We start from the raw sequence: 56658 nt of genomic DNA, 5'->3' as shown, positions 1-56658 counted from the left end.
ATGGACAACAATCCTCAGAACGACGGCCAAGGCATCGGCGTTCGAGACAGTTCCAATATCCAGATCACCAATTCAGAATTCCAACAGCTTCAGCGCGGCATATCGGTTTCGCGCAGTTCTGATGTGGTGATTACCGGCAACGACCTTCATGATTTGCGGACGACTGGTTTTGTCGCAGCCGAGGTCGTGGGCATCAAGATTGCCGGAAATTCCTTCTCTAACTTCAAGCCGATGGTCAACGACCACCCGGATGCCATTCAGTTTCTGACGTCCGGCACGACGACGATCTCCAAGAACATCGTGATCTCAGACAATGTCATTTCGCGCGGTACGGGCGATGCGACGCAAGGGATCTTCTTGCGCGATCAGGTGGGCAACTTGGCCTACGAGAATGTCACCATCACCAACAACCTCGTGGTTGGGACCGGGTATGGTGGCATCTACGTGATTGGCGCCAAAAACCTCGTGGTTTCCGGCAACGAACTGGTCTCCAACCCAGGAAAGGAAAATGCCACCTGGGTCTTGATCAAGAATGTCGCCGGGGCGGTCGTTGCCGACAACGAGTCGATTTGGATCAATTACGACAACGTCACTAATCTTTCGCAGGCGGGGAACACGCAGAACGTTCCCGTCCTGGACTTCGGCAAGGCGGTGCTGGATGCGTGGCTGTCGTCGAGCGGCGGCGCCGAGGCAAAGCCGCCCGTTGTGGGGCCCGAAGCGCCGTCTGAAGTTCCTTCGATTGAAGTTCCTTCGATTGAACTGCCCCATGGTCCCACAGGCCTGGTGATCACCGGCGACGTCGGGAGCAACTACCTGCTCGGTACCGTAGGAGCCGACACAATTTCGGATGGTGGCGGTTCCGACACAATGATCGGCGGCGCCGGGAACGACGTCTACTATACGAACAACTTCCAGAAAATGGAGCCGGATCTCATAGTGGAGAAGCCAGGTGAGGGCATCGACACTGTCTATTCCACGGCAAGCTACACGCTGACGGCCAACGTGGAGAACCTCACATTTCTTGTGAAGGGGGGCTTCACCGGGACGGGAAATGAGCTCGATAACAAGATCATCGGCAACGTCGGCGACAACATCCTCAACGGAATGGCTGGCAACGATACGATCGACGGCGGGGCGGGCAACGATCAGATCGGCGGCGGTGCTGGGGATGACGTGCTTGCTGGCGGTCTTGGGAATGACAACTTTTTCTTCGAGCGAGGAAGCGGGCGTGACGTCGTGACGGATTTCGGCGCGAACGGCGACCACGATACGATCGACATTTCTTCCTATCTGCGCGCGGGGCTGAAGCCGATCCTCACGGATGCGGGTAGTGACGTTGTCATTAGCTTCAAGACTGGCGAGTCCATCACGCTGGTCGGCGTGGATCTGCACGATCTAACCGCCACATCGAAGGGCTTCATCGCCTAGCGAGAAACGGTGAGCAGGCCTGCTGCGGCCTGGGCGTAACGAAGGGCCGGCGCTTGTGCGCCGGCCCTTTTCATTGCCGATGCCGAGTTGGATGATGTCGGGTGAATTTACCCGCGCGACGCCTTTGGCTGAACCCACCCGGATTCGATGAGGGAATTCAGGTAGTCGATAAGCTCCGCCGGATCACTCGTCGCAATAACTGGCGTCTGTTCGCGAACCGTCTTTAATGCCGCCAATAGTTCCGTGGGTGAGTTGGCCACGGCGATCAGACCTCGATCGGAAAAGGCGCGGGTAATGTCTTCCTGGTGATCATCATAGTGCTCGCCGCGAGAATAGAGTCGCGGCATGGCGATCACCCGACAGCCCGCGCGCAAGGCGGTGATCAGCGAGCCCGTGCCGCCATGGCACACCACGACGTCCGCGTCCTCCAATGAGGCGAGCATCTGTTCAAAGGTCAAGGTCTCTACCGTATCAATTCCTTCCGGCGCCAGGCCGCCGATCCCGACCTGCATCAAAACGTCCTCGGGAATCTCGCCCTGAGCCTTGAGTCCGGCCACCGTGGCGATCATTCGATCGAAGGGGAGGGTGGCACCCACTGTGGCGAACAGCAGCCGACGTTTTTCTGGACGGGGCGTCGATAGGATTTTGAGCGGATCGAAGACCGCGGCGTCTGGCCAAAACGACGACAGAGCCGCTGACTGAACGACCTTCTTGTGGGCGAATGGTGCCGCAAGGCGCGAGAAGGCCGACAAGTGGGTGAAGCGGGCGAATGACTCGACAATGACGATCTTGGCGCGAAGCAAGCGAGCCCATGCGACCGTAAACAGGGCCGAGCCGGCGCCGGTGCTGATGACTAGGTCGGGCCGCTCACGGCGAACGATGCGTCCCGACTCAATGAAGTTAAGCCATCCCGATTTCACCATTTGTAGCGGGGCCCCTAGCTTGGCCTGGCCCAAGGCAAAGTGCGGAACGTAATGGACGGGGTGTTGCTGAGCGAGGCTTCTGGCTAGCGCCGTGTCCTCGGTGACGAAGAAATAGTCGTGCCCCGTCCACGCCGGCGCTAGGTCGAGTAGTTGGCGCAGATGACCGCCGCCTGACCCTGCGAGGCAGATGCGAAGCGGTCGGGCGCTATCGCGGCCGGCTCCCTTGTTTCGCGCGTCTGGAGGGGCGGTCGAAGTCCCAGCTCTCTCTCGTTCCAATTCAGGCTTCGAGGCCTCTGTCATCATCCACCGCTCAGTCAAGGAAACATCGATCTTAGGTCGTGCCGCGTGACGCCGTCAGGGCTCCTGCGTCGAGGGGTGCAACCATCGCAAACGTACTTAACCGGGGCGCGCGTTAAAAAGTTGTCTGGAACCTTCCGAGTAGTTGGGGAATGAGTGGCTCCGCGGTTGGGCGGCGGTGAACGGATTGGAAATGCGCCAGGCAATATAGCAAGCGGAAGCGGTGAAGACCGGGCGGCGAAGTACAAGATTGGCGCATTGACTGTGGATCGAAATAGCAAGAGAAAAATCAAAATCGGGTTGCTTTGGCACTCAGCCAATTCGGGCAATCTAGGCGTCGGGGCGCTAACAATCGCAAACATGGCGATCGTGAGGCAGGTCGCCTTCGATCTTGGGTTTGAACCTGAATTCTGCATAATCGGTATGCGGGATGCTGGACCGCGCTATGTCAGCGAGGATGAGGCCGAGGTCTTCGTCGTCGACGGCAAGGCGCTCCTGAGCCCCAGCGGATGCTGGCGGATCATCGCTCAGCAGGACTGCGTTCTCGACATAGGCGCTGGCGATAGCTTCGCTGAAATCTACGGCTTCAAGCGCTTCTTCTTTTTGTGGTGGACGAAAATGATCGCCCACGTTCGCCGTGTGCCTTTGTTGTTATCGCCGCAGACCATCGGCCCCTTCACCCGCTCGCCCTATACGCAGCTCGCCAGCCTCGCCTTGACCAGGGCGCGGGCTGTTCTCGCGCGTGACCCGCAGTCGTTGGAGGCTTTGGCCCGAATTGCCCCCGGGGCTAAGGGCGAGCTCGCGGTGGATGTCGCGTTTGCTCTTCCCTATGTCGACCGCGGGGGTGAACGCTCAGACGTGCGGGCACGAGTAGGCGTCAACGTTTCAGGGTTGTTGTTCCACGAAGCCGAATCCGGTCGGAACCGCTTTGGGCTCGACGTGGACTACGCGCAGCTTATGCGGCGGTTTATTGCAGACCTCACGGAGCGGCCCGACATAGAAATTCATCTGATCGCCCACGCGATCGATGCGAGCGGCGGCTGCGAACCCGCAGTCGATGACGACGATCGGGTCGCCGATCAATTGGCTCAAGAGTTTCCGACTGCGACCCGGGTCCCTAGTTTCCTGGGACCCTCTGAGGCGAAGTCCTACATTTCGAGCCTCGACTTTCTAGTCGCGGGGCGAATGCATGCGTGCATCGCCGCGTTTTCGGCGGGGGTTCCGGTGGTGCCCGTCGCCTATAGCCGTAAGTTCAGCGGACTGTTTGGGATGCTCGGCTATGACCGCATGGTGCCGGTCAAAGGGCTCGATACGCAGCAGGCGGCAGAGTTCTTGCATGACTGCCTTGATCGCAAGGCGGAGCTGGGGCGCGAGATGAAGCTGGGAATGATGCAAGTGGAGGCGCTATTGGGCGTCTATCGGTCCGAACTCCGCGCCCTGCTCATCTCGCTCAAGGTTGAGAGATGAGTTTCGAGCGATCGACGACAGTTGACCGCGTGCTTGGCGGTCAACTGTGCACCGGGTGTGGACTCTGCGCCTCTGCGTCGGCGGGCGGAATCTCGATGGAGACCGTTGCTCCTGGCTACAGTCGGCCCGCCCAGCACGGACCCGTCTCGCGGTCGGCCGAGCGCGTGATCGCCCAAGCTTGTCCCGGGGCGCGGGTCGCGCCATGGGAAGAGGCGCCAAACAAAAGCCCGATCTGGGGGCCGTGGTTTCGGATCGACACTGGGCATGCCAGTGACCCAACGCTGCGCCATACAGGGTCGTCCGGCGGTGCGCTTTCGGCTCTCGCCGTTCACGCGTTGCGCACGGGGCTCGTCGATCGAGTGATCCATGTAGCGGCCGATCCCGATCGGCCGACGCGAAATGTTGTCAGGGTGTCAACTACCGAAGCCGAGGTCGTGGCCGGGGCAGGTTCAAGATACGCAGCTTCGTCGCCACTGGCTCAGATTGAGAGCGAGTTGGCGCGAGGAGGCGCGATGGCCTTTATCGGCAAGCCTTGCGATGTGTCCGCGCTACGTCAGCTGGCGACACTTGATTCGCGCGTGGATCGGCACATCAAGCTTGTTCTGTCATTTTTTTGCGGGGGCATCCCTAGTCACGACGGGGTTGGGCGGATTCTCGCGGCGATGGGCATCGACAGCGATGATGTCAGCAGCTTCCGTTATCGAGGCAATGGTTGGCCAGGCAAGGCAGTGGCGACCACGCACTCTGGTCAGACGGGCGAGATGAGCTATGCCGAAAGCTGGGGCGACTTCCTTTCCAAGGAGGTTCAGTTTCGCTGCAAGATTTGCCCCGACGCCGTGGGAGGGGTAGCGGACATCGCTTGTGCTGACGCTTGGTATGGAGGCGAGACCGGGTATCCGACCTTCGAAGAGTTGGATGGCCGCAGCCTGATCGTGACGAGATCCGAAATCGGGCAGGAATTTCTTCTCGCTGCCGAAGCGGCCGGGGCGTTGTCTACGACCCCTTTGGAGGTTCGTGAGATCAATCTGATGCAACCATCTCAGGCGAGCCGCAAGCGCTTGGTCCGGGCGCGGTTGGCTGCGCTCACGGCGACGCTCCAGCCGCAGCCGAACGTAGTGGGATTAATGGTTGCCGAGGCCTCTAGGTCCGCGAGTAAGCGAGAGCAACTCAAGAATTTCCTGGGCACTATCCGCCGCATCATAGTGCGCCGACGCTAGGGGTGAGCACCGTGTCCTTTTCTCGTGCGCTGTTTGCGCGACAGAGTTATCTGTCCGTTAGTGCAAGAACGTCATTGTTAAGTTTCGTAGGGGGATTGCCAATGGTCTACGGAAGACTAGCCGCCGGTGTGTTAATCGGTGCGGCGGTGATGTCGTCTCCAGCGGCCGCGCAACAGGCCCGGAAGGTGTCGGTCGGTCTGCATGCAGAGGTCGAGCATGATAGCAACGTTTCCCGTTCGAGTGACCTCCGAGCTTCCACGCTGGGGTTGAAACCTGGCGATACGATCTTCACCCCTTCCGCGAATGTGGATTTGTTCATTCCTGTTGGTCGCCAATCGGTATTCTTGACTGGCTCTGCCGGGTATAGCTTTTACGATCAGAACAAGAAGCTTGATCGCGAGCGATTGGACTTTACCGGGGGCGTGAACGCTGGAATTGGCCCTTGTTCCACTACGCTCAGTAGTTCGTACAATCGTGGCCTTTCACAGATTGACGACCCCACATTGGTCTCGACGGTCGAGAATATCCAGCAGACCACTAGGGTTCAGGCTCAGCTGGGATGCTCGCGACCCACAGGTCTAGGTGTGGTGTTCACTGCGTCCCATGATTGGACCGCCAACAATTTGGATTTCCTAAAGCAGTCGGACTACCAAAATAGCTCGCTCATGGGTGGTTTAACCTATCAGCGCCCGGCGCTCGGTACACTGACCCTCTTTGCGAACTATCAGAAGACTGAATATGCGGATCGCATTGGTTCTGACGGCTACGAGATGACCTCTGTAGGGGCGACCTTCCAGCGTCAGCTGGGCGCCCGCCTCCAGGGCACTGTCACCGTTGCTCTCGCTAACGTCGATCAACTGGGGGGCTTCCCGGGGTTGGCCGACACCTCCTCAGAGACCACTACCTACGATGCGGGCCTTTCATTCCGTGCGAGCGATCGGCTGAATTTCGAAGCGTCGCTTGATCGCGCCGTGACGCCATCAACCGGGTTGGGGCGCACCTTTGACTTAAGCACTGGGTATCGAGTGTCCGGTGAATATAAGCTTGGGTCGCGCATCTCGATTGGCGCTGGCGTCGGGCGGGTGGAGCGAGAGTCTGAAGGCGGCCTCTTACAACCCATTATTGCACTGACGAACTCAAACACCGACACGATTTTCGCATCGGTTCGGTATCGCCAGAGCGAGCGCCTGTCTTTCGCTCTCAACGCGAGGCGTGAGGAGCGCACCGCGAACGCGCCGCAATTTGAGTATACGAGCAATCGGATCGGCATAGCCGCTGATGTGTCGTTCTAGGACTGAAACGGAATCAGGATCATGGCTAGTCGTCCCCTTCGCCTTGTTTTCGCTGGGATTTGCCTCGTCGCAGTAGGCAACCCGGGCTTGGCTTTTGCCCAACCGGCTAGTGGCGTCGCACCGCCTGCCGTGCCGCTTCAGCTGAACCAGGGGGCCGCAGCTCCGCAACATGACGCGGCGACAGCCGAATATGTCCTCGGTCCCGAGGATACTATCGAGGTCGAGGTCGTCGGGCAGCCGGACAAGGCTAGAGCTCGAGTCTATACGGACGGCACGGTCCAGCTAAACTTGATCGGCAAGCTCGTCGCCCAAGGCAAGACGCCTAAGCAGTTGTCCGTCGAGATCGCTGAGGCGTTGCGCAGTGGTGGTTTCTATTCGAACCCGCTGATAAATGTCGAAGTTGTTGGCTACTCCAGTCGATATGTGACTGTCCTGGGGGCGGTCGCATCGCCGAGCTTGGTGCCGATCAATAGGCCGTACCGGCTTTCTGAAATCTTGGCCCGCGTCGGGGGGGTGCTGCCTTCTGGCGCTGACTATCTCATCGTCCGCCCGGAAGCGGGCGCGGAAAGACGGTATCTCATAGATGAGTTGGCGACTGGCGATGCAACGAAAGATCCGTTCGTAACGCCCGGAGACAAAGTCTTCGCCCCAGCAGCTGAGGTTTTCTACATCTCTGGGCAGGTAAACTCCCCTGGCCCGTTCCCGATGAAGACAGACATGACCGTCAGGCAAGCCATCGCACGCGCAGGCGGACTCACAGCGTCAGGTTCGGACAAGAAGGTGGTCGTCAACCGCGGCGAGAAGAAGGTCAAACTGTCTGGCGACGCGAAGGTCGAGCCAGGTGACGTGCTCGTTGTCGGCGAGCGATTGTTCTAGCCGGAGGTAGAGACATGAGCCTCTTCCAGTTCCTACGAATTCTGTGGGCGCATCGTTACGTTACGCTGGCGACCACGATGTTTACGCTTTTCGGAGCGTTCATTGCGATTCTGATCGTGCCGCCAAGATACGAGGCGGTCTCCAGGGTGATGTTGGAGCTCCTAAAGCCGGACCCCGTGACTGGAGAGGTGATTCCCAGCGTCTCATCGCGGACCTATGTGTCCACGCAGACTGAATTGATCAAAGATTACGGCGTGGCTGGTAAGGCCGTGGATCAGCTTAACTGGGCTTCGAGCCCTGATGTGATTACACAATATCAGGCGAGTGGTGCCAATGGACTTGATATTCGTCGTTGGCTTTCTCAGAGGATAATTGCGTCTACAAACGTCAAGGTTGTCCCGGGGACTAATATTCTTGAGATTTCCTACCGCTCGACCACGCCAACTGAAGCTAAGGCCATGGCCGACGCACTCCGCAACGCCTATATAGAATCGACCCTAGATACTCGCCGTCGGGAAGCCACACGGACAGCTGATTGGTATCAAGTTCAATCGCAGAAAGAGTTGGCGCTCCTGAATGCCGCTGATGCAGCGAAGACTGCATATGAGCGCGAGCACGGCATTGTCATGAACTCGGACAACACCGATCTTGATACGGCGCGGTTGAGGGCCCTCGCCACCCAGGCCGCGGCCCCCGCGATGGTGGCTCCGATGATGCCAATGTCGTCGCCGTCCGCTGCCCAACTGACGCAATTGGACGCTGCGATCGCTCAGGCTGCGCGAAACCTCGGCCCTAACCACCCTCAGATGGTGCAATTACGTGCCCAGAGGGCGTCGTTGGCCCAAGTCGTGGCGCAGGAGGCCGCGTCGCAGCGCGCGGCCGCGGGGGCGATGGCCAGTGCGGCCAATGCCAGCGCAGGCGCGATTCAGCGGGAAGTCGCCACTCAGACGTCCAAGGTGATAGAGAAGCGCGACAAGATCGAACGGCTCACCCAGCTACAAGCTGACGTCAATCTTCGCAGGGAGCAGTACAACAAGTCGCTCTCGCGCATTGCTGAGCTTCGTCAGGAAGCTGCGATTGCAGATGCTGGCATCACGACTTTGGGGGAGGCGGTCGCCCCGCAAAGCCCGAGCTTCCCAAACAAGCCTTTGATCCTGGGGGGCTCGCTGGTTCTTGGTTTCGGGACAGGCATCTTGTTGTCGCTTCTGCTTGAGCTCTTCGGGCGGCGGGTCCGCAGTGTCGAGGATCTGCAGTCGGCAATCGACGCGCCGCTCCTGGCGGTCATCGAAGGTCCGTCGTCGGTTAGGAAGCGTGCGAGCTTTGCCTCGGGATTGAAGCGCAAGGCCCTCTTCGGTGGCGGAAAAAAGTTGGCCCAAGCATGAGCCCGGAAGCACAGGTAATGGAGCCAATCACCAAGGACGACGTGGGAACAACTCCGCCCGCCAACGGGCCTGGGGCTCGCGCAGAGGCCTACAGTTTCTCGTCTGAGATCGTGATGCTATCGGACCCAAAGGGCGTACGTGCCGAAGGTATCAGGACACTGCGCACGCACATCATGGCGCAACATGTTGACGACGGTCGCCGCGGGCTCGCCATTTGCTCGCCGAATGGCGGCGTTGGCGCAACCTTCACCGCAGTGAACCTTGCCGTAGCGTTGGCGCAGATCGGTGTGAAGGTGTTGCTCATCGATGGCGATCTGCGGTTGGCTGAGGTCAACGAGTTCATTCGACCGCCGACACCGGTCGCTGGCCTACGTCAAGTGTTGGAGGGCTCGGAAGCAGATTTTTCGCTCAACATCCAAACCGATGTGCTTGAAAATCTCGCGGTTCTTTTCGCGGGCGGCATTTCGGGCGGCGCGCAGGAACTGCTCGCGACGGATCGCTTCGGCAACGTTGCAGAACGTTGTCTGCGGGACTTTGATCTTACGATTATCGATACGCCGCCAGCCAATAGGTGCGCGGACGCCCGGCGGATCAGCACCGTCGCAGGATACAGTCTCATTGTCGCCAAACGGGACCTGACGTTTATCAATGATCTTAAGGCCTTGGCGGGGCAGCTCCGCGAGGATCGCGCGCAGATCGTTGGCACTGTGTTGAACGAGGCATAACGTGGCCACGACAATGGCTTCGGCGACGCACGGTAATCGCCCCGCATTCAAGTCGCCAGTCTCCTGGCCATTGCTTCTAGCGCTCGCGGTTTTGGCCCTGCCGACGGTCATCACGCTTGGCGAGCAGGTGTGGTCCAAGGAATCGGGGGCTCACGGGCCGATCGTGCTCGTGACCGGCCTTTGGCTGCTGTGGCGCAAGTTGCCGGATATGCGTGAGGCGGCCAAGCCGGGGGCTTGGTGGCTTACGACCCTGATGCTGGCGGTCGCCCTCCCTATCTATGTGTTCGGACGCGCGTACGACTTCATCAGCCTGGAGGTTGCGGGGCTCTATGGCGCCGGCGTGGCCATGATGCACGCCCGGTTCGGCGTTCAGGTCCTTCTAAAGAACTGGTTCCCGCTGTTTTATCTGGCATTCCTGATCCCGCCGCCCGGTTGGTTGATGGACGGTATCACCGCGCCGCTGAAGCTCTTCGTGTCCTATGTGACAACCGGCGGGCTCCAATTGGTCGGCATCCCAGTCTTCCGGGAGGGCGTCACCCTGATGATCGGGCCCTACCAGTTGCTGGTCGAGGACGCCTGTTCGGGTATGAATTCGATGACCGGCCTAGTCGCGATAAGCCTGTTCTACATCTACCTGCTGCGGAACGCTTCCTGGCGCTACTCGCTGTTCCTGGTCCTTCTGGTGATCCCGATCGCCGTGATCGCCAACATCATCCGAGTGGCGACGCTGGTCTTGCTGACCCACTTCTTCGGCGATGCAGTAGCTCAGGGCTTCTTGCACATGGCCGCCGGCCTACTGCTCTTTACCTCTGCCCTGCTCCTGGTGTTCCTGGTGGACAATCTGATGTCCTATGCTCTTCGCAAGTGGGGGAAGGCGGCATGATCGCGCGCCGAGATCTGTTGATTGGCGGCGCGTGCGTTGCAGCGGCTGGCGCGGCCTATGCGCTGACGCCCCGCAAGCGGCTAGTTTTGCTCAACGGCGGGAAACTGGCCGACGCCATTCCGCTCACTTTTGGCGACTGGTCGGCTGAGAACTCCGATGGCCTCGTGCAGCCCAAAGCCGAAGGCGACTTGGCCTCAACACTCTATAGCGAAATGGTGGGTCGAATTTATCACCAGGCCTCCACGGGTGCAGCAGTCATGATGCTGATCGCCTATGGCGACACCCAGAGCGATATGCTGCAGCTTCACCGGCCTGAGGCCTGCTATCCGGCCGTTGGCTTCAACCTCATCGCGAGCGTTCCCGCCAAGCTAAAGTTGCATGGCGGCGGCGAGGTGCCAGTGCGACGTGTGGTGGCTAAAGCTCAGGGACGGCAGGAGAACATCGTCTATTGGGCGCGGATGGGGGAATATCTGCCGGCCAGCGGCGGCGAGCAACGCCAGGTCCGGCTGCAGACGGCGATGGCCGGCTATGTGCCTGACGGCGGGTTGATCCGGTTCTCAGTCGTCGGGGATGACACCGAGGCCGCGTTCAAATTACTGGATGATTTCATTCCCGAACTGCTGGCCGCAGTGCCTGCCAATAAACGCCCAGCCCTTGTGGGTACCAAACTCGCCAAGACGGTTGTCGCCTAGAGGCTTAGGCGCGCGCGATGCTGACGCAGTGCGCCTCCGCGCGCTGCCGCGGGCAAGCCGTCGGCGAGCAACCCGGCGGCGGTCGCACCCACTTTCCCCGCCGCGATCGATCAGCTTCCCGACGCAATGGCCTTAGGACTGTTGTGAAGGTTCAGCCATTGAAGATCAAAGGCCGTCTGATCGTGGATTTAAAAACGCCGGGTGGGGCTAGGCTGCGCTCGAAGTCGTTCTCTCTTTGGACGATTTGAAGCGATAAATCCGCGCCGTAGTCGAGCGCGAGGGTGCGGTGACCCCTCGCCGGAGCGAAGAGCCGACCGAAGTGTTGTCAGGCAGGTTTGAAGTCGTTCTGGCGGCGCGATGTCCGGACCATCGAGCCCACCGCGCCGAAGGCGATGATCGCCATCGCCCAGGTGGCTGGTTCCGGAACAGCCGCCATCTGCTCGCGCACCAACCCCGCCAGACCCTGCAAACCTTTACGGAAATCCACCGGCGTGGCGGCCACTAGTACCCGGAGCGCGACGATCGGCTCGATCAACGGGTGGCCCACAACGCCATCAACCCCGCTGTCGACAGCCGGGGGGGCGCACCGGGCGGAATGCGGATGGAGGCAGAGCCCAGCGTCACCTCGATGACAGCAGTTTCGCGCGGTTCCAAGCCCGGCGAGCCGTCATCGACCTCGGCCGTGGCGAAGCCGGAGCCCCGCCGTCGCGCGCGGCGCGTCAACCGCCAGATGAAGAACTGGGTCTTGGGACGCTACAGCGGTCGGCCGCATCACCGACCGACGTCGCATAGCTCTCGGCGATAATCTGAGCCTCGGCGCTCCACCGTCGCCGGCGGCCAGCGCCCGTGAACAACTAAATCCGACGCGATGGAGGCATCATTAGTACATCATCATTCGGCATCATCAGCACACCAAGCCGCTCGACCATCGGCCGAGAAAGTCCGCGATTAGATCAGCCAGGGGAAGGTTGGAGCGGCGCTCCGCTTACCATCAAGGGTGAGTTGCTGCGCGGACCAGTCCTCACGTCATTTCGGGATGTCGGGTCGGCTCTGCTCGTCCGCGTGCGCCGACCTATTGAGCGTAATCTTTCGGCGGTCGAAGAGCCGCCGGATCGCCGCCGCTGACCAACACGCCTCGCTCGGCCAGGGCCGTCTCTGTCTCCGACAGGGTGATGTCCCGCTTGCTCTCAAGTAGGCCCAGGATCAGCTTCGCCTGCTGCTCGGTGTGGCCAGATCGCCGAGCCGCTGACCAACGGGCCTTGCCGCACATCACCCGTGCTCGCACAGGCTTCGCCAGCGGAGTGCGCTAGCGGCGCTCGCCCCAAATCGAACCGCCGCGCTACGGCACGACATGCCCTCGTCAAATCGCGGCGATCACACGCTCGCCAAGATCCACTGACAAGCGGCGTGGCGGCATCCTGGCCTTACCACGACTCGCGCTGCAGGCTCTCAAGGTCACGCTCGGCGATATCCAGCAGGTAGCGGCCGTAGGAGGTCTTTTCGAACAGCTTGCCGCGGGCGACGAGCTGGCCGCGGTCGATGAAGCCGTTGAGATAGGCGATCTCTTCCAGACAGGCGACGTGGACGCCTTGGCGCTTCTGGACCGCGCGGACGAACTCGGAGGCCTCGACCAGACTCTCATGGGTGCCGGTGTCGAGCCAGGCGTAGCCGCGTGAGAGCTGTTCGACGAAGAGGTCGCCAGCTTCCATGTACATGCGGTTGAGGTCAGTGATCTCCAGCTCGCCGCGGGCCGACGGGAGGACCTTCTTGGCCATCTCCACGACGCGGTTGTCATAGAAATAGAGGCCTGTGACCGCCTGACGGGACTTGGGCTCAGCGGGCTTTTCTTCCAGGCTGATGGCGTGACCGGTGTCATCCAGTTCAACGACGCCATAGGCCTGGGGTTGGTCGACTTGATAGGAGAAGATCGTCGCGCCGTGCTCGCGGGCCGCGGCGCGCTTCAGCAGCTGGCTCATGCCGGCGCCGAAGAAGATGTTATCGCCGAGCACGAGAGCGGCGCGGTCGTCGCCGACGAATTCCTCGCCGATCAGGAACGCCTGCGCCAGGCCCTCGGGCTTGGGCTGGATCGCGTATTCAATGTTGATGCCGAAGGCTGAGCCGTCCTCGAACAGCCGGCGGTAGTTGTCGATATATTCCGGCGACGAGATGATCAGGATGTCGCGGATCCCCGCCAGCATCAGCACCGACAGCGGATAGTAGATCATCGGCTTGTCGTAGATCGGCAGCAGTTGCTTGTTCACCGCCAGGGTGGCCGGGTGCAGCCGCGTGCCGGAGCCGCCGGCCAGGATGATGCCCTTCATCAAAGTGTCCCTATTCCTTCTGCGCGGACAGCAGGGTCTCGACGATCTCTTCGACCGCCTCCCGCCATGGCCGCGGCGATATGGCGTAGTCTTGCGCCAGCTTGGCGACGTCCAGGCGCGAATTGGCCGGACGACGCGCCGGCGTCGGATAGTCTGCCGTGGTGATGCCCTCGACCTTGGGCGCGGCGCGCCCATGAGCCTCGGCGATTTCGAAGATCGTGCGGGCAAAGCCGCACCAGGTCGCCTCGCCCGAATTGACGAAGTGATAGGTGCCGGCAGGCGCTTGTGGGTCGGCCGTCAAGCGTTCGGTGATCATCAGCAGGGCCTGGGCGATGTCGGTGGCGCTGGTCGGGCAGCCATGCTGATCATCGACCACCCGCAACTCTGGCCGGGTCTCGGCCAGGCGCAGCATGGTCTTGATGAAGTTCGCCCCGTATGGGCTTACGACCCAGGCGGTGCGCAGGATCACATGCCGGGGATTTCCTGTGCGGACCGCTTGCTCGCCGGCTTCCTTAGACGCGCCATAGACGCTGACCGGGGCGACGGGATCAGTCTCGACGTAGTAGCCGGTCTTCGATCCATCGAACACGTAGTCCGTCGAGACCTGGACCAGCGGTATGCCCGCTTGGGCCGTGGCCTGCGCCAGAGCGGCAGGGGCCAGGGCGTTGATCTTCCAGGCCGACAGGATTTCGCTCTCGGCGCGATCCACGGCGGTGTGGGCTGCGGAGTTGATCACCGCCCCCCAGGGACGCGAGGCGACCATCGCCGCTACGGCCTCCGGGTTGGACAGGTCCAGAACGTCGCGGCCGGGGGCGATGATGTTCACGCCGGCGGGCGCGAGGCGGATCACCTCCGTCCCGACCTGGCCGCTGCCGCCGGTCAGAAGGATGTCGTGGGCGGTTGGGGAGGTCATGCCTTGACGGTCTTCAGGCCCAGGCGTTGACCGGCGTCGCTGCGCGCCAGGATCGGGCCCCACCAGGCTTCATTGTCCAGGTACCAGTTCACGGTCTTGGCGATCCCCGTCTCGAAGCTCTCCTGCGCCGTCCAGTCGAGCTCGCGTGCGAGCTTGGTCGGGTCAATGGCGTAGCGGTGATCGTGACCCGGGCGGTCGGCGACGTGGGCGATCTGGTCGCGATAGGACTTGCCGTCAGCGCGTGGCCGCAAGTGGTCGAGGGTGTCGCAGATCGCGTGCACGACCTGCAGGTTGGTGCGCTCGGCCCGGCCGCCGATAATGTAGCTCTCGCCCGGAGCGCCGGCCTCGAACACCCGCGTCAACGCGCGGGCGTGATCGTCGACATAGAGCCAGTCGCGGACATTGGCGCCAGCGCCGTAGACCGGCAGGGGTTCGCCCGCCAAGCTCTTGACGATGATCAGCGGGATCAGTTTTTCGGGGAAGTGATAGGGGCCGTAGTTGTTCGAGCAGTTGGTGACCAGCACTGGCAGGCCATAGGTGTGGTGCCAGGCGCGGACCAGGTGGTCGGACGAGGCCTTGGACGCCGAATAGGGCGACCGTGGATCATAGGCAGTTTCTTCGGTGAAGAAGCCGTCGTCGCCCAGCGAGCCGAAGACCTCATCGGTGGAGATGTGGTGGAATCGGAAGGCGTCCTTGGCCTTGGCGTCTAGGGCGCGCCAATACTCCAACACCTGCGACAGCATGTTGAAGGTGCCGAGAATATTGGTCTGGATAAATTCTGAGGGTCCATCGATCGAACGATCGACGTGGGACTCGGCGGCCAGGTGCGTGACCACTTCGGGGCGGAAGTCACTGAGGGCCGCGCGGATCGCCGAGGCGTCGCAGATATCGGCTTGGCGGAAGGCGTAGCGGTTGCTGCTGGCCACCCCGTCCAGTGAGCGCAGATCGCCGGCATAGGTGAGCTTGTCGAGGTTCAGGATCTCATGCTCGGTGTTGGCGATCAGATGGCGAACAAGGGCCGAGCCGATGAAGCCGGCGCCGCCGGTGACAAGAATACGCAAAGGTCACTTCCCCCAAATATGTCCAGCGGAGCGCGATCCCTAAGTCGAGACGGGGGTCTCGGCCGGCGCTCCAGGCCGCTTCATAAACTCCCCCACGCAAGGGCGCGAGGACCTGTGTCCGTGGCGCACGATGCGCCCCGGGGCTTTAGGGGCGCCCGGCTGCCCGGCCGGTGGCTACTGTGGGCTGAACTGCGGCCTTTTCCGGTGTCACGATATTGTCCTGCGACTGCGGCTGCGTGGCGGCCTTGTTGCCGGCCTTGGCGGCCTCGACCTGCGCGTCGGCCGCCTTGCGGTTTTCCAGGAAGCGCTTTTGGGCGGCGAGGATCCAGAGGTAGGGCAGCACGGCTTCTTCGGCGAAGTGATAGCCGCGTCCATATTCGTCTTCGTTGGCTTCCAGCAGGATGTGCTTGGAGGCCAACTCGTCGATCGTCGCCTTGAAGGTCGCAGCGTTGGCGGCGCTTGGATAAAGAGCGTCCACGTCGCGAGCATCGAAGCGCCCGCTGTTGAAGAGCGCCGCGCCGGCCATCACGCCGAGCACATGGCGCACACCGCTCTTCGCCGCTTGATCGATCTGGCTTTGCGAATGCTTGGAAATCCGGCCGCGGAATTCGGTCAGAGCCTGATCGACGGCCATGGACACGTCTTCGAGCGTGACGCTGGAACGTCCGTTGTCGATGGCTGCGAGGCCGGCATGATGGCTAAGCAGGCTGGCGAAGTATGGCGAGCCGTTGGCTACGAAGACGATGTAGTCGAGCGCGGCCTTATCGAAAGACATCCCGCTGATCTCCTCGCCATTTTCAACCAGATGGCTGATTTCGGCGGCGCTCATCTTCGGCACCTGAAGGGCGAAGATGTTGCGGCGGATCGAGGGGATATGCTGCACGAGCTCAGTGAGGTCGGCGGCCACGCCTGCAATGACCAGCTGGGTCCGGATCGAGCGGTCCGACAAATTCTTGATCAGCTCGGCGATGTTGCGACGGAAGTCCGGAGACTCGCAGACGTCGAACTCGTCGAGCACCACCAGCAGCCGCGTGCCGGTCAGCTTGGCGAACAGGTCGGCGACCAGACGCGGTGAAAGCGGCCCAGCTGGCAGCAGGTCGGCCAGAGTGCCGCCCTTTTCGGCGGCGTCGGCCGTTGGCGCAAAGCCGCGGTGGAACAGCAGCGGCACGTCAGCCGCCACCGCGCGGAAAATCTCGTCGAAGGTCGAGCCGGCGCCGCACGAGCAATAGACCACGATATAGCGCGCCTCTTCGGCGGCCTGGGTCAGGACGTGAACGAGCGAGGTCTTACCGATCCCGCGCTCGCCATACATGATGACGTGGACGCGCTGGTCCTCGAGCGAGCGGATGAGGGTCGTCAGGACGTCGATCCGACCGGCGAACATCCGCTTGTCGGTGATCGGCTGGGAGGGCGTGAATGCGCTACGCAGCTTGATGCGGGCGGCGGCGAAACGGTCATTGAGCCGTGGGCTCAACTGGTCGCCGGCCGTCGACTGGAACCGCGGAAACGCCGCCGTTGAGGCCGCGGTCTTCTTGTTGACGGGTTCTTCGCGCGCGGCGGGCGCTGGCGAGAAGACGAAACCCGGCTGGGGCGTCTTCTTCGGCTTTCGCCCGAACGAGCGCGCCATCAAGCTATTAATCCAACTCACGGCGCCTCCAAGCACGCATGCTGCGGTGCATCTGAACTATCGTCGGTCTACGCGACTAGCGTTTAACCGCCATCCGTTAACACGTCGATTGTGGCGAAATCCTAAGCGGGCGGAGTTGAGTCAACGTTAATTGACCAGGAATGCCCATGCTGGCGGTAGATTTCATGCGGTTATCCGTTGAGCCGACCTCGTTGCTGTGGTGCTTCCTCAGCAAACTTATATACCGCCAATCCGATCACCACCGACAAGGGCAGCGCCAAGAGAAGCGCGATATTCCGGTCCTCGCAGACCTTAAGCAGAAGGTGAACGGGCACGCCATGTGTCAGGTAAATATAGAAGCTGGCCGCGGCGATCAGGCCAACAACGCCATGCACCAAGTTAGGGATGACCATCCGGGGCGCCCACATGATCAGGACGGCGGAGATTAAGAACCAAGCCGCGTGGGTGACGTTGGACGGATAGCCGAAGCGGCCCCAGATATTCTCCGGCCCAATGAGTTGAAGCGCGAAAATAGCGACAGCGATCAAGGATAGTAAAATCCGGCGCGACGGCGTTGTTGCCTGGTGCAGGCACCACCCGAAAGCCAGCATGTAAAATATTGCGTCCGGCGTTCGCTCGTCCAGGTCGCGATGCTGGAAGACGACATACGCGACAACACGAACTGAGAGCGCGCCCGCCAGCAGCGCGAGCCCGAAGGCCCACGGTGATCTTTCGGCCATTCGTCGAACCGATGGAAGCGCAAACAAGCCGACAAATATGAGCGTGCACTGGAGCAGCGCTTCCAGGAACCAATAGGGTTCCAGGAAGCTGCCGAAACGGCCCTGAAAGTTGCTGACCAGCAGGAGCGAGGGGACGTCTAGCTCGCCCTTCACCGCTAGGTAGAGGGCGAGGATCGCGTAGTAGGGGACGATGATCCGCTTGAAGAACCCCGATAGGACATCGACCCCGCGCCCTTCGGTCAGTCTGGCCTTTTGGTAGCGCGAGAAATTGTATCCCGAGAGCATCAGGAGGACGTGGGCGCCGCCGCCGACGACGTATGTCGAGGCGTGATTTGCGACCACCGCCAGGATCGCGGCCGCCCGGATCACGACCTCGGATTCGATACCGCGCAAGGCGAAGGGGTGGCGGCTTGGGCGCGTTGCGCGCGGCGCCAATTCGTCCAGCGCCCCTATGGTCTCTTCCTCCCAGCGCGCGGGAAGGAACCCGAGCCGACCCTCGATGTCCAAGGACAGCCGGACGTAGCTGAGCGAGTCGCCGCCAAGGCTGATGAAACTGTCGGAGGGGCTTACCGTCGCACTAGGGAAGGTTCGGCGGAACGCTTCGATGAACGAGGTGTCATCGGCAGATAGAGGGCGCTGGGCTTTGGCCGTCCTAAGGATTTCTTGGTAGTCGAATTTTCCCGAACTGAGCGTGGGGAACTCAGCATAGCTGACGACGCCAAATACCGAAGCAGGCAGCTTGAACTCGCTCGCCAGCCGCTCAATGACTCCGGCCGAGTCGATCTGGTAAGCCGCGATCGCTATGAGTTCGTCGTCGCCGGCGACGACGCTGCGAACGCCGCTACGAGTTAGGGTCGCCTCGACCTCGTCGAGACTGATGCGGAGGCCGAATAGCTTTGAGAAACGGCTCTTGCGCCCAACGATTCGATAGAGGCCCTGTGTTGTTCGGACCGCCAGATCGCCTGTCTCGAGCTCCGAAAGTTCATGGCCCTTGGCTAGGTCGGCAGACTGCACGGCGTAGCCCATCATGATGTTGGGACCCGAGTAGACGAGTTCGCCAGGTGTATCGGCCGTATCGATCCGCTCTCCGGCCTCGCCGATCAGGAGGAACGATCCACCCGGTATGGGCGTCCCGATGCAGCCCGGATTGTCCAGAAGCCGTTCAGGCGGGACATAGGCCATCCGCGCCGTCGCCTCGGTTTGGCCGTACATGACGAAGAATTTGACCCCGACGCGCTTGGCCCATTCGCCATATGCGATCGCGGTCTCCACCGGCAATCGCCCGCCCGCCTGGGTCAGAGTGTTTAGCGAGGGCAGGGTTTTCTGGCGCAGGCCGATGCGATCGAGCAACTCGTAGGTCGCCGGAACCCCGGCCAGGGAGGTCGCACCTTCCGCCTCGAAAAACGTCCAGAATCCTTCGTCCTTAACCGACTGCTTGGTGAGTAGCAGCCTCGCGCCGGCCGCTAAGTGCGACGCGACGACCGACAGCCCGTAGCTGTAGTGAATGGGCAGGGTGGTGATCGCCCGGTCGGCCGGAGTGATCCCAAGATATTCGACAATCGACTGAGCATTCGCTTCGACGGCTGCGTGAGACAGCCGGACCAACTTTGCCGCGCCGGTCGATCCGGACGTCGAGAGGAGGAGCGCGAGATCGGGATGGAGGTCGCGGTCGGAGTTTGGTCCCATTTCGGCCTGCCAACGACCGCCCGACTTATGGAAGCGCACGTCGGGCCGATAGGTGTCGATAATCCGCTCTAGCTGAGTGGCGCTTTCACCCGCGGCGAGGATCGTGGGATGTCCGTGCCGCAGCGCGCCAAGATAAGCAACGAGCGGCTCAACTTCGTTGGCCGCTTCGATGAGGAGCAGCCGCCGAGCAGCGCCTAGGCTTTCACCGAAGTCGTCCGCCCTCGCGGCGAGTTCGAGATAGCTGATCTGCTCGCCGCCCTCGCTGACGATCGCAATGGCGTCGCCGAATTGCTCCAACCGCGATGCAAACGTCTTGGTAAACTTTGTCATCTCAATAGAATTCAATGACTTAGCTTCCAATCTCGAAGTCTACTGACTGTGTAGCTTCGATCACGAGACTTGAAGCCGGAGGCGCCGCCGCCGCCTAGAACTTCAGGTTAAACGGCTTCAGGACGTAGGCGATGTAGACCAACACGACGACGATGATAGCGAAGGCGATCGCACCGTGACCTTCGTTGCCGACATAGTTCGCGAGTGCGCAGCCAATGCAGGCCGGCAGGTACTGAAGGATGTTGTCCTTCGGTTCTTCTTGCGCGGTGGACCTGTGCAGAAACAGCACAATCAACGCCCCGAAGATCGCGACCGTCACCCAATCATAGATCGTCTGCAAGACATCAGCCCCTAAGCATTGCCGTTCAAAACCAAGCAAGGCGAGGTCTGCATAAATCAGACCACACCCAGGCCCGCAACGCGTTTCTAGCTCTCTCGATCAGCTTAGGGCTCAGGAAGTCCTGGTTTGGCGCCGCAACGTGCCGGCTTGAAACAGATGTTGAACGGGAACTCCGAGGGGGTGTTCAAAAGCGGCTGGGCCCATCGGCGCTTTCACTCTGAAAATCGGCGTAGAAGTACTGAATGCGAGGACGTAACGAGAAGGCGTTCATCGACATCATTCCTTGGCCGCAATTGGCTGTGAGGAATCGGCTCCCAAGGGCATGTGACGCGCGTGCTTCGACGGGCTATCGAGGGGCGGTTTCGAGATAGGTGAAGTCAGTGGCGGGAGATTCGGTGACGATACGCGCGGAGGCCAAGGTGCAGTCGGGGCTGGAGTTCCAGGGTTTCGCCGATCTGGCGCAGGCCGCCGAGTGGTATGATCGTTGGGCGCGGACCGCCGCGATGCCGCTTTGGTGGAAGCAGGGCGGCGATCTGGAGCGGGGCGGCTTTCACGAGGCGTTGAGCGTCGAGGGCGTTCCGCGTCCGGGCGCCCGCCGCGCCCGCGTTCAGAGCCGGCAGGTCTATTGCTACGCCACCGCCGGCGCGATGAACTGGGACGGGCCGTGGCGCGAGGCCGCGTGGCACGGAATGACCTTTTTCATTGAGCGTTTTCGGCGTGAGGATGGCCTGTTCCGGACCCTGGTGGGGTTGGACGGCGCGGTGCTCGACGACACCGCCATGCTGTACGATCAGGCCTTTGCTCTGCTGGCGACGGCGACGCTGCACAAGATGGATGCTGGCGATGGGCGGTTGCCGGAGGTGGCGCTAGGCGTTCTCGCTGGCTTGGACACGATGCGCCATCCGGCTGGCGGTTTTCGCGAGAACGTTGCCTATCCGTTCCAGGCGAACGCCCACATGCACATCTTGGAGGGCGCGCTGGCCTGGGCCGAGCATGGCTTGGACACACGGTGGGACGCCCTGGCCGACGAGATCGTCGAGATGGCGCTTCGCGTCTTCATCGATCATGAGGGCGGATTCCTGCGTGAGTTCTTCAATGCAGACTGGACCGTGGCGAGCGGTGATGATGGGCGACTGCTTGAACCTGGGCATCAGTTCGAGTGGGCCTGGCTGCTCGAGCGTTGGGGCCGCTTGCGGGGCCGCGAGGACGCCGTGACGGCGGCGCGCGGTCTCTATGCCGCCGGCCGCCGCGGGATCGATCCCGAGCGAGGCGTGGTCATCAACGAACTGTGGGACGACTTCAGCGTTCGAGAGGCGACCGCCCGGCTGTGGCCGCAGACCGAACGCCTGAAGGCCGAGCTTGTGTTCGGCGGCGAAGCTGACCAGATCGCGGCGGCCGCGGGGCTTCGGCTATATCTGGCCATGCCGATGCCCGGAGTTTGGCGCGACAAGCTGCGCGCGGACCGAACCTTCATCGACGAGCCCGCGCCAGCGACCTCTTTCTACCATATCCTTTGCGCCTGCACCGAACTGTTCCGCCTGGCGGGGCGCTAGCGAGACCGACCTATGCTGTTGAATCCCTTCACCCAGACGCCAGCAAAGATTGGTGTGATCGGCCTCGGCTATGTCGGCCTGCCGCTCGCGGTCGCTCTGGCCGCGAAGTACGAGGTCGTGGGTTTTGACATCAACCGCGAGCGCATCGCCGAACTTAAGGTCGGCCACGACCGCACTTTGGAGGCGACATCGGAAGAACTGGCGGGTGCGAAGGCTTTGAGCTTTGCGTCCGAGGAGACGGCGCTGGCGGCCTGCAACGTCTTCATCGTGACGGTGCCGACGCCGATTGATCGCTACAAGCGCCCGGACCTCACCGCCTTGCTGGCGGCGAGCGGCACGGTCGGGCGAGTGATCGGCAAGGGCGGGGTCGCGATCTTCGAATCCACGGTCTACCCGGGGGCCACGGAGGAAGACTGCATTCCCGTCATCGAGGCGGCGTCCGGGCTCAAGTTCAACGAGGACTTTTTCGCCGGTTACAGCCCAGAGCGGGCCAACCCCGGCGACCGCCAGCACCGGCTCTCCTCGATCATCAAGGTGACGGCGGGATCAACGCCGCAAGCTGCGGCCTTCATCGATGCGCTCTATGGCGCGGTGGTGACGGCGGGCACGCATCTCGCCAGCTCGATCCGTGTCGCCGAAGCCGCCAAGGTGATCGAGAACACCCAGCGGGATCTGAATATCGCGCTGATCAACGAGTTCGCCCTGATCTTCAATCGCCTCGGCATCGACACCCAGGAGGTGCTGGCGGCGGCTGGCACCAAATGGAACTTCCTGCGGTTCACGCCTGGCTTGGTCGGCGGCCACTGCATCGGTGTGGACCCCTACTATCTGACTTCGAAAGCGGAGGACGCTGGCTATCATCCGCAGGTGATCCTGGCCGGGCGACGGATCAATGACGGGATGGGGAGCTACATCGCCCAGGAACTGGTCAAGACCATGATCCGGCGTGAGATCCAGGTGCGCGGCGCGCGCGTGTTGGTCATGGGCCTCACCTTCAAGGAAAACTGCCCCGACCTGCGCAATACGCGCGTGATCGACATTGTGCGGGAACTTGAGGAGTACGAAGTCGCCGTCGACGTTCACGAGCCGTGGGCCGACCAGCAGGAAGCGTTGGCCGAGTACGGGGTCGCGCTGAGCCCGGCCTTGGAGCCAGGCGTCTACGACGCAATCATCGTGGCCGTGGCTCATGCGCAGTTCCAGGAGATGGGCGTCGAGGCCATACGTGCGCTCGGGAAGCCGGGCGCCGTGCTTTACGACGTGAAGGCTGTCTTCCCACAGGGGACGGCCGACCTTCGGCTGTAGCCGCAGACTGCCTGCGCCTAGTTCGCGCCGACGCGGTAGTAGTCGAGGTACCAGTCCACGAAATTTGCGACGCCGACCTCAATCGGGGTCGAGGGGGCGTAGTCGAGGGCCACGATGGTGTCGGTGACGTCGGCTTCGGTTCGGGCGACATCCCCGGGCTGCATCGGCAGGAGATTGAGTTTGGCCTTGCGACCGAGCTTTGCTTCCAAGACCTCGATGTAGTGCATCAACTCGACGCGCTGGCTGTTGCCGAGGTTGAGGATCCGCCAGGGGGCGACGCCGCTGGTGGCTGGATCTGGCGACAGGGCGTCCCAGTTCGGATCAACCTGCGCGGGGCGATCCAGCGCGGCGACGATCCCTGAGACGATATCGTCCACATAGGTGAAGTCGCGTTGCATCTTGCCTTGGCCGAAGACGTCGATCGGTCGGTCGTCCAGGATCGCCTGGGTGAACTTGAACAGCGCCATATCTGGCCTGCCCCACGGCCCATAGACGGTGAAGAACCGGAACCCGGTCGCCGGGATACCGAACAGGTGCGCGTAGGAATGGGCCATCGACTCGTTGGCCAGCTTGGTCGCAGCGTAAAGCGTGATCGGATGGTGCACAGAGTCGTGGACGGAAAACGGCACCTTTCCGTTGGCGCCGTAGACCCAACTGGTCGAGGCGAAGACCAGGTGTTCGACTTGGGCGGCGCGGCAGCCTTCGAGGATGTTGCCGAAGCCCACGAGGTTTGAGTCTACGTAGGCGGCGGGTTGTTCGAGGCTGTAGCGGACGCCGGCCTGGGCGGCGAGATTGACGACGCGGTTGGGCTTGGCGTCGGCGAAGAGACGGGCCATGGCGTCGCGGTCGGCCAGGTCGATATTGGCGTGGCGATAGCCTTCGCGCGCCTCGAGGCGCGCCAGACGCGCCTGCTTCAGGGTCGGGTCGTAGTAGGGATTGAGATTGTCCAGCCCCACGACCTCGTCGCCGCGATCAAGCAGGCGATGGGCGAGGTGGGAGCCGATGAAGCCGGCCGAGCCGGTGACCAGAATGACCGCCATGCTCACGCCTTAGACGCTTGGCGCGTCCACGTCACGCGTTGGAGACGACCCGCAACGCCGGGACGGGCGGCTTCTCGCCGCGAACCTGGGCGACAATATCGAACAGCTTGCTGCGCACTTCGTCCACATCGCCGCGTTCGGCGAGGGTTTCGAGATCCCGCAGATGGTTGGCGGTAATGCGTAGCGCCGAGGTCGAGACGACCTCCATGACCTTGGGCGCGCAGGGCAGGGAGGTCTCGGTTTCGTCGAGGAGCGCCTCGGTGAGCTTTTCACCGGGGCGCAGGCCGGTCACCTCAATCTCGATGTCTCGGCCCGGGGTGCGGCCCGACAGTGCGATCATCTGACGGGCGAGGTCCATGATGCGGACCGGCTCGCCCATTTCCAGAAGGAACAGGCGGGCGTGTTCGGCATCTTCGCCCTCGGCGCAGGTGGCTGTCGCGTGAAGCACCAGCTGCGTGGCCTCAGGGATGGTCATGAAGAAGCGCTCGATGTCCTCGTGGGTCACGGTCACCGGGCCGCCGCGCTCGATCTGCGAGCGGAAGATCGGCACCACTGAACCGGCCGAGCCGAGCACATTGCCGAAGCGGACGGCGGAGAAACGCGTGCCGGGGCCGACCTGCTGGGCCTGGATGACCGCCTCGGCCAGGCGCTTGGTGGCTCCCATCACGTTCGACGGATCCACGGCCTTGTCGGTCGAGATCAGGATCATCTGGGCCGCGCCGCAGGCCTTTGCCGCCTCGGTCACGTTCCAGGTGCCCACCACGTTGGTCAGCACGCCCTCGCAGGGGTGGCGCTCGACCATCGAAACGTGCTTCAGCGCCGCGGCGTGGAAGACGAGGTCGGGCTTTTCCTTGTTGAAGGCGGCCTGCAGCCGGTTCGACTGGCGCACGTCGCAGAGCACGGCGCTGCGCGACAAACCGGGGAAGGTTTCGGACATCTCGCGGTCGATCTCGAAGAGCGAGGTCTCGGAGAAGTCCATCAAGGTGATATGGCCGGCCTGGAAGGTCGCGACCTGGCGGGCGAGTTCGGATCCAATGGAACCGCCGGCGCCGGTGATCAGGATGCGGCGGCCGCGGATGAGCGCGCCGACCGCCATGCGGTCGAGCTCGATGGGATCGCGGGCCAGCAATTCCTCGACGCTGATCTCGCGCATCGGCAGCAGCGACATGCCATCCTTGTGGGCGAATTCGACGATGGAGGGCAGGCGCAGAAGGCGAATGCCGTCGTTCTTGAGTTGCCCGAGGTGATCTGCGGTCAGGCCTTTGAGGTGTCCAGGCTCGTCGAGGAAGAGCACAGCGCGGGGGTAGCGGTTCCAGCGGCGTAGATCGGTGAGGGCTTCCTGGAGGTTCTCCAGGCTTTCGATGACGCAGACGCCACGGACCTGTTGGCCGACGTCGCGCGCGTCGGGGCCGACGATGCCGATCGGCGTCCAGGCGTCGTCGTGGCGACGAGCAACATCACGCAGGTACGAGTCGGCGAGGGCCGGCGGGCCGATGAGCAACAGGGCGGGCGCCTGAGGCGCGCGGTCGCGGATCGTCTTGAGCGGAGCAAAGCTGTCTAGGGCGTGTTCGTGGAGGGTGCGGCGTGCGATCCGGGCGCCCATCGAGCCTACCATCTGGAAGACCACCGCCATGGCGAGCGCCGAGCGGGGAAGGCCCTCGGCGCGCGTCAACACGAAAATGACCAACAGGAATACGCCCGCGGTCAGGAACGCGGTGCGCGCCAGCACCATGGCGTCCGGGATCGACACATAGCGCCAGGGCGAGAGTTCGCGACGGAACAGTGCTGAAAACAGCGCGGCCAATGCGGTGTAGATGCCGATGAGCTGCAACAGCTCCAGTGTCGGCAACATTGGGATGGCGGCGTCTAGGAATTGTCCCGATGAAAGCAGGTAGGCGAGAAAGAAAGCACCGGCGGCAATCAGAGCATCAGCGGCAATGGTTTGAGCCCGATTGGCCATTTGCTCCATGAATCGCGCTCCGCTGGTCGTCTGAAGTTGCAACATAGACGCGTAGACGCGACCGTCCAATGAAACTCGGCTGCGAGGATTTCGCTCCACGCGCGAACGCTGTTTTTTTCTCCTGGATCCATTTGTTCACGATAATGGCGCCAAGAGCACACAACAGAAGAGCCGCCCCGTCGCCGGGGCGGCTCCGCATGTCAGATCCGTAAGGCGCTTAGAAGGCGGCCTTCACCGAGATCACGACACGGCTGTCGTAAATGTCGCCGAAATCGTGGGCGTCGGTGTCGTGGTAGCGCAGGTCGAAGCCCACCACGTCGTTCAGGGCGTAGCTGACGCCCAGGTTCCAGGTGGTGTAGTCGCCGTCATAGTCGACGTCCTGGTAGCCAAGGGCGCCCGAGACGGTGAACTTGTCGGCGATCGGGGCCGAGGCGTTCAGTTCGACATAGGTGGCCGGACCGGTTTCGCCGAAGAAGTCGTCCGAATAGTAGACGGCGGCGCCGACGGTGCCGGTGCCAACCGGGGCCGAGCCGGCGGCCTTGAACTCAACGTAGTCCTGGTCCGGCGCGCCGGATGGGGCGTTGATGTAGCCGTAGTAGATGACGGCCAGATCGAGGTTGAACGGGCCGACCGTCGGCTTTACGCCGACGTACAGGTCGTATTCAGCGTCGGTGTCATTGTTGAAATCGACGTTGGAAATCCACGCGCCCGCGTAGCCCACGCCCCACAGGGTGGTGTCGACGCCGGCGAAGACCTGCGGATTTTCGTCTGTCTGGCTCACGCCGCGGAACACGTAGTCGCTAGCGGCGCCGGCGTTGAAGGAGAAGTCGAACGGCGAGGTCGACTCTTGGGCCAGGGCGGCGCCGCCCATGGCGATGGTCGCCGAAGCGGCGAGAAGCGTGGTTTTGAAAACGTTCATTGCGTTATTATCCCCTTATCCGATCGAGCTCTCGACCCGTCGTGAAATGGAGATCGCCACGGGGGCGAGCGCCAGATCAACGCAAGCGGAGCTGAAGAGGGGCGGTACCTATTCGCTGTTCTATTTTTGAGCGTTAACAAAACCCGGCGGCGCTATTTTGGGCGCCATCGTGTGGCTTCTCAGCCACACGGGTGATCAGCGGCTGCTATCGCATGGAAAGAGGCGCGTATCCGAGGTGTGTGCCGGCGTCCACGAGCAGGGTTTCGCCCGTGACGTGGCGAGAAGCGGTGGAGGCTAGGAAGACTGCTGCGGCGGCAATGTCCTCGGCGGTGGAGGCCGCTCTCAGCGGCGTGGACGCTGCGGTGCTATCGCGCATTTTCTGTGCACGCTCCGGGCCGACGCCTTTTCCAAACCAGGGCGTATCGATGAAGCCGGGGCAGATCGCGTTGACCCGGATCTTCGGGGCCAGCGCGCGGGCCAACGACAGCGTCAGGGTATTCATAGCGCCCTTCGAAGCCGCGTAGGGCACGGAAGAGCCAATGCCCGCGACGCCGGCGATCGAGGAGGTGTTGACCACCGCGCCTGGACGCGGCGCAGCTTCCAGCAGTGCGCGCGCCGCCCGGACCATCTGAAAGGCGCCGACGACGTTGACGCTATAGAGGTGGAGGAAATCCTCGGCCGACACCGCGTCGAGGTCGGAATGGTTGGGGGCGAACTTCGTGGTGCCGGCGTTGTTGAACAGGGCGTCGATGCGCCCGAACGGCTCGGCGGCGGCTGCGATCTTCCGGCAATCGGCGTCCAGCGCCACATCCCCCTGCACCAGCACCGCCTTGGCGCCCTGAGCTTCGACCAGGCGTGCGGTCTCCTGCGCTTCGTCGACGCTGCGGGCATAGTTGATGACCACCGCCGCGGCGCCGCGGCTGGCGGTTTCAACGGCGATCGCGCGGCCAAGGCCGGTCGATGCGCCGGTCACGACGACGACGAAGTCTTCGAAATCCTTGCCGGACATTGTTCTCTCCCCTGGGTTTTGTTGGACGTTGATAGCCGCTGCGTCGGTTGCCGCAAACCTCGCGGCGGGATAAATCGCGGCATGGACGAAATGCATCTGACCCAGTTGGGCCGGCACGTTCAGGGCTTCGACAGCCCTGAGGCGGCGGTCCTGGAACGGGTCCCCAATCCGCAGAGCGACACGCTCTATCTCGCTCGCTTCACCGTGCCGGAGTTCACATCGCTGTGCCCGGTCACCGGCCAGCCCGACTTCGCGCATCTGGTGATCGACTACGCACCGGCCGATTGGCTGATCGAGTCGAAGTCGCTGAAGCTCTATCTGGCTTCATTCCGCAATCACGGGGCGTTCCACGAGGACTGCACGGTGGCCATCGGTCGCAAGATCGTCGAAGTCGCCGCCCCACGCTGGTTGCGGATTGGCGGCTATTGGTTCCCCCGCGGCGGAATTCCCATCGACGTGTTTTGGCAGACCGGGCCTGTTCCGGATGGTTTGTGGGCGCCCGACCAGGGCGTCGCTACTTATCGCGGGCGCGGTTAGACAGGAAACCACTCTGAAATTGGTTAATTGTCCCAGTTCGGACTGTTAACCATCGATGCGTGGAGAACTGGCGAGAAGTATTCACTCAGTTCAGTACAACTCTGGATCTACAGCGGAGCCTGCCGCTGGCGCGAATGCGTCAAAATGCGCCACGCGCGGTAGTCTATCGACTGGCGCTCCCCTGGTGCGCATGTTATGACGTCATTGCCCATCTCTCCTGGGCGTGTCACATCAGGCCGGGCGGCGCGCCATCGCCGTCCGGCCGTTGTGTGTCTGGGCGGTTACGGACGCCAAGTGCTGGTCAAGGCCTTCGCGTCGGGCCGTTCGCGCTCAAGCGGCGGCTCCTTGATCGAGCCGAGCAGGATGAACCCGGCAACCTGTTCCTGCGCTTCGAGGCCCAAAATCGTCTTGGCTTGAGCGTCGTAGGCATACCAGTCGGTGATCCAGTTCGCGCCGTAGCCCAGCGCCTGCGCCGCATAAAGCAGTGTGGTGCAGACCGCGCCGGCCGAGAGGATCTGCTCCCATTCTTGGATGTCGCTGGTCTTGGTCCGCGAGATCACCGCGATGCAGGCGGGCGGGATCTTGAGCTTGGCCAGTTTGGCGACCGCCTTCACGTCGTTGCGCGAAGCGGCCAGTTCCTGAAGGCGCGCGGCGAAGGCCGCCTTGTTCTCGCCTGCCAGCACAATGAAGCGCCACGGCGCGAGCTTTCCGTGATCCGGCACGCGGGCGGCCAGCGAGATCAGCGCTTCGATCTCGCCGGCGCTCGGCGCGGGCTCGATCAGGGTGACCGCCGAGGAAGACCGGCGGGCGGCCAGGAACTCAAGGAGCTCAGGGCGAGGCTTTTGCTCGACGGGAGTACCGAACTCGGGCGCGGCGGGCAGGGAGATGGTCAAGGAGCGCCTCGTTAGCAGAACCGTTGGGAATGCTCTTTATTGGCGCTCTGCCAGCGATCCACAAGGTCAGTTGAGAATATGTCGCAAAAACCTGCCTGGCTCAAAGCCCATGGAAAGCCCTGGAGACGGGGCGAGGCGAAGACGGTTTACGAGAACCCTTGGATCAAGGTGACTGAGCAGGCGGCCATCGCCCCAACGGGCGCGCCAGCGACGTATGGCTTGGTTGGCTTCAAGAACCTGGCCTTGGCCATCCTGCCGATTCACGCGGACGGCAGCGTGGTCCTAGTCGGCCAGCACCGGTTTCCGTTCGGCGATTACAGCTGGGAGATCCCAGAAGGCGGCGGGCCGAAGGGCGAGGCGCCTTTGGACGGAGCCAAACGAGAACTGGCCGAGGAGGCGGGGCTTGCCGCCGGTGAATGGCGAGAAATCCTGCGGCTGCAACTGTCCAACTCGGTCACCGATGAGCTGGCGATCGGCTATCTGGCCACCGACCTCACGCCCGTCCAAGGCGTCCATCATGTTGACGACACTGAGGATATCGCCCAGGTGCGCGTGCCCTTCAGCGAGGCGTTGGAGGCGGCGACCAGTGGGCATATTCTTGACGCCCTGACGGTGGCGATGCTGCTCCGGGCCTACCATATGGCTCGGGAAGGGCATTTGCCGGATGCGCTCGCGCGCGCCATGCTAATATAGGGGACCGCCTTTGGGACGGGAGGAGCCTTTGAGCCAACGCCTAGAAGTCATAGATCCGGCCGTGCCGCCGCCTGTCTGGGCGTCGCTACGGATGGAAGCCGAGCGGGCGGCGAAGGCTGAGCCGGCGCTTGCCTCGCTGCTGAATGCGGTGGTGCTGAGCCACGAGGACTTGGGCGACGCCCTGTCCTACCAGCTGGCGCGCAAGCTGGGCGACCAGGAGTTGCGGGCGATGAGCCTGCGCGAACTGGCCGACGCGGCCTATCGCAGCGATCCGCGGCTGGTCGGCGTGGCCGAAGCCGATCTGAAGGCGGTGTTCGAGCGAGACCCGGCCTGCAAGGGCTACGTCCAACCGTTTCTGTTCTTCAAGGGTTTCCAGGCGCTGCAGACCCAGCGGGTCGCGCACTGGCTATGGCATCAGGGCCGCGAGACGATCGCGCTCTATCTGCAAAGCCGCATGTCGGAAGTGTTCCAGGTGGACATCCACCCGGCCACGCGGATTGGTTCGGGCGTGTTCATCGACCATGGCACCGGCATCGTCATCGGCGAGACTGCGGTGATCGGCGACGACGTTTCGATGCTGCAGGATGTCACCCTGGGCGGTACGGGCGCCGAACGCGGCGATCGTCACCCCAAGATCGGCAAGGGTGTCCTGCTGGGCGCCGGCGCCAAGGTTCTGGGCAACATCACCATTGGCGACTACGCGAAGATCGCCTCGGGTTCGGTGGTGCTGAAACCCGTCCCGCCGCATTGCACGGCGGCCGGCGTGCCGGCCCGGTTGGTCAACTGCCCGACCTGCGAGGAGCCGGCGCGGAGCATGGACCACACCTTGGCCGAGGCGGTGTACGACTACGTCATCTGACGGTCGGTTGTGGCGCGCCATAGGCGCGCCTCAGCAATACGAAGGCGCCGGCCGTTCCCAGGAACGCAAGGCAGATGGCCGCGCTCATCGGCGCGCCTGCCCAGATGAGTGCGGCGGCCGCCAGACACGCGCTGGCGCCGCCCGCATCCCAGCCGCCTTCCGCGGCGATATGGAAACGTAGAACGCAGGGCGAGCGTTTCGACAGGTTGTAGACGGCCGTCATCATCGTGGGTGTGTAGAGCGCGACTACCACCGCCCCGGCGGCGTTGGCGAGGATCGCAGCGGCCGGGTGCAGGACGCCGATGGCGCGGGCCGCGATGGTTGCTGTCATCACGCTTGCCGCGAGCCAGACCGCGCGCCGTCCATGGCCGGCGTCGATGAAGCGGCCCAGGAACAGGCCGCAGATCGCTCCGACGATGGCGGCGAAGGCCATCGCTCCGCCGAACGCCGTGAAACTCTCGTCCAGGGTGATGAAGAGCGCGATCTGCCAGACGAAGGCGTAGCCCATGGCGGTCCAGCCGTCGGCCATGAACAACAGGACGCCGGGCAGCGCCGCCCGCAGCGAGCCGGGGGCCTCGGCAGGGATCCGCACATTCGGGGCCCACAGCAAGGGCAGGGCGGACAGCAACAGCGCGGTCGCCGTAACGCCGAAGGCCAGTCGCGGCCCGACGGTAACCAAGGCCCACCCCGTCAGCAGGGGCGCAACGATCCCGACCATCGCGGCCGCCGCTTCACGGGCGCTGATCTGGTGGCCACGATGTTCAGCGTCGCCCAGCGAGGCGAAGTAGGCGTGATAGGCGGTCCAATAGAGGGTGTCGCCGATCGAGGAGACAATGCAGAGCACATAGAGTTGCCAGCCCACGCCATGCACCTCGGCCAGCAGCGGATACTGCAGCGCGGTGACGATTGTGCCTGCGATCACGAGCGGCTTCAGCCCATAGCGACGTCCAAGCGGCAGAACCGCCGGGCGGATGGCGAAGCGGCCGATCAGGATCGCGGCCATCGCCAGCAAAACCCCAGGAACCGGGACGCCCGCTTTCAGCAGGAAAACGGCGAAGAAAGCTCCCCCGCCGCTGATCGCCAGGGCGTGGACGCTGTAATGGAGATTCAGCAGATTGACGGTGGTGTTGCGGAAGAACGCCATGGGGCGGCTGTCCCAAAAGCCCGATGCGGGCGAGAATCAACGCGGGCCGCGGCGCGGCCTGGGCTCTCGTCTGGGGAGCGATGGGGTGATCAGCCGGCCACTGGCCATTCCTTTGCGATCTGATCTACGTTTCTTACGCCGGTGGACGGCGGACGTCCCCAGGAATACGAGCCGCCACGGTTTCCTCACGGCGGCAAAGCGATGTAGGTTCCGCCACTGTTGAATTCGAAGGAGCATGGCGTGCTGGACGAGAGAACTATCCGCAAGGTCGAAGGCCATCTGCGCGGCACCTTCGCCAATGCGCGGATCACCCTGGTTCCCCGCCCCAAGCAGAAGGACTCCGCCGAGGTCTATATCGGCGAGGAGTTCATCGGGGTCGTCTTCGAGGACGAGGACGGCGACGGATCGTTCATGTTCGAGATGGCCATCCTGGCCGAAGACCTGCCGTAGGCTTGGTCTTCCGACTTCGCGCGGGCGAGGTCGGACGTCGCGCGATGCGGCGACGATGAGGCAAACAAGAGCCGGCTCCAGCGCGGAGCCGGCTCCAGTCTGGGCTAGAGCCTCAGAGCACGCCCAGCATCTCGGCCACCAGCGGGTGGCGGACGATATCCACATCCTTCAGACGAACGACGGCGATGTTGTCGATCGCGTCGAACTTCTCGGCCACGGGGCCGAGGCCTGAGAGCTCCGGCAATAGGTCCGATTGGGCCGGGTCGCCCGTCACCACCATGGTCGAGTGCCAACCGAGGCGCGTCAGCAGCATCTTGAGCTGGCCGTAGGTGCAGTTCTGCGCCTCGTCGATGACCACGAAGGCGTTGTTCAGCGTGCGGCCGCGCATGAAGCCGACCGGGGCGATCTCGATGGCGCCTTCGGCCATGAGCGCGCGGACCCGCTTCATCGACAAGCGGTCGGACAGGGCGTCGTAGAGTGGGCGCAGGTAGGGGGCGAGCTTGTCCTCGGCGTCGCCGGGCAGATAGCCGATGGATTCGCCGGCCTCGACCGCGGGACGTGACAGGACGATGCGCCCGACACGGCCAGCCTCGAGCGCTTCGACAGCCTTGGCGATGGCCAGATACGTCTTCCCTGTTCCGGCGGGACCGAGCGCCATGACCAGGTTCTTGGCGTCGATGGCGTCCATCAGCTCCTGCTGGCCCTTTGACTTGGCCTTGATGGTCTTCACGTAGCCCTGGTCGCGATCCTCGTTATTGTTGTTGTGGGCCAAGGGAGACCAGGCGCGCTCCACCGGGAGACGGCGAATTTTCGCGTCACCCTCGAACTGTCCGGCGTCGAACGCGCCTTCGCGCAGTTGTCGCTTCATCGCTCGCTTGGTCATCTAGGCCTCCACAGGGGCAAGAAAAAAGGGCGACGCCGGAATGGCTCGCCCTTGAGGATCGAAGGAATGTGCAATGAGGCGGCGGTGGCGCGCGCAGCGGCCTGGAGGCTCGCTTCCGGTTCGGGTTCCGGGCGGGGATTCCCGCCGAAGCAAACGCAACACCTGATACCCCCGCCTGAACGCAAGGCCGCGAACCGGACGCCGGCTAGCGGCGTGATACGGAAGGGGCTATCGCCCTTTCGAATCGCATCACTAGAATGATGGTAACGCGGTTTATGAACGGTTAAGCACGCGATCTAAAACAATAAACGGGGTGTACGGATGGGTGTCTATAACTTGGGCGATGTAGCGCCCGAACTGCCCAATGAAGATGAATACTGGATTGCGCCCACGGCCGCAGTGCTTGGGCGAGTGATTCTGAAGAAGAACGCGTCGGTATGGTTCGGCGCGACGATTCGCGGCGACAACGACCCCATCACCATCGGCGAGAATTCCAACGTCCAGGACGGCAGCGTCCTGCACACCGACACCGGCGTGCCGCTGACCATCGGCGCCAACGTCACCGTCGGCCACATGGTGATGCTGCACGGCTGCACGATCGGTGACAATTCGCTGATCGGTATCGGCTCCATCATCCTGAACGGCGCCCGCATCGGGAAGAACTGTCTGATCGGGGCGAACTGCCTGATCACCGAAGGCAAGGAGATCCCGGACAATTCGCTGGTGATGGGCGCGCCGGGCAAGGTGGTTCGTGAGATCAGCGACAGTCAGGCCCGCGTCATCGCCGGCGGCGCCTTGCACTATGTCGAGAACTGGAAGCGCTATCGCGCCAGCCTGAGCCAGACCGCCTGATCATGGATGTCCGCGTCCTGGTGGATATCGCGATCGACGAGGACCCGCGGGCGCCCTGCCTGTGGGTTCCGTCTGAAGGATGGGCCGAATTCTGCGCGGCGATAGACCAGCGGCCCAATCTGATCGGCGCGGTGATCTATCGGAACAAGACCATCCGCGATGGCGGGCCGCTGACTGATATCGTCACCGGTTCCGATCAGGGCCGCCGCGGCTAGTTCAGCAATGAAAGCGCGTCGTGGTCGAGGATGTGGCGCGACGCCCCGCCGAGCATCTGGATGAACATCGCATCGCCCCGCGCCGTCTGCTTCACCACCATCGCGGCGAAGAATGCGGTGAGGAAAAGCAGGAACGCCCCGTGCGCGTAATCCCGCGCGAGGTCGTCGCGGCCGTAGTTGCTGACGCCGTGAGCACGCAGGCCGAGCAGATAGCGGTCCAGGAACTGGCTCTCATGGTGGCGTCGAAGCTCAGGCGAAACGCCGCCGGCCAGGAAATAGGCGACGTCCTGGGCGCCGCTGCCATAGGCGAAGGACTGCCAGTCGAGCGTCGTGACGTTGATGCCTCCGCCGGCTGAACCGAACATCATATTGTCTGGACGGAAATCGTTGTGCGTCAGGCAGCGGGGGCCGCGATGCAATTCGCCCAGAGCGCCAAACCGGGTCGCCAGGCGCTCTCCGATCTGGATCCAGTCGGGTTGCAGGCTGTCCTTGTAGCGGTCGCGAAATCCGCCCCACAGGGCTTGGACCATTTCGGGCGTGGCGGCGCTGGGCGGCGCGGCGCGCGAGCCAGACACCCATGGAAGGTCGTCCAGAGCATCGTCTTCCCAGTGCGACGCATGCAGTCGTGCGGCCTCGTCGATGACCTGCATGGCCTGCTCCAGGCTGACGCCGCGGAGCTGGTCACCCTGTTCGGCTGGGGCGAGGTCCTCCATCAGCAGGACGAATTCCCCACTGGCAGGCTCGACGTCGGCGAACAGGCAGTGGGGCGTGCGGATCAAGGCGTTGTCGGCGAGGTGTCGATAGAACATGACCTCCCGCGTGTAGTTGCCCAGCATCACCCCGGTGTTGAAGCTGACCGGATCGGCCGAGGGAAACTTGCCGACGACGGAGGCCGGGGCCTCACCGCCACCCCGGGCGTACTGCAGGCGAAATCGTATGCTGTCGCCGATCTGGCCGGTGCCGACGGGCGCGGCGGTGAAGTCGGACACCACCGCGTCGACACCTGATGTCTGCAGGGCGCGGGTCAGCCAGGCGGCGTCGATCGCCTCCGGACGGCGAATGTCTGGGGCGCTCATGCCGGCAACTGGTGGATATAGACTTCGTTCAGGACGATCTCACGCCCGCGCAGAATCACCAGATCGAAGCCGCGAAGCTGGGCGGCGGCGGCGTCAGCGCCCATCTTGCAGTACCAGCGGCCGCAGAAACCGTTCGGCGTCGGCCAGACCTCGTCGGGCGTGTAGGTCATCGGCGGGGTGGCGCTGAACAGGCCTTCCAGGTAGCTCGCCAGGGCGGCGCGGCCTTCAAGACCGGCGGCGGTCTGGGCGTCCTTGTAGATGCAGTCCTCCGCATAGAAGCCGATCAGGCGAGGAATATCCTTGTCGGTCCAGGCCTGCAGCCATGCGGCGTTGAAGGTCGCGATCTCGGCGGGCGTCATTGTCACGTCTCCAAAGGGCCGAGCACGCGGGCGCGATGCTGCTCGGTGAAGAATTCGGCCGGCGCCGCCTCGGGGCCGGCCATGACCGCGACAGCATGCATGCCGAGCGTCGGGTCGGCGGCTGCATGCTCGAAGTGAAGGCGTCGGCGTTCGCGGGCGGCCTGGCCAAATTCCATGTCGAGGCCGGCCTGCAGAGAGGCGGCGAAGCGCAGCCGCCGCATCCGTTCGCGGCGTTCCTCGCCATAGGGGCGCAGGGCCTCGCTGCTCCAGAGGTCCGTCGATTTCAGCAGCTCGCTCACCAGGCGGACGTCGCGATAGGTGATGGATAGGCCCAGGCCGATGATCGGATCGTTCCAGCCGGCGGCGTCGCCCACCAATACGACGCCCGGCGCGTAGGGTTCGTCAGTCCAGGAATCAGCGTTGATGTAGGCGTGGAGCGGCCCCGCCGGCCTGCCGGCGACCAAATGCTGGTTCAGCGGGCTGCACCGCATGGCGAAGGTGTCGAGGAACTGGCGCGCCCCGTCCGGCCCCTTGAAGCGCCGCTGCTCGCTCAGCGCATAGCCGCCGTAGACGCGGACCCGCCCCTCGCCCTGCGGGAAGGCGAGGAAGCCGAAGTCGTCCTCGGTGCCGATCGCCTGAAGCTCTTGGTCCCATCCTTCCGCGCCCTCGACCAGCAGGCCGGCGAACCAGTGGTGGGGCTTGTCCTGATGCAGGGTGACGCCGGCGGCCTCGCGAACCTGGGAGGCGCGGCCGTCCGCGCCGACCAGCAGCCTGGCGTGAACTTCAAAGCTCTCGCCTCCATGCTCGAAGGTCAGACGGGGCTTGTCGCCCGGCGTGATGGAGGTGACCTGGACGCCGCGTCGCACCTCCGCACCAGCGTTTCGCGCCGCGTCGAACAGCGTCTGGCAATGCAGCGGGTGACCAAGACACAGTGGGCCAGGAACGCCCTCGGCGAAGATTCCCAACGGAAGCGTTCCGGCCTGGGCGGCGGCCGGATCGCGGCTTTCGTCAAAAGTGACGTGGCGGGTCACGTGATGGCCGCCGACGGAACGCAGAAGATCGTAAAGACCAAGCCGGCGAGTCTCGGTCACGCCCCACGGCGCGATCCACTCGCCGCGCACCCGGTCGATATAGGCTTCGGACTGTTCGAGCAGCAGCACCGAATAGCCGTCACGGGCCATGACTGTCGCCAGGGCCGAGCCGCCAATGCCGCCGCCAATGATGGCCAGATCATAGGTCGCCATGAGAATCCTCCACGGTACCTTGTCGTCCAGGAGCAGGCTGGGTGAGCTTACTCCACGGAAATCAACAGGTTCAGGGATAGGGGGGAGGGGGCTGCGCAATCTCCCGTGACAGCGGGCCGCGCCGGCCTTGACGGACGTAGCGGCGCCCCTGGAAGCCTCGGCGGCAATTGGAAATGAGAGGACGTTTCGATGGCCTATGAGTTCATCCGCGTGGACCGCGAGGGTCCGGTCACCATCTTCACGCTCAACCGGCCCGAGGTGATGAACGCGTTGCACTCGCCGGCGCACTTCGAATTGCATGAGGCGTTTGACGCCTTCGCCGCCGATCCGGACCAGTGGGTGGGGATTGTCACCGGCGCGGGTGAGCGGGCTTTTTCGGCCGGCAATGACCTGAAGCATCAGGCGACCGGCGGCGGGATGGCTTCACCGCCTTCGGGCTTTGCGGGGCTGACCTCGCGTTTCGACCTCAACAAGCCGCTGATCGCGGCGGTGAACGGCGTGGCCATGGGCGGCGGCTTTGAGATCGCCCTGGCCTGCGACCTGATCATTGCTTCGGAAGCGGCGACCTTCGCACTGCCGGAACCCCGAGTCGGGCTGGCCGCCCTGGCCGGTGGTCTGCACCGTCTGCCGCGCATGATCGGCCAGAAGCAGGCGCTGGGTATGATCCTGACCGGGCGCCGGGTTTCAGCGGCCGAGGGCCAGACGCTGGGTTTCGTGAACGAGGTGGTGGCGCCGGCGGATCTGATGGACGCGGCGCGGCGTTGGGCCGCGCAGATCTGCGAGCTTTCGCCGATGTCGATCCGGGCTTCGAAGGAGGCGGTCTACAAGGGGCTGGACGAGCCGACGCTGGAAGCGGCGATCAACGGTCAGAACCGTTATCCTGCGGTGTCGGCGCTCTTCAAATCCGAGGACTTCGTCGAAGGGCCGATGGCGTTCGCTCAGAAACGCGCGCCGGCTTGGAAAGGGCGATAGCGCCCGCGCGTCGCGCTGAGGGTGCGACAATCCAGCCTGCACGTTGAACACAAAGCCGCCGCGGTCTGGCCTCACCCATTCCCCCCACGGGAGAATTACGGTCGAGACGGGGCGGACTAAATGGATATGAGCAAGGCTAGGCCGTCGGAACGCATCCGCTTTCAGCAGGATGTGATCCGCCAACAGGACGAGCTGATCGACCTGTTGAAGGGGGCATTGGCGGCTGCAGGCTTGCATATGGAAGGCAAGCCTGAGCCGTGGTTGTCGGAGTTGACCACTCAGGAACGGGCGCTGGTCGGCGCACTGTTCGCCCGCTTTCCACGAGTAGTGGATCGGTATGATCTTTTGGATTCCTTGCCCGGATACAGCAATGCTGAAGACCGGCAGGTTCAAATATTGAACGTCATTGTTCACAGGATTCGGCGTAAGCTTGGCGAAGACGCCATCTATACGGCGCGGGGCCAAGGGTTTCGCCTGGGAGACCGGTTCTACGCTGAACTGAAGTCCAAGTCCGCGCCGTCGGAAGAGATAATCAGTCCTGAGCCGAGAAGCGCATTCGGGTAGGGTGGCTACGGGAATAAGTGACCGTAGGAGCCTGAGATGACCGGTGGCGCGAGAATCGGCTGCGAGCGGCTGAAGTCGAAGATCATGAGCGCCGCGGACGCCGCGGCGTTCATCGAATCAGGCAGCACGGTGGCGATGAGCGGCTTCACCGGTTCGGGCTATCCCAAGGCCGTTCCGCTTGCCCTGGCCAGTCGGATTGAGGCCGCGCATGCCGCTGGCGGCAAATTCCAGGTCCGGGTCTGGACCGGCGCCTCCACCGGACCGGAACTTGATGGGGCGTTGGCCAAGGCCGACGGCGTCGAGTTCCGGTTGCCCTACAACTCAGACCCCATCGCCCGCGAGAAGATCAATCGCGGGGAGATGGAGTATTTTGACATGCACCTCAGCCAGGTCGCGCCGATGGCGTGGCAGGGCTTCCTAGGTCCGATCGACACCGCGGTGGTGGAGGTTTCCGGCATCCGGCCGGATGGGTCGTTGATCCCCTCGTCCTCGATTGGGAACAACAAGACCTGGCTGGATCAGGCCAAGCAGGTGATCCTCGAGGTCAACAGCTGGCAGAACCCCGCGCTGGAGGGGATGCACGACATCTATTACGGCACGGCCTTGCCGCCGAACCGGGTGCCGATCCCGCTGGTGAAGCCCGACGACCGGATCGGCGAGGCCTATTTCCGCTGTGATCCAGACAAGGTGATCGCGGTTGTCGAGACCCAGGCGCCGGACCGCAATCTTCCGTTTTCGCCGCCCGACGACGGCGCACGCCAGATCGCCGGCCACTTGCTGGAGTTCTTCAGTCACGAGGTGGCGAAGGGCCGCCTGCCGGCCAATTTGCTGCCGCTGCAGTCGGGGGTCGGCAACATCGCCAATGCGGTGCTGACGGGGCTGGTCGATGGTCCGTTCGACAATATGACCGCCTATACTGAGGTCATTCAGGACGGGATGCTGGACTTGCTGACCGCAGGCAAGCTGCGCATGGCGTCAGCCACCGCCTTCTCGCTGAGCCCCGAGGCGGCTGAGGCGATGAACGCCAATATGGCGTTCTTCCGCGACAAGCTGATCCTGCGGCCCCAGGAGATCAGCAATCATCCAGAACTCATCCGGCGGCTGGGCTGCCTGGCGATGAATGGGCTGATCGAGGCCGACATCTACGGCAATGTGAACTCCACCCACATCATGGGCTCGCGCATCCAGAACGGCATCGGCGGATCGGGCGACTTCGCGCGCAACGCCTATGTCTCGATCTTCGTGACGCCATCGACGGCCAAGAAGGGCGCGATCTCAGCGATCGTGCCGCAGGTGGCCCACGTCGATCACATCACCCAGGACGTACAGGTGATCGTGACCGAGCGGGGCTTGGCCGATCTGCGCGGCCTGTCGCCCAAGCAGCGGGCCAAGGTGATTATCGAGAACTGCTCCCACCCCGACTACCGCCCCGGGCTGGAGGACTACTATCGTCGCGCCCGGCGGGACGCCTATGGCCAGCAATCGCCGTCGCTGCTGAAGGAGGCGCTGTCCTGGCACCAGCGGTTCATCGAGACTGGCTCGATGAAGGGCTAAGATCCCACTCTGCTGACATGGTGCTGTCAGCAGGCGACTATTGGATCAAGGGCAGATCGAAACGGGCCGTCGCGCCTTGGCCGAGCGTACTCTCCAGTCTCAAACGCCCGCCGTGCCGTTCGACCAGTTCCTGCGACAAGGCCAGGCCAAGGCCGGAGCCTTGCCGGCGGGTGGCGGGGTCGCCGATCTGGACGAAGGGGCGGCCGATGAGCGCTAGCTCTTCCTCGGTGATCCCGCGACCGAAGTCGCGAACGCTGATGATCAGACGATCAGCGCTTGGGGTCCCGGAAATCTCCACGCGGCCCGACGGCGGCGAGAACTTCACGGCGTTGGAAAGCAGATTGATCAGCACCTGCTTGACCGCCCGTTGATCGGCATGGACTTGCGGCCAGTCGCCGTCGGCCATGATCAGGCTGACCTCGGCCTCCACCGCCAGCCCGCGGACCAGGCGCAGGGACTGCTCGACCATATCGCGGCTGGAAACCGGGGCGAGGGAGAGCTCGATCTTGCCAGCCTCCACCTTGGCCGTGTCGAGCAGATCGGTGACCAGTTCACTCAGGTGGGAACCGGCCAGTTCGATGGACTGGGCGTAGTCGAGATATTTGGGGTGCCCCACCGGCCCGAAGACTTCCTTGGCCATCATGTTCGAGAAGCCGACGATGGCGGTCAGCGGCGAGCGCAACTCGTGGGCCATGGTGGCGAGCAGCAGGGTGCGCGCGGCCATGGCGTCCTCCGCGGCCTTTCGGGCCGCGGTCGCCTCGCGCAGCAGTTCGTTGCGCTCGGCCATCGCGCTGGCCACGGTGATGGGGGCGAGGGCCACGAGCATCACCCCGAGCCGCAGAGACACCAGTTCAAGCCCCGAGAGGTGGGTGAGGCTGGCGGTGGTCATGGACAGGATGACCAAGGTCCACACAGCGAACGACAGCGTCAGCAGCGCCGAGGCCGCCAAGCCGTAGGTCAGGGCGCACCAAAGCAGGCTCGGCACGGGGAAAGCGAGCGCCCCCGGGCCACCGACCATCGGCACCATGGCCAGGCAGATCACGTAGGTGATGAGCGGCGCCGCGGTGCTGAGCTTCGGCGGTGTGCGGATTAGGCCGATGAACCAGCGTTTCAGGGCCGCCGGGCCGGGAAAGGTCAGGACGATCGGCAGGATGACGATGTAGTTGGCGAGCTCGGTCGCCAGCCAGATGAAGAAGCCGCGCGCCGGGCCGCCGTGAAACAGCAGCACATTCACCAGCCCGCCAAAGACGCTGGTGATTGTCGAGGCGGCCAATACGATCAGCATCACCGAGACCAGGGAGGCGGGACGCTCGAGCAGGCGATCCTTTTGGGTCAGGCGGGCCATGAACACGTAGCCGACCGCGGCGCCGACCATGTTGCACAGCGTCAGCAGCCCCGCCTTGGTCCAGCTGCTGCCGGTCGCCGCGTCGGCCAGCACGAATGCGAGCGCCGCCGCAGCCCAGCCGCTGGCGCGAGCAAGTCGGGGAAATCTGACCAGTAATCCCAGCAACACGGCGTTGGCGGGCCAGAAAGCGCTGAGGTTTCCAACTGGGCGTAGCAGGATGCCAAGAATGGCCGATGCAAGCACCGCCCCGCCAAGCACAAGCATGGCGAAAATTTCGGGGTTGAGGCGTCGGTGGTCGCTGGGCGCCCCCACCGCCGAAGCCATCTGCTGGACGCTCATCGAGTCTCGCGAAGTCTTTGGAACAGATGCGGGCGCTAAGAGTGTCATGACTGGCGTCACATCGCCTACGGGAAATCCCAAAACTGGGTATTCGCCCTGAGGTTTTGCCCTGTCATCTCGCCACAGTTGACGTAACGGCGCTCAAAAAAGCGGGCCCGGCCGCCTTGTCTCTGAGGGGCGCTTGGGTCAGGGTGCGGCAAACTTAACAGTGTTTAGGGACGGGAACACATGGATCGCTATGACTACGTCATCATTGGCGCAGGCTCCGCCGGGTGCGTACTCGCGAACCGCTTGACCGAGGACCCGCAGGTCAAGGTCCTGCTCCTGGAAGCTGGCGGCAAAGACAATTCGATCCTGGTGAAAATGCCGGCCGGCGTCGGCTCGCTGATCTCCAAGCAGGGCGCCTACAATTGGGGCTTCTGGACCGAGGAAGAACCCAACCTTGAGAACCGCAAGCTGTGGTGGCCGCGCGGCAAAGGCTGGGGTGGATCGTCCTCCATCAATGGCATGATCTACATCCGCGGCCACGCGCGCGACTATGACCAGTGGCGCCAGATGGGCCTGCAGGGCTGGTCCTATCGGGACGTGCTTCCCTACTTCAAGCGCTCGGAAACCCTGGAGGGCGGTGGCGACGACTGGCACGGCGGCGAAGGCCCGCTCTATGTCTCCAAGGCCTCGACCCCCAACCCGATCTACAAGGCGACCATCGAGGCCGGCCGGCAAGCCGGGCACGCAGTCACCAGCGATTTCAACGGTTTCCAGCAGGAGGGCTGGGGCCCGTATCAGCTGACCATCCGTGACGGTCAGCGCTGGAGCGCGGCGCGCGCCTATCTGCATCCGGCCATGAGCCGCCCGAACCTCACCTGCCTGACCGGCGCGCGGACCACCCGCATCATCGTCGAGAACGGGCGGGCGACGGGCGTCGAATACGTCGATGACAAGACCAAGACCAAGCATGTGGTCAACGCCGACAAGGAAGTGCTGCTGTCGGCCGGCGCCGTGCAGTCGCCGCACATCCTGCAGCTTTCCGGAATCGGCGATCCTGAGGAACTGGCCAAGTTCGGCATTCCGGTGGTGAAGGCGCTGAAGGGCGTCGGCGCCAACCTGCAGGACCACCTGGACGTCACCATGTCCTGGGAGTGCCCGCAGCCGATCACCGCCTTCTCGCTGCGCAAGGGGATCGTGAAGACCCTGATGATCGGCATGAACTACGCCTTCTTCGGCAAGGGCATGGGCCGCCAGCAGTTTCTGGAATCGGGCGCCTTCCTGAAGTCACGGCCCGACCTCGACCGGCCCGACCTGCAGGTCCACTGCGTGCTCGCGGTCATGCAGGATCACGGAAAGGTCTCCGTCGCGAAGGACGGTTTCACCTTCCACGTCTGCCAGCTTCGTCCTGAGAGCCGCGGCCGCGTTGGCCTGAATTCGGCAGATCCGTTCGCCGATCCGGCGATCTTCGCCAATTATCTGGCCGCCGACGAGGACCGCCGCGCCCTGCGCGAAGGCGTCCGGATGATGCGCCACGTCGCCTCGCAAGCCGCGCTTGACGCCTATCGCAGCGAGGAACTGTTCCCGGGCAAGGACGTCGAGACCGACGAGCAGATCGACGCCTGGATCCGCAAGCACGCCGAGACGATCTATCACCCGGTGGGCACCTGCAAGATGGGCGCGGCCTCCGACGAGATGGCGGTGGTCGACGGCGAACTGAAGGTGCGCGGCATCGAGGGCCTGCGGGTCATCGACGCCTCGGTCATGCCGACCTTGGTCGGCGGCAACACCAACGCGCCAACCATCATGATCGCCGAGAAGGCCGCCGACATGCTGCGGGGCCGCGCGGCCTTGCCAGCCGAGGATGTGGCTGTATTTGAAGATGGTCAGAAGGCCGCCTAGAGCGTCACGAGAAACCGGGAGAGAGCGATGGAACTGCGCAGGCTTGGCAAGTCGGAGCTAGAGATCGCGCCCCTGGTGCTGGGCGGAAACGTGTTCGGATGGACGGCGGACGAGAAGACCTCGTTCGCCATCCTCGACGCCTTTGTCGATGGCGGGTTCAACGCCATCGACACCGCCGACGTCTATGCGGCGTGGACCCCAGCCGGCGCCGGGGCCTCGGAAACGGTGCTTGGCGCCTGGTTCAAGCAATCGGGCAAGCGCGACAAGGTGGTGTTGGCCACCAAGCTCGGCATGGAGATGGGCGAGGGCAAGAAGGGCCTCTCGGCCGCCTACATGGTCGAGGCTGTCGAAGCCTCGCTCAAGCGCCTGCAAACCGACCGGATCGACCTCTATCAGTCGCATCGCGACGATCCGGACACGCCGTTGGAAGAGACCGCCGAGGCGTTCGACCGGTTGGTCAAGGCCGGCAAGGTGCGGGTGATCGGCTCATCGAACTTCAGCGCAGAGCGGCTGAAAGAGGCGCTCGATGTCAGCGAACGCGGCGGCTATGCGCGCTATAACAGCGAGCAGCCGCTCTACAATCTCTACGCCCGCGGGGGCTTCGAGGGCGCGCTGCAACAAACCTGCATCGACAACGAGGTCGGGGTGATCCCGTTCTCCAGCCTGGCCTCTGGGTTCCTGACCGGCAAGTACCGGACAGAGGCCGATCTCTCGAAGAGCCCGCGTGGCCGTGGGGTGAAGCGGATGATGGACGAGCGCGGCATGCGTATCCTGGCCGCCCTCGACCAGGTGTCGGCTGGCAAGAGCGCCAGCCAGGCGCAGGTCGCGCTAGCCTGGGTCATGGCCCAGCCCGGCCTGACCGGTCCGATCGCTTCGGCCACCAGCCTGGAACAGCTCGACGAGTTGATGGGCTCGGCGCGCATGAAGCTGACCGCCGAGGACCTGGCGTTGCTGGATAAGGCGTCTGCGCCCTAGGTTGAAAAAACGACCGATCGTGCTATATCTTTGGCATGAGAAAAGGCGCCGCCACGCGTGAGGCCATTGTTGATCGGGCCCTTGATCAGGCCGTAGCGGTCGGGCTGGAGGGGTTGTCCCTCGGCCCGCTGGCCGAAAGCCTTGAGCTCTCCAAGAGCGGACTGTTCGCGCATTTCAAGTCGAAGGAAGCGCTTCAGCTCGCCGTGCTGAACGAGGCGATCATCCGCTTTCAGGCCCGCGTGGTCGAACCTAGCCTGGCTCAGCCGCGGGGCAGGCCGCGTATGGAGGAGCTGATCGGTCGGTGGTTCGACTGGATTGGCGGCGAAACCGAATCCGGTGGCTGCCTGTTTGCGGTCTCCAGCCAGGAATATGATGATCGTCCTGGCGCGCTGCGCGACCGGCTTGTCGCGTCACAGAATGATTGGCACGACACCCTGGCGCGCGTGGCCTGCGACCTGCCCAAGGCCGGCAAGGCGCCGCCGGATTATTGCCGGCAGATGGTGTTCGAACTGGTCGGGGTGAGCCTGACCTATCAGCAACATGTGAAGCTGTTCCGGACGCCGAACGCCCGCGCCCGTGCCGAAGAGGCGGTTGCGCGGATCTTGGACGACGCCCAGGCGGCGCTCTAGGCCACGCGGCGCCCGTCGAGGGTGGCGAGTTTCAGCCGGTGGGTTTCTTCGTTCGCAGGGCCGACGCCCTGGATGGAGCGGACGGCCAATTGCCGGATTGGCATGTCGCCCAGCTTGGCCACCAGGGATAGCGGCTGATAGAGCCCAAGGAAGCGTTCCGGCGAACCGGGCGCGCCGGCGATCGGGGCGAACAAGACCTCCAGCATCAGCGAGGCCCCGTTGGTCTTGCCTTCCATCTCGACGACCATCGGCTCGGGCCGGCGGCGGGCGGTTTCCAATGCGGTGTGCAGGTTGAAGCGGTCGCGCTCGCCGATGAGGTCGAGCATGTTCTGGCCGCGCAGGTCGCGCTTGTGCAGATCGGCGACCAGGCCGCCAACCAGGCGGATCGGGTAGACCCCGGAGGCGACGCGGCCCAGCATGAAGGTCTGGGTCATCAGGGTCGAGAAGTCGGCGGGATTGATCGCAGAGCGCACGGGCAGGCCGCGGAAGCCGCCTTGGCTGCGCCAGTAGTCGATCATTCTCTGAGTGTTCGAATGCACCATTTCGACACCTCGTCATGCGGCCGGGCGTGGACGCATGGGGTGCATAACAAGATCGGCGCCAGCGCTGCGGCGTATCAGATCGAGACGGCGCAGCTTGCTGGAAAGCTCAGTGCGGCAAGCTCTGAAAGAACTGGAATCCGCAGGCCAACGGGCGGGGCGGCGTGACGTGGAGACCATCTTGGGTCTCGACAAAGGCGATGCCGGCGATGTCGAGGGCGGCCCTGACCTTGGTCAGGGAACCCACCCGGACGCGTAGCGCCACTTGCGGTTCGCAATGGCCGAAAGCGGCCTTGAACTTGGCTTCGTCCCAATAGCGGAAGCCGGAGATGTCGAGATGGCAAGCCGCTTGGCCGGCCATCGGGCCGGGTTCGGCCGCCCCGAAGATCAGACCTGCGACTTCTTCGGATGAGTTCGGATGATCGAACCAGGCGGCCAGGGTGTCATGGCAAGGATAGTGGTGCTGGATGACCGCCAGGCCGACGGGGCTGATGCGTTCGCCGATATCGAAGAGGGCGAACGTCTCGGACGGCAGGCCCAGATCGTTCTTCCAGCGGCGCTCAAGGCGGTAGGTCGGACGGGTGCGGAAGCCCGAGAGGCAGGCTGCGGCGGCGTCGAGGTCATCAGTCAAGAACAGTCCAGCCCTTGGCCCAACGGGAGCATCGCTCGAAGCGTGGGGATTGTGCTGTAGATCCAGCCACCCCTTGCGCAGGAAAACCGCGTGACTGGTCCAATTTGAGCCCGGGTGTTCGGGGGAGGTGTAGTCGCCACGCGGAGACACCACGAAGCCAAGTGCGAGGAACGCGCGGGTCAGGGCCTCAAGATCGCCCGTGTAGAACGGCACATGGTCGAGCGGCAGCATCTGGATGGCCTCTCAAGCGATCCCTCCGACCATCTTTCAGGCAGAGGTTCAAAACCACAAGCCCGCTCTTTTAACGCGTGGAGGGCCTTTGGCCTCCGGCGTCCCGCTAAAGTTGAAGTCGTTCTACGTACAGTTTGGCGCGCAGGGATGCGTCGGCTTGTATTGGATTGTCACTTAAAGTTCGTTCTCTCTGTATTCGGTGCAATGGCGCCGCTTGTTTCCTTGCTGATGGCTGGAAACCTGGCGGACTTGATTGATGGCCTGTGAATGCTGTAGCTATGGCGACGCTGTAGCTTAAGAAGTTACGGGGTGTCGCATGTACATTCGTGTCATCGACGATTTTGGCGAGTTCGCCGCCGTGCGCGGCGACTGGGACGCTGTCTATGCGGCCGACCCCGATGCGCAGTTCTTCCTGTCCTGGCAGTGGCTGTTCGACTGGCTGACCTGTCACAAGACGGTCTGGTTTGTGCTCGCCGCGAAGCGAGATGAGAGCGACGAGGCGTACGCCGCCTTCCTGCCGATGCGGATGCGGACTCAGTACGACGAGAAGTTCGGCTTCTTCAATCAGCTCCACTTCGCGGGGGACGGGTTCTCGGACTACACCGGCATCCTCACGCGGCCGGAGTTCGAGGCTGAAGTCGTCCCGGCGCTCGCCGAGTTCGTGAAGCGCAAGTTCCACTGGGCGCGTTTCACGATGGACAACCTGTTGATGTCCGAACCGCGTCGGCGATTGTTCCTGGAGCCGTTCGACAAGGTTCGTTTCTCCCAGACCGACATCGACTATCGCGACAGCCGTCACAGAGTGGATAACAGCCTCTGCCTCGCGATCGACCTTCCCGAAGACTGGGACAGCTATCTGGCGACGTTGAGCGCCAACAACCGGCAGAAGATCCGCAGGCTGCTGCGCAAGGTCGACGCCGCCGAGGATTGCCGGATCACGCTCGCCACGCCCGCGACCTTCGAGCGTGACCTGCGGATGTTGCTGCACTTTTGGCGGATCAAATGGGAGTCTCGCAAGGGTCAGCGCACGGAGTCGATCCTTGGTCGGAACTTCGTGATGTTGATGCGCTGCGCGCGGCAAGGTCGCCTGATGCTGCCAGTGTTCTGGCATGGTGATCGGCCGGTGGCGGCGCTCGCGCTCCTGGTCGATCCGATCAAGAAGTCGCTGCTGTTCTTCATCACCGGCCGTGATGAGACCTACAGCGAGATGCCGGCAGGCTACCTGCTTCAGGCCTTCAGCATTCGCGAGGCGATCGCGGGCGGCTATTCGACCTACGATTTCCTGAAGGGGGACGAGCCCTACAAGTACCTGTTCGCCCCGAAGTCGCGACGGTTGAGGGCGCTCAACGTGACGACCAGGAGCGGCCGTAACCTCGGCGGCGAATTGGATCCGCGCGGCTTGCCTGCCATGATCCAGGCGGCTCTGGATTTTGAGCGGGACGGGCAGGAGGTTGAGGCCGAACGCTGCTATCGCCAGATCGTGGAGTTGGCGCCGAAGGATGGATTGGCGCTCTACCGATTTGGCCGTTTCCTGGCCAAGCGGGGCGATCACGCCGGCGCGCGAACCTGGCTGACCCGCTCGGTCGAGGCCGCGCCCTTGGGGGAGAACGCCTGGCTCTGGCTGGCGCGATCACTTCAGGCGGTGGGCGAGACGAATGCGGCGCTAGAGGCGTGCGGCGAACTCTTGAAGCTGCAGCCGCACAACGAGGTGGCGACAAAGCTGATCCTGGAGCTGAATGCACATCGCAAGCCGGGGATCGCGGCGCTGAGCGTCTGGCCGGTCAAGCGCCCGCCGAGAGAAGCGATGCTTGATCCGAACCAGGTGTTGCAACAACTGGCGGCCCATCGCTCGAGCTCTTCGCTCGGCTCGAAAACTAAGCGCTGAGCCACGGCGTGGCTATGCCTCGGCCGCACGCCTCATCGGTCGTCCGCAGTGAATCGCGATGGGGTCGCTGACACGGGCGATGGCCCCCAACTGCCGGTCCAGTTCCGCGACAACGCCGCGGATTCGCTGGGTGGATAGAGCCATCGCGGCCGAAGCTGGGCCAGACGACGGTTTGTCGCGCGTCGCGGGGTGCGACACTAATTTTTGCCGGCGGGGCGGACCTCCAGCTTCCACATGTTCTCATCCTTGAGCACCGCCTGGGCCGCCCGCTGCACGTCAGCGGCGGTCACCCGTTCAGTCCCGGAGATGATCGCACGGGTGGCTTCCAGCCGACGCGGATCGGCCTGGGCGCCCGAGAGTTCGGACAGCCAATAGCCGTTGGTTTCGCGGGCCTTCTCGATCTGATCAACGCGAGGTTTCTTGGCGCGGGCCAGTTCGTCGGCGCTGATTTCCTTGGTGCGAAGGTCGGCGGCGATCTTCTTCACGTCGTCAAAGAAGGCCGGTAGCTTTTCCGGAGGGATTTCGACGCTGGCCGACACATAACCCCAGTTCGGCCAGACGAAGCTGTGGCTATAGGCGACGTTCGGCGAATAGGTCGCGCCCTGGCTCTCGCGCAGCTCCTCGATGAGGCGCAGTTCCAGGACTTCGCCCATCACCGCGGTGTCGCGGGCGCGTTGGGGGTTGGCGTAGAAGTCCGTGGTTCGCCAGGCGAGATAGCCGATCGACTGGTCGGCCCGTCCCTTGTGCGTGAGCACGACGGGCTTATCGACGCCGGCCGGGAAGCCGATGTCGCGCTGACCGGTCGTAGCCGCCTGGGCTGGCCGCGGCTGCAGCGCGCCGAAGGTGCGGGCCACCGCCTGGGTCGCCTTTTCCACCGTGATGTCGCCGACAATGACCACTTCGATGGGCCCCGAGGTCAGGGCCGGGCTGACGATGGACTTGAAGTCGTCCAGCTTGGCGTCCGCGATCTGCTCGCGGCTTGGGAACACCCAGCGCTGATCGTTCGGGTGGAGGAGGGAGGCCAGGTCGCGCGAGACCACGCCGGAATCGGTGGCTTCATACTGGTCGTGGATGGTTTTGCCGGCGCCTTGGAGACGCTTGAACGCCTCGGCCCGCCAACCGGGTTCAGCGACATAGGCGGTCAGGACCTGCATCTGAACATCGAGATCTTCAGGGCGCGTCGAGCCGGAGAACACGAAGGCGTCGTCGGTTATACCAAACTGGGCGCCATAGACCTTGGAGGCCAGCACGCGCTCCATGTCCTCGGCGTTGATCTGCTTCAGGCCGCCTTCGATGTAGGCGCCCGAGGCCCAGCTCAGACTTTGCTCGGTCTTGGGCAGGTCCAGCCGGCCGCCGCCGACGTTCACACGGACCAGGACTTCGTCGTCCTTGAACCGGGTCGGCTTGACGGTGAGGCGCACGCCGTTCTCGAAGCGGATGAAGGTGGTGTCGAGATCGACGGCGTCCTTGGTCTCCACGACCTTGCCCGGCGCGCCGAAGGTCTCATACGGCCAGGCGACCTGTACCGAAGCGGACGGTTCGGACACCGCGACCTTGCGCGACGCGTCCAGGGCCGAGAGCAGCGTTGTTTCCGCGCCGTCGATCGCGACGGGCGAGGCCATGAACAGCAGGGGGCCGTCGCCTTTGAACGCGCCCTTGAGCGCCGCCGAAACCTGCTCTGCCTTAAGATCCTTCACCACCTCTTCGAAGAGGGCGAGGTCCTGGCTCGGGTTGGTGACCACCTCGTTGTCGCCGAGCGAGCTGACGATTTCGCCCGCCAATTGAGCCGGGGTGCGGGTGGCCGCGCCTGCGGCGCTGGCTTTCAGGTTGGCCCGATATTCGGCGATCTCGCGGTCGAGTTCGTCCTGGCGCACGCCGAACTGGACTGCGCGCCGTTGTTCCTGCTCGGCGGCCGAGAGCGCCTCGCGCCAGCGCCCAGGCTCGGCGTTGACGATAAGCATGGTCATTTCGGCAGCGTCGTATTCGTTGCTCTCGAAGACCCCGGCCCCGAGGAACGGCGGCTGGCCGCCCCGCGCCAGGGTTTGCAGGCGCCGGTTCATGACCGAGAAGCCGAGCTGCTCGATCATCTCCTTCTTGCGCTTGGCGACCGTGTCCGGGGCGGTGTCGGGACTACGCAGCCAGGCAAATTGCATCGACAGCGGGGCGCCCGGTTCGATCACCAGCTTCGCCTCGGTCTTGCGCGGCTGCACGGGTCCGAGATTGGGATCGGCGCCGCCAGGACCGGCCGGCGTCCAGTCGGAGAACTTGGACTTTATCTTGGCTTCCATCGCGTCGAGGTCGAAGTCGCCGGTGACGACGAGGACCGCACGCTCTGGGCGGTAGTAGCGGTTGTAGTAGTCGGCGATCTCGTTGGCGGGCGCGCTTTGCAGCACCTCGACCTTGCCGATCGGGTAACGGGTCGGCGGACGCTGGCCCTTCAGGAAGAACTCAAGGCGCTGCTTATATATGCGATAGGACGGCGTATCCCTGGCGCGCTCCTCCGAGAGAACCACCCCGCGTTCGCGGTCGACGGCGCCCTGCTCAAGGGTCAGGTTCCCAGCGGTCTCCCGCATCAGCATCAGCGCCGCATCGACGGTCTCGTCATTGGTGCGCGGCAGGTCGAGCTTGTAGACGGTCTCATCGAAATTGGTCGAGGCGTTGGTGTCCGCCCCGAAGGCCAGGCCCAGGCGTTCGAGGATCTTGATCATCTCGCCTTCCGGCACCGCCTTGGAGCCGTTGAAAGCCATGTGCTCAAGGAAGTGTGCGAGGCCCTGCTGGGCGTCTGTCTCCATCAACGAACCGGCGTCGAAGCGAAGGCGCACCGCCGCCTGTCCTGGGGGCGTCTGCTGCTTGCGGATCGCATAGCGCATGCCGTTGGGCAGGGCGCCGAAGCGGATATTGGGATCGGCCGCGACATCCGAACGCGCCTGGGCCCACTCGCCGGGCTTCAATTGAATCGCGGCGGCGGGGGGCGCTTCTTTCGCCGTTCCGAACTTCGGGAGTGGGAAGCTCGACGCACCGACAGGGAGGGCCAGGGCGATGACGAGCGCGGAGGCCGCGCCGAACAGACGTATCATTGAGCGTTTCGATATCCGCGATCTTGGTAAGCTCGGCACCATGCGCCGCCCAGCGTGGCCTTCGCAAGGCGCGATAGAGGCGGGGATTGTGACGTCCTGCGGGCGGGCATACGACCGCTGGAAAGCGCTCGGACGGAAAAGACCAAGCCAGACGCACGCCGAGGGCGCGGCGAAGCTGAACTTATGTGTATCTAGCCGCTTGGGCCCTTCAAGCTCGCCAAGCCCGGGCCGGGCGAGTGAATTTGGGGCTCTATATGAATGTCAGCGGAGAGCCGGTCTTGAACGAAGAGCGCCAGCCTATCTTCAACGCGCCCTGGCCATCGGTCGTGGCCACCCTGGTCATCATCGTCGGCTATCTGATTCAGACCTTCTTTCCGCAGGACTGGGTGCTGCGGAACTTCGCCTTCTCGTCGGCGGCGCTGGACGCCGGCCGGTGGCCCACCTTGTTCACGGCGATATTCCTGCACGGCAGTTGGGCCCATGCTTTGATGAACGCGGGCGGCGCCTTGGCCTTCGGCACGCCGGTCGCGCGCTATTTCGGCGCCAGCATAAAGGGCGCGCTGGTCTTCCTGGTTTTCTATCTGGTCTGCGGCGGGCTCGCGAGCCTGGGCTATGGCATGGCAAATCCGGGAAGCACCGTCTTCATGGTCGGCGCCTCGGGCGCGGTGGCCGGCCTGGTCGGCGCGGCCGCGCGGCTGATGGCGGGGGAGGGCGTTCCTGGCAAGTATATGAGCCCCATCGTCGTCAGCATGAGCATCGGATGGATCGCGGTGAACCTGTTGCTGGCCCTGGCCGGCTTCGCCCCCGGCCTAGGCAATGCCGGCGTGGCTTGGGAAGCTCACATCTTCGGCTACATCGCCGGCCTGGTGCTGATCGGGCCGTTCGGCTGGGCGTCGCGGTCCCCGGCCGCCTGACACCTTAGTGAGAACGTTGATTTCCAAGGCGTACTGAGCGACGCTGTTTCCCAGGGAATAGGGAGAACGCGCTTATGTTGGTGTCTCAGATCCTAAAGACCAAGGGCGACTTGGTGTTCACGGCCTCGCCCGCGGAGACGGTGGGCGCGATCTGCGCCTTGCTCTATTCCCGTAAAGTGGGCGCGATGGTGGTCATGGACGGTGATCGCGTGGTCGGGATGGTGTCCGAGCGCGACATGGTCCGGGTGTTCGCCGAGGAAGGCGCCGCGGCTCTGAACAAGCCTATCTCATCCTGCATGACCCATGACGTCGTCTTCGCCGAGCCCAATGAGACGATCGATTCCCTGCTTGGCCGCATGACCGATCGCCGGATTCGGCATCTTCCGGTCTGCCAGAACGAACGGCTGGTCGGCATCGTGTCGATTGGCGACCTGGTGAAGTGGAAGATCGACGAGGTCGAAGCCGAGGCCCATGGCCTGAAGGCCTATATCGCCGCCGGTTGAGGCAAAGGGCGCTCTGGGCGGAGCGGAGGGCGGCGACCTTGCGAATTCCCAAACTAGGTGACTAGCCGAGCCTGTTGAACTTGTGCAGGTAGCATAACCGTGGCGCGCGCAATCTGAGCGTGCCGTGGGGAGCGTGCCGATGGCCGACAGTCGCGAAGTCATGACGCTTCGGTTTCGATGCCCGAAGGAACTGGAAGGGATCGCGCCGCCGCCAATGCCGGCGGTGCAAGGGCTGCCCACCTGGTTGAAGACCATGCCCTCGCAAGCGTTCAGCGCCGCGGTCGCCCACGAGGACGATACGGTGAAACGCTGTCCGCCCTTCATCGACGCCATGACGTCAGGCTTCCTGATCCCGCTGCTGTGCGATGTGCGGGTCCAGGGCGGCGAATTCTCGTGGGACAACGAGCTCCCAATGGGCTCGAGCCTGCCGTTCCCGCGATCGCCGATCAGTTTCCATGACCCTAGCCAAGCGGCCGATACGCCGCTGTTCGACGCCGACCGCTTCCTGATCAAGTTCAACAACGTTTGGACGATCGAGGCGCCCGAGGGCTATTCGCTGCTTTTCACCCATCCGGTCAATCGGTTCGATCTCCCGTTCACGACCTTGACCGGCCTGGTGGATTGCGACCGGTATCGCGACGCATGGATTCATTTTCCAGCGCAGTGGCGAGACGAAAACTTCAATGGGGTGCTGCCGAAGGGCACCCCGGTCGCGCAGTGCTTCCCGGTAAAGCGAGAGACATGGAGAGGCGAAACCGCCCCTCTGACCGACGCGGAGGCCGAGCGCGCGCATGACTTGCTGACCGAGATGGAGCGCGACAGCGGCGTCTATCGCCGGCGCTTCAGAGCCTGAAGACGGCTAGGACAAGGCCGAACGGAGGAAAGCTAGCGCTGCACTGGGACGCAGGAAGAGCCGGCCGTGCGACGCGCCGGCGAGCGCGCTGATCGCGAGGGGCGCGAATGACGGCGCATCATGGATCGCGCGTCGGATAATCGCTTCGCCCTCGTCGCGACGCCCCAATTCCAGCAGGCACTTCCCAAGACTGATGCGCGAAGGCGGATCGTCAGGCTGTTTGGCGAGAGCCTGTCGGTACAGCCCTGCGGCCTCGGCGTAGTCGCCCTCGATCGTCGCCAACTGCGCCAAGGCGACTATGGCGTCTCGGCGACCTGGGGCCGCGGCGCGCACATGTTCGAAGGCGCTGCGCGCGCGGGCGCGGTCATTGAGCTTGAGATGGATGTGGCCGAGCGCGATACGCAGCCCGTCAGCCTTGGGCATGAGACCTAGCGCCTGATCCAGCACGCCGAGCGCCTCTCCATAGCGCCCGGCCGCACAAAGGGCGCCGCTCAGTTCGAGAAACGCCGGCGGGTGCGGCGGCCGGCGCTCGGTGGCTTGCCGCCATTGATCGATTGCCTCCGTAGTTTGGCCCGTCGCAAACAGTGCCCGGGCGAGCAGGTCCTCAATCACAGGATCGCCGCTGCGCCGCGCCGCCTTCATCAAGGCGGGGAGGGCTTGCTCGGGCTTCTGCAGTTCGATCAGCGCCGAACCGAGGATCTCGACGGCGACGAGGTTGCTGCGGTCAGCCTTAAGGGCTGTGTCCGCCAGCCGCGCCGCCTCTTCGGGGTTGCGCCGTCGCAAGGCGAGGACGGCCTGTTCGAGAACGGGCGTCATCCGTCGCTGCGTGGGCGCTGATCCGGTTTCTTTGCCCCTCAAGAGTGAGCTCCAGCACCAAGGACAAGATTGCGGATGGCGCGGGGCGCCGATCAGCCAGGATTGAAGACTTCGGCGCCTTCACCGGTCGCTGCATCCGCCAGGCTGTAGCCTTCCAGCACATCCGACGTCGCATCGCGGGCGCGCAATAGAGCCTCACGCAAGGAACAGGTCGCCAGGTCGGGGCAGTCGTCGCATTTCCGGAAGGAGAGACGGCTGACGCAGGGGGCCAGGGCGAGCGGCCCGTCTATGATGCGGATCACCTCAGCAAAGCTGATCTCGGCGGCGTCGCGAGCGAGGGTATAGCCGCCGAACTTGCCGCGGCGGCTGACCACCACCTTGTTACGGGCCAGCTCCAGCAGGATGGCTTCCAGGAATTTGCGCGGCGCATCGGCGCGACTCGCCAGTTCGCCAGACGTCACCTGGTCGCCGTGGGCGCGGGCAAGCTCGACAAGAGCACGTAGCGCGTAGCGGGCCTTTTGCGACAACATTCTCGTGAGAGCCTCCTAAGCCTGCCCCTTTAAGGATGAAGCAGGCTTTTCCACAAGCCAGGAGCCTCTTTTGTCGTGATCTCGTCATAAGGGCTTGCGGACTCAAATGCCGCTGGTTAGAAGCCGCCCTCGCTCGGAAACGGGCCGGACGGATGCGGGGTTGGCGGCGTAGAAGTCGTTGATTTTGTTTCGGAAAGGCAAGTGACTGGGTGTGTTGACCGGGCTGTTTTGGTGAGCCTGGGGGCGGTGTCCCTAGCGCAGACCTGAGATGGTTGTTTGGGTTGGTTCGGATGTTTCCGGGCTGGTTTGAAAAGCCTCACGGCGCGGTTGACATGAAGGGGGTCGGCGACTAGATACGCCGCTCCTTCGGGGCCGCCCCGGCGGTTGAGGACTTGAGAAACTTCTTCAAAAGTTTCTTGCTTTTCTCAGCTCAGCTGGATAGGTTCCGGACCTTCAACCGACTCGCTACGGACTTTTGAGGGAAGCCCCTCGGCGGCCCAGAGAGAGTTTTGCGCTAAATTCCAGGGTGACTTGGACGGCGCGAAAAGATCCGAAAGGATCGGTTGACACCAAAGAGACGGCCAACTAGATAGCCGCCTCCGCCGACCACCGGCGCTAAACAGTGGGGTTGGCGAGAGCCGATCGGGATCTTTGACATCGTTGAATTGGAAAGAGAAACGCAGGCGGCGGCGCTCTCGCAGATAGTCTTAACCAGACTGTCTCGACGCTGACCAAATCTGCGGTCTCTTGAAGACAATACCATGTACCGGACGATCTTCGGATCGCGAGGTAAATGGGAACTCGTCAAGAACTATGTAGAACAATGCCAGTTGGTTCCTTCCCGGAACTAGCAACATTGATGTCAGAGTCATCTCAACCTGAGAGTTTGATCCTGGCTCAGAGCGAACGCTGGCGGCAGGCCTAATACATGCAAGTCGAGCGGTCCCTTCGGGGGCAGCGGCGGACGGGTGAGTAACGCGTGGGAACGTGCCCTTTGGTACGGAACAACTGAGGGAAACTTCAGCTAATACCGTATGTGCCCTTCGGGGGAAAGATTTATCGCCATTGGAGCGGCCCGCGTTGGATTAGGTAGTTGGTGAGGTAAAGGCTCACCAAGCCTACGATCCATAGCTGGTCTGAGAGGATGACCAGCCACACTGGGACTGAGACACGGCCCAGACTCCTACGGGAGGCAGCAGTAGGGAATCTTGCGCAATGGGCGAAAG

At 63.4% G+C, this 56658-nt stretch carries 51 protein-coding genes, 1 rRNA gene and 2 pseudogenes (1 of these 54 only partly in view); 29 read left to right on the top strand and 25 right to left on the bottom strand.

Annotated features, from left to right (window positions below; translation table 11 throughout):
* Positions 1-1428, top strand: partial view of a right-handed parallel beta-helix repeat-containing protein gene (locus Q8M13_RS03595; protein WP_305298260.1) — the 3' portion only. Its footprint begins 141 nt before the window's first position; 1428 of the gene's 1569 nt are visible here — the last part of the coding sequence; its start codon lies off the left edge, out of view; its stop codon occupies positions 1426-1428.
* A gap of 107 nt (positions 1429-1535) precedes the next feature.
* On the opposite strand, the gene welK is transcribed toward Q8M13_RS03595, so the two are convergent.
* Entirely contained in the window at positions 1536-2651 is a 1116-nt protein-coding gene (gene welK, locus Q8M13_RS03590) for a beta-1,4-glucuronosyltransferase WelK (RefSeq protein WP_370869936.1), read from the bottom strand.
* Between the two features lie 357 nt (positions 2652-3008).
* On the opposite strand from welK, the gene Q8M13_RS03585 reads away from it, so the two are divergent.
* From Q8M13_RS03585 to epsI, 9 genes and pseudogenes are all read left to right on the top strand, one after another.
* Complete coding sequence (locus tag Q8M13_RS03585; protein ID WP_370869935.1) at positions 3009-4115, top strand: polysaccharide pyruvyl transferase family protein; 1107 nt, start codon at positions 3009-3011, stop codon at positions 4113-4115.
* A pseudogene (locus Q8M13_RS20955) lies at positions 4112-4582 on the top strand (coenzyme F420 hydrogenase/dehydrogenase beta subunit N-terminal domain-containing protein); the annotation flags it as partial. The gene Q8M13_RS03585 and the pseudogene Q8M13_RS20955, both read left to right, overlap by 4 nt.
* A gap of 45 nt (positions 4583-4627) precedes the next feature.
* Positions 4628-5332, top strand: coding sequence for a Coenzyme F420 hydrogenase/dehydrogenase, beta subunit C-terminal domain (locus Q8M13_RS03580; RefSeq protein WP_305298258.1), 705 nt, complete (start codon positions 4628-4630; stop codon positions 5330-5332).
* 101 nt (positions 5333-5433) lie between these two features.
* Entirely contained in the window at positions 5434-6624 is a 1191-nt protein-coding gene (locus Q8M13_RS03575) for an outer membrane beta-barrel protein (RefSeq protein ID WP_305298257.1), read from the top strand.
* Positions 6625-6711: 87 nt separating this feature from the next.
* Positions 6712-7500 carry an SLBB domain-containing protein gene (locus Q8M13_RS03570; RefSeq protein ID WP_305298256.1) on the top strand — a complete coding sequence of 263 codons (789 nt, stop codon included), beginning with the start codon at positions 6712-6714 and terminating at the stop codon, positions 7498-7500.
* A gap of 14 nt (positions 7501-7514) precedes the next feature.
* Positions 7515-8882 carry a Wzz/FepE/Etk N-terminal domain-containing protein gene (locus Q8M13_RS03565; protein WP_305298255.1) on the top strand — a complete coding sequence of 456 codons (1368 nt, stop codon included), beginning with the start codon at positions 7515-7517 and terminating at the stop codon, positions 8880-8882.
* Positions 8879-9607, top strand: coding sequence for a CpsD/CapB family tyrosine-protein kinase (locus Q8M13_RS03560; RefSeq protein WP_305298254.1), 729 nt, complete (start codon positions 8879-8881; stop codon positions 9605-9607). The genes Q8M13_RS03565 and Q8M13_RS03560 overlap by 4 nt, the downstream gene beginning before the upstream one ends.
* Before the next feature lies 1 nt (position 9608).
* A complete protein-coding gene (xrtV, locus tag Q8M13_RS03555; protein ID WP_305298253.1) occupies positions 9609-10490 on the top strand; it encodes an exosortase V in 882 nt (293 codons plus the stop codon).
* Positions 10487-11182: an exosortase-associated protein EpsI, V-type gene (gene epsI, locus Q8M13_RS03550; protein ID WP_305298251.1), complete on the top strand. Its 696-nt coding sequence runs from the start codon at positions 10487-10489 to the stop codon at positions 11180-11182. Before xrtV ends, epsI begins: the two co-directional genes overlap by 4 nt.
* A gap of 325 nt (positions 11183-11507) precedes the next feature.
* Here the strand turns inward: epsI and Q8M13_RS20950 are convergent.
* From Q8M13_RS20950 to Q8M13_RS03510, 8 genes and pseudogenes are all read right to left on the bottom strand, one after another.
* Positions 11508-11615, bottom strand: a pseudogene (locus tag Q8M13_RS20950) (PEPxxWA-CTERM sorting domain-containing protein); the annotation flags it as partial.
* Positions 11616-12254: 639 nt separating this feature from the next.
* The gene (locus Q8M13_RS03540; RefSeq protein WP_305298249.1) at positions 12255-12467 is read right to left on the bottom strand and encodes a hypothetical protein; all 213 of its coding nucleotides are present in this window, start codon (positions 12465-12467) and stop codon (positions 12255-12257) included.
* A 139-nt stretch (positions 12468-12606) separates the two neighbouring features.
* A complete protein-coding gene (gene rfbA, locus Q8M13_RS03535; RefSeq protein WP_305298247.1) occupies positions 12607-13503 on the bottom strand; it encodes a glucose-1-phosphate thymidylyltransferase RfbA in 897 nt (298 codons plus the stop codon).
* 10 nt (positions 13504-13513) lie between these two features.
* Positions 13514-14416, bottom strand: coding sequence for a dTDP-4-dehydrorhamnose reductase (gene rfbD, locus Q8M13_RS03530; protein ID WP_305298246.1), 903 nt, complete (start codon positions 14414-14416; stop codon positions 13514-13516).
* Positions 14413-15477, bottom strand: a complete 1065-nt coding sequence (gene rfbB, locus Q8M13_RS03525; protein ID WP_305298245.1) for a dTDP-glucose 4,6-dehydratase — start codon at positions 15475-15477, stop codon at positions 14413-14415. Before rfbB ends, rfbD begins: the two co-directional genes overlap by 4 nt.
* A 145-nt stretch (positions 15478-15622) precedes the next feature.
* A complete protein-coding gene (locus tag Q8M13_RS03520; protein WP_305298243.1) occupies positions 15623-17125 on the bottom strand; it encodes an AAA family ATPase in 1503 nt (500 codons plus the stop codon).
* Positions 17126-17295: 170 nt separating this feature from the next.
* Positions 17296-19860 carry an AMP-binding protein gene (locus Q8M13_RS03515; protein WP_305298242.1) on the bottom strand — a complete coding sequence of 855 codons (2565 nt, stop codon included), beginning with the start codon at positions 19858-19860 and terminating at the stop codon, positions 17296-17298.
* 94 nt (positions 19861-19954) lie between these two features.
* Positions 19955-20200, bottom strand: coding sequence for an XrtV sorting system accessory protein (locus Q8M13_RS03510; RefSeq protein ID WP_305298241.1), 246 nt, complete (start codon positions 20198-20200; stop codon positions 19955-19957).
* A gap of 395 nt (positions 20201-20595) precedes the next feature.
* On the opposite strand from Q8M13_RS03510, the gene Q8M13_RS03505 reads away from it, so the two are divergent.
* Both Q8M13_RS03505 and Q8M13_RS03500 read left to right on the top strand, forming a co-directional pair.
* On the top strand, positions 20596-21753 hold the full coding sequence (locus tag Q8M13_RS03505) for an AGE family epimerase/isomerase (protein WP_305298240.1): 1158 nt from the start codon (positions 20596-20598) through the stop codon (positions 21751-21753).
* 12 nt (positions 21754-21765) lie between these two features.
* Entirely contained in the window at positions 21766-23055 is a 1290-nt protein-coding gene (locus Q8M13_RS03500; protein WP_305298239.1) for a nucleotide sugar dehydrogenase, read from the top strand.
* A gap of 17 nt (positions 23056-23072) precedes the next feature.
* Here the strand turns inward: Q8M13_RS03500 and Q8M13_RS03495 are convergent, their stop codons facing one another.
* The 4 genes from Q8M13_RS03495 to Q8M13_RS03480 all read right to left on the bottom strand — a co-directional run bounded on the left by Q8M13_RS03495 (position 23073) and on the right by Q8M13_RS03480 (position 27983).
* A complete protein-coding gene (locus Q8M13_RS03495) occupies positions 23073-24095 on the bottom strand; it encodes an NAD-dependent epimerase (protein WP_305298238.1) in 1023 nt (340 codons plus the stop codon).
* 31 nt (positions 24096-24126) lie between these two features.
* On the bottom strand, positions 24127-25947 hold the full coding sequence (locus Q8M13_RS03490; protein WP_305298237.1) for a nucleoside-diphosphate sugar epimerase/dehydratase: 1821 nt from the start codon (positions 25945-25947) through the stop codon (positions 24127-24129).
* Positions 25948-26272: 325 nt separating this feature from the next.
* Positions 26273-26974, bottom strand: a complete 702-nt coding sequence (locus Q8M13_RS03485) for a TorF family putative porin (RefSeq protein WP_305298236.1) — start codon at positions 26972-26974, stop codon at positions 26273-26275.
* A gap of 205 nt (positions 26975-27179) precedes the next feature.
* Positions 27180-27983, bottom strand: a complete 804-nt coding sequence (locus Q8M13_RS03480; RefSeq protein WP_305298235.1) for an SDR family NAD(P)-dependent oxidoreductase — start codon at positions 27981-27983, stop codon at positions 27180-27182.
* Between the two features lie 81 nt (positions 27984-28064).
* Here Q8M13_RS03480 and queF point away from each other — a divergent pair, with 81 nt between their 5' ends.
* A complete protein-coding gene (gene queF, locus Q8M13_RS03475) occupies positions 28065-28520 on the top strand; it encodes a preQ(1) synthase (RefSeq protein ID WP_305298234.1) in 456 nt (151 codons plus the stop codon).
* A 281-nt stretch (positions 28521-28801) separates the two neighbouring features.
* On the opposite strand, the gene Q8M13_RS03470 is transcribed toward queF, so the two are convergent.
* Positions 28802-29413 (bottom strand): nitroreductase, encoded by a 612-nt coding sequence (locus Q8M13_RS03470; protein WP_305298233.1) that lies wholly within the window; start codon positions 29411-29413, stop codon positions 28802-28804.
* Positions 29414-29656: 243 nt separating this feature from the next.
* Here Q8M13_RS03470 and Q8M13_RS03465 point away from each other — a divergent pair, with 243 nt between their 5' ends.
* Complete coding sequence (locus Q8M13_RS03465; protein WP_370869933.1) at positions 29657-30106, top strand: NUDIX domain-containing protein; 450 nt, start codon at positions 29657-29659, stop codon at positions 30104-30106.
* A 28-nt stretch (positions 30107-30134) separates the two neighbouring features.
* Positions 30135-30965, top strand: coding sequence for a serine O-acetyltransferase (gene cysE / locus Q8M13_RS03460; RefSeq protein ID WP_305298232.1), 831 nt, complete (start codon positions 30135-30137; stop codon positions 30963-30965).
* Here cysE and Q8M13_RS03455 read toward each other — a convergent pair.
* Positions 30958-32109: an MFS transporter gene (locus Q8M13_RS03455; protein WP_305298231.1), complete on the bottom strand. Its 1152-nt coding sequence runs from the start codon at positions 32107-32109 to the stop codon at positions 30958-30960. The two genes, cysE and Q8M13_RS03455, sit on opposite strands and share 8 nt — an antisense overlap.
* A 243-nt stretch (positions 32110-32352) precedes the next feature.
* On the opposite strand from Q8M13_RS03455, the gene Q8M13_RS03450 reads away from it, so the two are divergent.
* Positions 32353-32559, top strand: a complete 207-nt coding sequence (locus tag Q8M13_RS03450; RefSeq protein ID WP_056735203.1) for a DUF3126 family protein — start codon at positions 32353-32355, stop codon at positions 32557-32559.
* A 112-nt stretch (positions 32560-32671) separates the two neighbouring features.
* On the opposite strand, the gene Q8M13_RS03445 is transcribed toward Q8M13_RS03450, so the two are convergent.
* A complete protein-coding gene (locus tag Q8M13_RS03445; protein ID WP_305298229.1) occupies positions 32672-33442 on the bottom strand; it encodes a PhoH family protein in 771 nt (256 codons plus the stop codon).
* Positions 33443-33763: 321 nt separating this feature from the next.
* Between Q8M13_RS03445 and Q8M13_RS03440 the strand changes: the two genes are divergently transcribed.
* Together Q8M13_RS03440 and Q8M13_RS03435 are read left to right on the top strand one after the other, a co-directional pair.
* The gene (locus Q8M13_RS03440; protein WP_305298228.1) at positions 33764-34294 is read left to right on the top strand and encodes a gamma carbonic anhydrase family protein; all 531 of its coding nucleotides are present in this window, start codon (positions 33764-33766) and stop codon (positions 34292-34294) included.
* 2 nt (positions 34295-34296) lie between these two features.
* Positions 34297-34509 (top strand): hypothetical protein, encoded by a 213-nt coding sequence (locus Q8M13_RS03435; protein WP_305298227.1) that lies wholly within the window; start codon positions 34297-34299, stop codon positions 34507-34509.
* On the opposite strand, the gene Q8M13_RS03430 is transcribed toward Q8M13_RS03435, so the two are convergent.
* From Q8M13_RS03430 to Q8M13_RS03420, 3 genes are read right to left on the bottom strand one after another with little or no spacing between them, the layout of a single operon-like run.
* A complete protein-coding gene (locus Q8M13_RS03430; protein ID WP_305298226.1) occupies positions 34506-35585 on the bottom strand; it encodes a phosphotransferase in 1080 nt (359 codons plus the stop codon). The genes Q8M13_RS03435 and Q8M13_RS03430 overlap by 4 nt on opposite strands.
* Positions 35582-35944 (bottom strand): nuclear transport factor 2 family protein, encoded by a 363-nt coding sequence (locus Q8M13_RS03425; RefSeq protein WP_305298225.1) that lies wholly within the window; start codon positions 35942-35944, stop codon positions 35582-35584. Before Q8M13_RS03425 ends, Q8M13_RS03430 begins: the two co-directional genes overlap by 4 nt.
* A 2-nt stretch (positions 35945-35946) precedes the next feature.
* Positions 35947-37188, bottom strand: a complete 1242-nt coding sequence (locus Q8M13_RS03420) for an NAD(P)/FAD-dependent oxidoreductase (RefSeq protein WP_305298224.1) — start codon at positions 37186-37188, stop codon at positions 35947-35949.
* A 189-nt stretch (positions 37189-37377) separates the two neighbouring features.
* Here Q8M13_RS03420 and Q8M13_RS03415 point away from each other — a divergent pair, with 189 nt between their 5' ends.
* The 3 genes from Q8M13_RS03415 to Q8M13_RS03405 all read left to right on the top strand — a co-directional run bounded on the left by Q8M13_RS03415 (position 37378) and on the right by Q8M13_RS03405 (position 40278).
* Positions 37378-38160, top strand: coding sequence for an enoyl-CoA hydratase-related protein (locus Q8M13_RS03415; RefSeq protein ID WP_305298223.1), 783 nt, complete (start codon positions 37378-37380; stop codon positions 38158-38160).
* Positions 38161-38280: 120 nt separating this feature from the next.
* Complete coding sequence (locus Q8M13_RS03410; protein WP_305298222.1) at positions 38281-38724, top strand: helix-turn-helix domain-containing protein; 444 nt, start codon at positions 38281-38283, stop codon at positions 38722-38724.
* Between the two features lie 36 nt (positions 38725-38760).
* Entirely contained in the window at positions 38761-40278 is a 1518-nt protein-coding gene (locus Q8M13_RS03405) for an acetyl-CoA hydrolase/transferase family protein (protein WP_305298221.1), read from the top strand.
* Positions 40279-40315: 37 nt separating this feature from the next.
* Here the strand turns inward: Q8M13_RS03405 and Q8M13_RS03400 are convergent, their stop codons facing one another.
* Positions 40316-41962, bottom strand: coding sequence for a sensor histidine kinase (locus Q8M13_RS03400; RefSeq protein ID WP_305298220.1), 1647 nt, complete (start codon positions 41960-41962; stop codon positions 40316-40318).
* Positions 41963-42190: 228 nt separating this feature from the next.
* Between Q8M13_RS03400 and Q8M13_RS03395 the strand changes: the two genes are divergently transcribed.
* From Q8M13_RS03395 to Q8M13_RS03385, 3 genes are read left to right on the top strand one after another with little or no spacing between them, the layout of a single operon-like run.
* Positions 42191-43849 (top strand): choline dehydrogenase, encoded by a 1659-nt coding sequence (locus tag Q8M13_RS03395; RefSeq protein ID WP_305298219.1) that lies wholly within the window; start codon positions 42191-42193, stop codon positions 43847-43849.
* A 27-nt stretch (positions 43850-43876) separates the two neighbouring features.
* A complete protein-coding gene (locus tag Q8M13_RS03390) occupies positions 43877-44824 on the top strand; it encodes an aldo/keto reductase (protein ID WP_305298217.1) in 948 nt (315 codons plus the stop codon).
* A gap of 35 nt (positions 44825-44859) precedes the next feature.
* Positions 44860-45453: a TetR/AcrR family transcriptional regulator gene (locus tag Q8M13_RS03385; protein WP_305298215.1), complete on the top strand. Its 594-nt coding sequence runs from the start codon at positions 44860-44862 to the stop codon at positions 45451-45453.
* Here the strand turns inward: Q8M13_RS03385 and Q8M13_RS03380 are convergent.
* Positions 45450-45995, bottom strand: coding sequence for a PAS domain-containing protein (locus tag Q8M13_RS03380; RefSeq protein ID WP_305298214.1), 546 nt, complete (start codon positions 45993-45995; stop codon positions 45450-45452). The two genes, Q8M13_RS03385 and Q8M13_RS03380, sit on opposite strands and share 4 nt — an antisense overlap.
* Positions 45996-46101: 106 nt before the next feature.
* Positions 46102-46854, bottom strand: a complete 753-nt coding sequence (locus Q8M13_RS03375; protein ID WP_305298213.1) for a hypothetical protein — start codon at positions 46852-46854, stop codon at positions 46102-46104.
* 316 nt (positions 46855-47170) lie between these two features.
* On the opposite strand from Q8M13_RS03375, the gene Q8M13_RS03370 reads away from it, so the two are divergent.
* Entirely contained in the window at positions 47171-48739 is a 1569-nt protein-coding gene (locus Q8M13_RS03370; protein ID WP_305298212.1) for a GNAT family N-acetyltransferase, read from the top strand.
* A gap of 197 nt (positions 48740-48936) precedes the next feature.
* On the opposite strand, the gene Q8M13_RS03365 is transcribed toward Q8M13_RS03370, so the two are convergent.
* A complete protein-coding gene (locus Q8M13_RS03365) occupies positions 48937-51816 on the bottom strand; it encodes a pitrilysin family protein (RefSeq protein ID WP_305298211.1) in 2880 nt (959 codons plus the stop codon).
* A 278-nt stretch (positions 51817-52094) separates the two neighbouring features.
* Here Q8M13_RS03365 and Q8M13_RS03360 point away from each other — a divergent pair, with 278 nt between their 5' ends.
* The 3 genes from Q8M13_RS03360 (at position 52095) to Q8M13_RS03350 (ending at position 54086) form a co-directional block, all read left to right on the top strand.
* On the top strand, positions 52095-52730 hold the full coding sequence (locus tag Q8M13_RS03360) for a rhomboid family intramembrane serine protease (RefSeq protein WP_305298210.1): 636 nt from the start codon (positions 52095-52097) through the stop codon (positions 52728-52730).
* Positions 52731-52804: 74 nt separating this feature from the next.
* Positions 52805-53233 carry a CBS domain-containing protein gene (locus Q8M13_RS03355; protein WP_305298209.1) on the top strand — a complete coding sequence of 143 codons (429 nt, stop codon included), beginning with the start codon at positions 52805-52807 and terminating at the stop codon, positions 53231-53233.
* A 139-nt stretch (positions 53234-53372) separates the two neighbouring features.
* Positions 53373-54086: a hypothetical protein gene (locus Q8M13_RS03350; protein ID WP_305298207.1), complete on the top strand. Its 714-nt coding sequence runs from the start codon at positions 53373-53375 to the stop codon at positions 54084-54086.
* Between the two features lie 6 nt (positions 54087-54092).
* On the opposite strand, the gene Q8M13_RS03345 is transcribed toward Q8M13_RS03350, so the two are convergent.
* Together Q8M13_RS03345 and Q8M13_RS03340 are read right to left on the bottom strand one after the other, a co-directional pair.
* Entirely contained in the window at positions 54093-54902 is an 810-nt protein-coding gene (locus Q8M13_RS03345; RefSeq protein WP_305298205.1) for a lipopolysaccharide assembly protein LapB, read from the bottom strand.
* A gap of 92 nt (positions 54903-54994) precedes the next feature.
* On the bottom strand, positions 54995-55432 hold the full coding sequence (locus Q8M13_RS03340; RefSeq protein WP_305298204.1) for an Rrf2 family transcriptional regulator: 438 nt from the start codon (positions 55430-55432) through the stop codon (positions 54995-54997).
* 874 nt (positions 55433-56306) lie between these two features.
* On the opposite strand from Q8M13_RS03340, the gene Q8M13_RS03335 reads away from it, so the two are divergent.
* A 16S ribosomal RNA gene (locus tag Q8M13_RS03335) occupies positions 56307-56658 on the top strand; the annotation flags it as partial.

Origin of the sequence: Phenylobacterium sp. (assembly GCF_030681155.1) — a bacterium.
Taxonomy (GTDB): Bacteria; Pseudomonadota; Alphaproteobacteria; order Caulobacterales; family Caulobacteraceae; genus Phenylobacterium.
The sequence above is the reverse complement of the archived record's forward strand: the minus strand, read 5'-3'. Positions and strand labels throughout refer to the sequence as shown.

What these genes read in the sequence shown, in the direction of transcription:
- welK (WP_370869936.1), bottom strand. Translation starts at nt 2,651, where the DNA reads ATGACAGAGGCCTCGAAGCCTGAATTGGAACGAGAGAGAGCTGGGACT.
- Q8M13_RS03585 (WP_370869935.1), top strand. Translation starts at nt 3,009, where the DNA reads ATGGCGATCGTGAGGCAGGTCGCCTTCGATCTTGGGTTTGAACCTGAA.
- Q8M13_RS03580 (WP_305298258.1), top strand. Translation starts at nt 4,628, where the DNA reads ATGGCCTTTATCGGCAAGCCTTGCGATGTGTCCGCGCTACGTCAGCTG.
- Q8M13_RS03575 (WP_305298257.1), top strand. Translation starts at nt 5,434, where the DNA reads ATGGTCTACGGAAGACTAGCCGCCGGTGTGTTAATCGGTGCGGCGGTG.
- Q8M13_RS03565 (WP_305298255.1), top strand. Translation starts at nt 7,515, where the DNA reads ATGAGCCTCTTCCAGTTCCTACGAATTCTGTGGGCGCATCGTTACGTT.
- Q8M13_RS03560 (WP_305298254.1), top strand. Translation starts at nt 8,879, where the DNA reads ATGAGCCCGGAAGCACAGGTAATGGAGCCAATCACCAAGGACGACGTG.
- epsI (WP_305298251.1), top strand. Translation starts at nt 10,487, where the DNA reads ATGATCGCGCGCCGAGATCTGTTGATTGGCGGCGCGTGCGTTGCAGCG.
- rfbA (WP_305298247.1), bottom strand. Translation starts at nt 13,503, where the DNA reads ATGAAGGGCATCATCCTGGCCGGCGGCTCCGGCACGCGGCTGCACCCG.
- rfbD (WP_305298246.1), bottom strand. Translation starts at nt 14,416, where the DNA reads ATGACCTCCCCAACCGCCCACGACATCCTTCTGACCGGCGGCAGCGGC.
- Q8M13_RS03515 (WP_305298242.1), bottom strand. Translation starts at nt 19,860, where the DNA reads ATGACAAAGTTTACCAAGACGTTTGCATCGCGGTTGGAGCAATTCGGC.
- Q8M13_RS03500 (WP_305298239.1), top strand. Translation starts at nt 21,766, where the DNA reads ATGCTGTTGAATCCCTTCACCCAGACGCCAGCAAAGATTGGTGTGATC.
- Q8M13_RS03495 (WP_305298238.1), bottom strand. Translation starts at nt 24,095, where the DNA reads ATGGCGGTCATTCTGGTCACCGGCTCGGCCGGCTTCATCGGCTCCCAC.
- Q8M13_RS03490 (WP_305298237.1), bottom strand. Translation starts at nt 25,947, where the DNA reads ATGTTGCCGACACTGGAGCTGTTGCAGCTCATCGGCATCTACACCGCA.
- Q8M13_RS03485 (WP_305298236.1), bottom strand. Translation starts at nt 26,974, where the DNA reads ATGAACGTTTTCAAAACCACGCTTCTCGCCGCTTCGGCGACCATCGCC.
- Q8M13_RS03480 (WP_305298235.1), bottom strand. Translation starts at nt 27,983, where the DNA reads ATGTCCGGCAAGGATTTCGAAGACTTCGTCGTCGTCGTGACCGGCGCA.
- queF (WP_305298234.1), top strand. Translation starts at nt 28,065, where the DNA reads ATGGACGAAATGCATCTGACCCAGTTGGGCCGGCACGTTCAGGGCTTC.
- Q8M13_RS03455 (WP_305298231.1), bottom strand. Translation starts at nt 32,109, where the DNA reads ATGGCGTTCTTCCGCAACACCACCGTCAATCTGCTGAATCTCCATTAC.
- Q8M13_RS03445 (WP_305298229.1), bottom strand. Translation starts at nt 33,442, where the DNA reads ATGACCAAGCGAGCGATGAAGCGACAACTGCGCGAAGGCGCGTTCGAC.
- Q8M13_RS03440 (WP_305298228.1), top strand. Translation starts at nt 33,764, where the DNA reads ATGGGTGTCTATAACTTGGGCGATGTAGCGCCCGAACTGCCCAATGAA.
- Q8M13_RS03435 (WP_305298227.1), top strand. Translation starts at nt 34,297, where the DNA reads ATGGATGTCCGCGTCCTGGTGGATATCGCGATCGACGAGGACCCGCGG.
- Q8M13_RS03430 (WP_305298226.1), bottom strand. Translation starts at nt 35,585, where the DNA reads ATGAGCGCCCCAGACATTCGCCGTCCGGAGGCGATCGACGCCGCCTGG.
- Q8M13_RS03425 (WP_305298225.1), bottom strand. Translation starts at nt 35,944, where the DNA reads ATGACGCCCGCCGAGATCGCGACCTTCAACGCCGCATGGCTGCAGGCC.
- Q8M13_RS03420 (WP_305298224.1), bottom strand. Translation starts at nt 37,188, where the DNA reads ATGGCGACCTATGATCTGGCCATCATTGGCGGCGGCATTGGCGGCTCG.
- Q8M13_RS03415 (WP_305298223.1), top strand. Translation starts at nt 37,378, where the DNA reads ATGGCCTATGAGTTCATCCGCGTGGACCGCGAGGGTCCGGTCACCATC.
- Q8M13_RS03410 (WP_305298222.1), top strand. Translation starts at nt 38,281, where the DNA reads ATGGATATGAGCAAGGCTAGGCCGTCGGAACGCATCCGCTTTCAGCAG.
- Q8M13_RS03405 (WP_305298221.1), top strand. Translation starts at nt 38,761, where the DNA reads ATGACCGGTGGCGCGAGAATCGGCTGCGAGCGGCTGAAGTCGAAGATC.
- Q8M13_RS03400 (WP_305298220.1), bottom strand. Translation starts at nt 41,962, where the DNA reads ATGAGCGTCCAGCAGATGGCTTCGGCGGTGGGGGCGCCCAGCGACCAC.
- Q8M13_RS03395 (WP_305298219.1), top strand. Translation starts at nt 42,191, where the DNA reads ATGGATCGCTATGACTACGTCATCATTGGCGCAGGCTCCGCCGGGTGC.
- Q8M13_RS03390 (WP_305298217.1), top strand. Translation starts at nt 43,877, where the DNA reads ATGGAACTGCGCAGGCTTGGCAAGTCGGAGCTAGAGATCGCGCCCCTG.
- Q8M13_RS03385 (WP_305298215.1), top strand. Translation starts at nt 44,860, where the DNA reads ATGAGAAAAGGCGCCGCCACGCGTGAGGCCATTGTTGATCGGGCCCTT.
- Q8M13_RS03380 (WP_305298214.1), bottom strand. Translation starts at nt 45,995, where the DNA reads ATGGTGCATTCGAACACTCAGAGAATGATCGACTACTGGCGCAGCCAA.
- Q8M13_RS03375 (WP_305298213.1), bottom strand. Translation starts at nt 46,854, where the DNA reads ATGCTGCCGCTCGACCATGTGCCGTTCTACACGGGCGATCTTGAGGCC.
- Q8M13_RS03370 (WP_305298212.1), top strand. Translation starts at nt 47,171, where the DNA reads ATGTACATTCGTGTCATCGACGATTTTGGCGAGTTCGCCGCCGTGCGC.
- Q8M13_RS03365 (WP_305298211.1), bottom strand. Translation starts at nt 51,816, where the DNA reads ATGATACGTCTGTTCGGCGCGGCCTCCGCGCTCGTCATCGCCCTGGCC.
- Q8M13_RS03355 (WP_305298209.1), top strand. Translation starts at nt 52,805, where the DNA reads ATGTTGGTGTCTCAGATCCTAAAGACCAAGGGCGACTTGGTGTTCACG.
- Q8M13_RS03350 (WP_305298207.1), top strand. Translation starts at nt 53,373, where the DNA reads ATGGCCGACAGTCGCGAAGTCATGACGCTTCGGTTTCGATGCCCGAAG.
- Q8M13_RS03345 (WP_305298205.1), bottom strand. Translation starts at nt 54,902, where the DNA reads ATGACGCCCGTTCTCGAACAGGCCGTCCTCGCCTTGCGACGGCGCAAC.
- Q8M13_RS03340 (WP_305298204.1), bottom strand. Translation starts at nt 55,432, where the DNA reads ATGTTGTCGCAAAAGGCCCGCTACGCGCTACGTGCTCTTGTCGAGCTT.